Source organism: Serratia sp. 201 (assembly GCF_037027545.1).
Taxonomy (GTDB): Bacteria; Pseudomonadota; Gammaproteobacteria; order Enterobacterales; family Enterobacteriaceae; genus Serratia; species Serratia bockelmannii.
On record NZ_JAXCHC010000004.1, the window covers coordinates 513,974 to 571,047 of the forward strand.

The 57,074-nt window shown below is 60.1% G+C and carries 50 protein-coding genes (2 of these 50 running past the window's edge); 32 read left to right on the forward strand and 18 right to left on the reverse strand.

The genetic code is table 11. The features are described from left to right. On the reverse strand, positions 1-98 hold the 5' portion of the coding sequence (gene nadC, locus WA302_RS21170; RefSeq protein WP_025301584.1) for a carboxylating nicotinate-nucleotide diphosphorylase. 793 nt of this gene lie to the left of the window's left edge; the window shows 98 of its 891 coding nt (coding positions 1-98); its start codon is at positions 96-98; the stop codon falls past the left edge of the window. An 84-nt stretch (positions 99-182) separates the two neighbouring features. Between nadC and ampD the strand changes: the two genes are divergently transcribed. Both ampD and ampE read left to right on the forward strand, forming a co-directional pair. Further along, entirely contained in the window at positions 183-779 is a 597-nt protein-coding gene (ampD, locus tag WA302_RS21175) for a 1,6-anhydro-N-acetylmuramyl-L-alanine amidase AmpD (RefSeq protein WP_025301585.1), read from the forward strand. After that, on the forward strand, positions 779-1,633 hold the full coding sequence (gene ampE / locus WA302_RS21180) for a beta-lactamase regulator AmpE (RefSeq protein WP_025301586.1): 855 nt from the start codon (positions 779-781) through the stop codon (positions 1,631-1,633). Before ampD ends, ampE begins: the two co-directional genes overlap by 1 nt. Before the next feature lie 60 nt (positions 1,634-1,693). On the opposite strand, the gene hemL is transcribed toward ampE, so the two are convergent. Beyond that, positions 1,694-2,983 carry a glutamate-1-semialdehyde 2,1-aminomutase gene (gene hemL / locus WA302_RS21185; protein ID WP_025301587.1) on the reverse strand — a complete coding sequence of 430 codons (1,290 nt, stop codon included), beginning with the start codon at positions 2,981-2,983 and terminating at the stop codon, positions 1,694-1,696. Between the two features lie 174 nt (positions 2,984-3,157). Here hemL and clcA point away from each other — a divergent pair, with 174 nt between their 5' ends. Next, positions 3,158-4,597: a H(+)/Cl(-) exchange transporter ClcA gene (clcA, locus tag WA302_RS21190; protein WP_060448159.1), complete on the forward strand. Its 1,440-nt coding sequence runs from the start codon at positions 3,158-3,160 to the stop codon at positions 4,595-4,597. 89 nt (positions 4,598-4,686) lie between these two features. Beyond that, positions 4,687-5,031: an iron-sulfur cluster insertion protein ErpA gene (gene erpA, locus WA302_RS21195; protein ID WP_004932708.1), complete on the forward strand. Its 345-nt coding sequence runs from the start codon at positions 4,687-4,689 to the stop codon at positions 5,029-5,031. 61 nt (positions 5,032-5,092) lie between these two features. Here the strand turns inward: erpA and WA302_RS21200 are convergent, their stop codons facing one another. From WA302_RS21200 to mtnN, 4 genes are all read right to left on the reverse strand, one after another. Next, entirely contained in the window at positions 5,093-5,341 is a 249-nt protein-coding gene (locus WA302_RS21200) for a hypothetical protein (RefSeq protein ID WP_065424607.1), read from the reverse strand. A 200-nt stretch (positions 5,342-5,541) separates the two neighbouring features. Further along, complete coding sequence (locus tag WA302_RS21205; RefSeq protein WP_038873529.1) at positions 5,542-6,156, reverse strand: TRIC cation channel family protein; 615 nt, start codon at positions 6,154-6,156, stop codon at positions 5,542-5,544. After that, positions 6,156-6,941, reverse strand: coding sequence for a vitamin B12 ABC transporter substrate-binding protein BtuF (gene btuF, locus WA302_RS21210; RefSeq protein ID WP_164099481.1), 786 nt, complete (start codon positions 6,939-6,941; stop codon positions 6,156-6,158). The genes WA302_RS21205 and btuF overlap by 1 nt, the downstream gene beginning before the upstream one ends. A 22-nt stretch (positions 6,942-6,963) precedes the next feature. Further along, complete coding sequence (gene mtnN, locus WA302_RS21215) at positions 6,964-7,665, reverse strand: 5'-methylthioadenosine/S-adenosylhomocysteine nucleosidase (RefSeq protein ID WP_049200308.1); 702 nt, start codon at positions 7,663-7,665, stop codon at positions 6,964-6,966. 129 nt (positions 7,666-7,794) lie between these two features. On the opposite strand from mtnN, the gene dgt reads away from it, so the two are divergent. Together dgt and degP are read left to right on the forward strand one after the other, a co-directional pair. Beyond that, entirely contained in the window at positions 7,795-9,312 is a 1,518-nt protein-coding gene (gene dgt / locus WA302_RS21220; RefSeq protein WP_049207270.1) for a dGTPase, read from the forward strand. 180 nt (positions 9,313-9,492) lie between these two features. Next, entirely contained in the window at positions 9,493-10,932 is a 1,440-nt protein-coding gene (degP, locus tag WA302_RS21225) for a serine endoprotease DegP (RefSeq protein ID WP_049210253.1), read from the forward strand. A gap of 68 nt (positions 10,933-11,000) precedes the next feature. Here degP and barA read toward each other — a convergent pair whose 3' ends face one another. Continuing rightward, a complete protein-coding gene (gene barA, locus WA302_RS21230; protein ID WP_049204768.1) occupies positions 11,001-13,727 on the reverse strand; it encodes a two-component sensor histidine kinase BarA in 2,727 nt (908 codons plus the stop codon). 66 nt (positions 13,728-13,793) lie between these two features. Between barA and rlmD the strand changes: the two genes are divergently transcribed. The 8 genes from rlmD to WA302_RS21270 all read left to right on the forward strand — a co-directional run bounded on the left by rlmD (position 13,794) and on the right by WA302_RS21270 (position 24,752). Next, complete coding sequence (gene rlmD / locus WA302_RS21235; RefSeq protein WP_025301596.1) at positions 13,794-15,143, forward strand: 23S rRNA (uracil(1939)-C(5))-methyltransferase RlmD; 1,350 nt, start codon at positions 13,794-13,796, stop codon at positions 15,141-15,143. Between the two features lie 9 nt (positions 15,144-15,152). After that, positions 15,153-17,384, forward strand: coding sequence for a GTP diphosphokinase (relA, locus tag WA302_RS21240; protein WP_025301597.1), 2,232 nt, complete (start codon positions 15,153-15,155; stop codon positions 17,382-17,384). 102 nt (positions 17,385-17,486) lie between these two features. Further along, positions 17,487-18,281, forward strand: a complete 795-nt coding sequence (gene mazG, locus WA302_RS21245) for a nucleoside triphosphate pyrophosphohydrolase (RefSeq protein ID WP_060448156.1) — start codon at positions 17,487-17,489, stop codon at positions 18,279-18,281. Positions 18,282-18,632: 351 nt separating this feature from the next. Next, positions 18,633-20,270: a glutamine hydrolyzing CTP synthase gene (gene pyrG, locus WA302_RS21250; RefSeq protein ID WP_004932674.1), complete on the forward strand. Its 1,638-nt coding sequence runs from the start codon at positions 18,633-18,635 to the stop codon at positions 20,268-20,270. An 81-nt stretch (positions 20,271-20,351) separates the two neighbouring features. Further along, positions 20,352-21,647, forward strand: a complete 1,296-nt coding sequence (gene eno / locus WA302_RS21255; RefSeq protein ID WP_025301599.1) for a phosphopyruvate hydratase — start codon at positions 20,352-20,354, stop codon at positions 21,645-21,647. Between the two features lie 286 nt (positions 21,648-21,933). Beyond that, positions 21,934-23,124 carry an NAD(P)/FAD-dependent oxidoreductase gene (locus WA302_RS21260; protein WP_025301600.1) on the forward strand — a complete coding sequence of 397 codons (1,191 nt, stop codon included), beginning with the start codon at positions 21,934-21,936 and terminating at the stop codon, positions 23,122-23,124. Continuing rightward, complete coding sequence (locus WA302_RS21265) at positions 23,121-23,525, forward strand: hypothetical protein (RefSeq protein WP_080271238.1); 405 nt, start codon at positions 23,121-23,123, stop codon at positions 23,523-23,525. Before WA302_RS21260 ends, WA302_RS21265 begins: the two co-directional genes overlap by 4 nt. A gap of 30 nt (positions 23,526-23,555) precedes the next feature. Beyond that, entirely contained in the window at positions 23,556-24,752 is a 1,197-nt protein-coding gene (locus WA302_RS21270; RefSeq protein ID WP_025301602.1) for a methionine gamma-lyase, read from the forward strand. A 37-nt stretch (positions 24,753-24,789) separates the two neighbouring features. Here WA302_RS21270 and WA302_RS21275 read toward each other — a convergent pair whose 3' ends face one another. The 4 genes from WA302_RS21275 to WA302_RS21290 form a co-directional block, all read right to left on the reverse strand. Next, entirely contained in the window at positions 24,790-26,184 is a 1,395-nt protein-coding gene (locus WA302_RS21275) for an amino acid permease (protein ID WP_025301603.1), read from the reverse strand. Between the two features lie 102 nt (positions 26,185-26,286). Further along, positions 26,287-27,822 carry a histidine ammonia-lyase gene (gene hutH / locus WA302_RS21280; RefSeq protein ID WP_025301604.1) on the reverse strand — a complete coding sequence of 512 codons (1,536 nt, stop codon included), beginning with the start codon at positions 27,820-27,822 and terminating at the stop codon, positions 26,287-26,289. After that, the gene (gene hutU, locus WA302_RS21285; protein ID WP_025159649.1) at positions 27,819-29,510 is read right to left on the reverse strand and encodes a urocanate hydratase; all 1,692 of its coding nucleotides are present in this window, start codon (positions 29,508-29,510) and stop codon (positions 27,819-27,821) included. Before hutU ends, hutH begins: the two co-directional genes overlap by 4 nt. Positions 29,511-29,885: 375 nt before the next feature. After that, positions 29,886-31,226 carry an MFS transporter gene (locus tag WA302_RS21290; RefSeq protein WP_049207202.1) on the reverse strand — a complete coding sequence of 447 codons (1,341 nt, stop codon included), beginning with the start codon at positions 31,224-31,226 and terminating at the stop codon, positions 29,886-29,888. Between the two features lie 323 nt (positions 31,227-31,549). Here WA302_RS21290 and queE point away from each other — a divergent pair, with 323 nt between their 5' ends. Continuing rightward, on the forward strand, positions 31,550-32,221 hold the full coding sequence (gene queE, locus WA302_RS21295; protein WP_004932641.1) for a 7-carboxy-7-deazaguanine synthase QueE: 672 nt from the start codon (positions 31,550-31,552) through the stop codon (positions 32,219-32,221). Positions 32,222-32,262: 41 nt separating this feature from the next. Next, a complete protein-coding gene (locus WA302_RS21300) occupies positions 32,263-32,772 on the forward strand; it encodes a GNAT family N-acetyltransferase (protein ID WP_053088492.1) in 510 nt (169 codons plus the stop codon). A 26-nt stretch (positions 32,773-32,798) separates the two neighbouring features. On the opposite strand, the gene queD is transcribed toward WA302_RS21300, so the two are convergent. Continuing rightward, positions 32,799-33,158 (reverse strand): 6-carboxytetrahydropterin synthase QueD, encoded by a 360-nt coding sequence (gene queD, locus WA302_RS21305; protein WP_025301608.1) that lies wholly within the window; start codon positions 33,156-33,158, stop codon positions 32,799-32,801. A gap of 436 nt (positions 33,159-33,594) precedes the next feature. Here queD and cysJ point away from each other — a divergent pair, with 436 nt between their 5' ends. The 3 genes from cysJ to WA302_RS21320 all read left to right on the forward strand — a co-directional run bounded on the left by cysJ (position 33,595) and on the right by WA302_RS21320 (position 37,908). Further along, entirely contained in the window at positions 33,595-35,397 is a 1,803-nt protein-coding gene (gene cysJ, locus WA302_RS21310) for an NADPH-dependent assimilatory sulfite reductase flavoprotein subunit (protein WP_049294836.1), read from the forward strand. After that, positions 35,397-37,112, forward strand: coding sequence for an assimilatory sulfite reductase (NADPH) hemoprotein subunit (gene cysI / locus WA302_RS21315; protein WP_043135856.1), 1,716 nt, complete (start codon positions 35,397-35,399; stop codon positions 37,110-37,112). Before cysJ ends, cysI begins: the two co-directional genes overlap by 1 nt. A gap of 61 nt (positions 37,113-37,173) precedes the next feature. After that, on the forward strand, positions 37,174-37,908 hold the full coding sequence (locus tag WA302_RS21320) for a phosphoadenylyl-sulfate reductase (RefSeq protein ID WP_016929052.1): 735 nt from the start codon (positions 37,174-37,176) through the stop codon (positions 37,906-37,908). Positions 37,909-37,963: 55 nt separating this feature from the next. On the opposite strand, the gene WA302_RS21325 is transcribed toward WA302_RS21320, so the two are convergent. Beyond that, complete coding sequence (locus WA302_RS21325) at positions 37,964-39,034, reverse strand: aminopeptidase (RefSeq protein ID WP_261438959.1); 1,071 nt, start codon at positions 39,032-39,034, stop codon at positions 37,964-37,966. A gap of 261 nt (positions 39,035-39,295) precedes the next feature. Between WA302_RS21325 and cysG the strand changes: the two genes are divergently transcribed. From cysG to WA302_RS21350, 5 genes are all read left to right on the forward strand, one after another. After that, positions 39,296-40,726: a siroheme synthase CysG gene (cysG, locus tag WA302_RS21330; protein WP_261438960.1), complete on the forward strand. Its 1,431-nt coding sequence runs from the start codon at positions 39,296-39,298 to the stop codon at positions 40,724-40,726. 22 nt (positions 40,727-40,748) lie between these two features. Beyond that, entirely contained in the window at positions 40,749-41,657 is a 909-nt protein-coding gene (cysD, locus tag WA302_RS21335) for a sulfate adenylyltransferase subunit CysD (RefSeq protein ID WP_004932620.1), read from the forward strand. Positions 41,658-41,668: 11 nt separating this feature from the next. Then, positions 41,669-43,096: a sulfate adenylyltransferase subunit CysN gene (gene cysN, locus WA302_RS21340; RefSeq protein WP_043135846.1), complete on the forward strand. Its 1,428-nt coding sequence runs from the start codon at positions 41,669-41,671 to the stop codon at positions 43,094-43,096. Beyond that, the gene (gene cysC, locus WA302_RS21345; RefSeq protein ID WP_080287102.1) at positions 43,035-43,724 is read left to right on the forward strand and encodes an adenylyl-sulfate kinase; all 690 of its coding nucleotides are present in this window, start codon (positions 43,035-43,037) and stop codon (positions 43,722-43,724) included. The genes cysN and cysC overlap by 62 nt, the downstream gene beginning before the upstream one ends. Positions 43,725-43,808: 84 nt before the next feature. After that, positions 43,809-44,135: a DUF3561 family protein gene (locus tag WA302_RS21350; RefSeq protein WP_025301616.1), complete on the forward strand. Its 327-nt coding sequence runs from the start codon at positions 43,809-43,811 to the stop codon at positions 44,133-44,135. 52 nt (positions 44,136-44,187) lie between these two features. Here the strand turns inward: WA302_RS21350 and WA302_RS21355 are convergent, their stop codons facing one another. The 3 genes from WA302_RS21355 to WA302_RS21365 form a co-directional block, all read right to left on the reverse strand. Further along, positions 44,188-44,910, reverse strand: coding sequence for an amino acid ABC transporter ATP-binding protein (locus tag WA302_RS21355; RefSeq protein ID WP_043135839.1), 723 nt, complete (start codon positions 44,908-44,910; stop codon positions 44,188-44,190). Beyond that, positions 44,894-45,613, reverse strand: a complete 720-nt coding sequence (locus tag WA302_RS21360; protein WP_042706788.1) for an amino acid ABC transporter permease — start codon at positions 45,611-45,613, stop codon at positions 44,894-44,896. The genes WA302_RS21355 and WA302_RS21360 overlap by 17 nt, the downstream gene beginning before the upstream one ends. Positions 45,614-45,727: 114 nt before the next feature. Continuing rightward, entirely contained in the window at positions 45,728-46,498 is a 771-nt protein-coding gene (locus tag WA302_RS21365; protein ID WP_261456540.1) for a basic amino acid ABC transporter substrate-binding protein, read from the reverse strand. Between the two features lie 402 nt (positions 46,499-46,900). Between WA302_RS21365 and ftsB the strand changes: the two genes are divergently transcribed. Genes ftsB through truD form a run of 4 tightly spaced genes read left to right on the forward strand, consistent with a single transcriptional unit; the run spans position 46,901 to position 49,467 of the window. Beyond that, positions 46,901-47,221: a cell division protein FtsB gene (ftsB, locus tag WA302_RS21370; RefSeq protein WP_021505314.1), complete on the forward strand. Its 321-nt coding sequence runs from the start codon at positions 46,901-46,903 to the stop codon at positions 47,219-47,221. A gap of 3 nt (positions 47,222-47,224) precedes the next feature. Then, complete coding sequence (ispD, locus tag WA302_RS21375) at positions 47,225-47,932, forward strand: 2-C-methyl-D-erythritol 4-phosphate cytidylyltransferase (RefSeq protein ID WP_043135831.1); 708 nt, start codon at positions 47,225-47,227, stop codon at positions 47,930-47,932. A 10-nt stretch (positions 47,933-47,942) separates the two neighbouring features. Beyond that, entirely contained in the window at positions 47,943-48,416 is a 474-nt protein-coding gene (ispF, locus tag WA302_RS21380) for a 2-C-methyl-D-erythritol 2,4-cyclodiphosphate synthase (RefSeq protein ID WP_004932594.1), read from the forward strand. A gap of 4 nt (positions 48,417-48,420) precedes the next feature. Then, on the forward strand, positions 48,421-49,467 hold the full coding sequence (gene truD, locus WA302_RS21385) for a tRNA pseudouridine(13) synthase TruD (RefSeq protein ID WP_261456539.1): 1,047 nt from the start codon (positions 48,421-48,423) through the stop codon (positions 49,465-49,467). Positions 49,468-49,537: 70 nt separating this feature from the next. On the opposite strand, the gene WA302_RS21390 is transcribed toward truD, so the two are convergent. Further along, entirely contained in the window at positions 49,538-51,271 is a 1,734-nt protein-coding gene (locus tag WA302_RS21390; protein ID WP_261427521.1) for a hypothetical protein, read from the reverse strand. Between the two features lie 438 nt (positions 51,272-51,709). Here WA302_RS21390 and surE point away from each other — a divergent pair, with 438 nt between their 5' ends. From surE to rpoS, 4 genes are all read left to right on the forward strand, one after another. Continuing rightward, positions 51,710-52,471 (forward strand): 5'/3'-nucleotidase SurE, encoded by a 762-nt coding sequence (surE, locus tag WA302_RS21395; protein ID WP_060434262.1) that lies wholly within the window; start codon positions 51,710-51,712, stop codon positions 52,469-52,471. Then, entirely contained in the window at positions 52,465-53,091 is a 627-nt protein-coding gene (locus WA302_RS21400) for a protein-L-isoaspartate(D-aspartate) O-methyltransferase (protein WP_261456538.1), read from the forward strand. The genes surE and WA302_RS21400 overlap by 7 nt, the downstream gene beginning before the upstream one ends. Positions 53,092-53,416: 325 nt before the next feature. Then, on the forward strand, positions 53,417-54,409 hold the full coding sequence (gene nlpD / locus WA302_RS21405) for a murein hydrolase activator NlpD (RefSeq protein WP_197824913.1): 993 nt from the start codon (positions 53,417-53,419) through the stop codon (positions 54,407-54,409). Between the two features lie 54 nt (positions 54,410-54,463). Continuing rightward, positions 54,464-55,462: an RNA polymerase sigma factor RpoS gene (rpoS, locus tag WA302_RS21410; protein WP_004932578.1), complete on the forward strand. Its 999-nt coding sequence runs from the start codon at positions 54,464-54,466 to the stop codon at positions 55,460-55,462. Positions 55,463-55,541: 79 nt separating this feature from the next. Here rpoS and mutS read toward each other — a convergent pair whose 3' ends face one another. After that, on the reverse strand, positions 55,542-57,074 hold the 3' portion of the coding sequence (mutS, locus tag WA302_RS21415) for a DNA mismatch repair protein MutS (RefSeq protein ID WP_336064722.1). The gene runs 1,023 nt beyond the window's last position; the window shows 1,533 of its 2,556 coding nt (coding positions 1,024-2,556); its start codon lies beyond the right edge, outside the window — the gene reads right to left on this strand; the stop codon is at positions 55,542-55,544.

Genomic DNA, 57,074 nt, shown 5'->3' on the forward strand with positions numbered 1-57,074 from the left:
TCGCGCAGCGCCTGGGCGACGGAATAGGGAATATCACTTTCAATACGTTCAAGAAGCTCGGTACGGCGACGGTCGGCACTGTAGCGGCGTGTCGGCATGGAAAACTCCGAAATGGACGGTTAGATCGTAGGGGAACATGCTACTCTGTTGCAGGAATAAGTACCACCGCAGAGAGGTGTCTGATGCAGTTGGAAAATGGCTGGATTGTCGGGGTGACGCGAGTGGTTTCGCCGCACTGCGATCGTCGCCCGGATGACGAGCCGCCCTCGCTGCTGGTCATCCATAACATCAGCCTGCCGCCCGGCGAATTCGGTGGCCCCTATATCGACCAGCTGTTCACCGGCACGCTCGATCCCGCGCAGCACCCTTATTTCGCCGAGATCCATCAGCTGCGAGTGTCTGCGCACTGCCTGATCCGCCGCGATGGGGAGATCGTGCAGTATGTGCCCTTCGACCAGCGCGCGTGGCACGCGGGCGTTTCTCTGTATCAGGGGCGCGAACGGTGCAACGATTTCTCCATCGGCATCGAGCTGGAAGGCACCGACCAGTTAGCCTACACCGAGGCGCAATATCGCACGCTGCAGGCGGTCACCGCGCTGCTGGCCGAACATTATCCGCCGTTGGCGGCGCATATCGCCGGGCATTGCGATATCGCCCCCGGCCGCAAAACCGATCCCGGGCCGGCGTTCGATTGGGATCGCTATCTGGCATCTCTGGAACAACGCGGCGCGCCCGCCGACGCTATGCTTGAGACAAGAAAAAGGGAGAGGAATCGCTAATGACGCTGTTTACGCTGTTGCTGGTTTTGGCCTGGGAGCGCCTGTTCAAGCTGGGGGAACACTGGCAGCTGGATCATCGCCTCGAAGTGGTATTTCAGCGGCTGCATCGGGTTTCGCTGGCGCAGACGCTGGCGATGACCGCCGCCTGGATGGTTGTCGTCTGGGGCGTTCTGTGGTTGTCGCACGGGTTATTCTTCGGCGTGGTGACGCTGCTGCTGTGGATCGTCATCGATCTGCTGTGCGTCGGTGCCGGCATCAAGCGCAAACACTATCGCGCCTACCTGAAAGCGGCGCGGCAGGGGGATACCCATGCCAGCGATCAGATGGCGGAAGAGCTGGCGTTGATCCACGGTTTGCCGGTGGACTGCAGTGAGGAGCTGCGCCTGCGCGAGCTGCAAAACGCGCTGCTGTGGATCAACTTCCGCTATTACCTGGCGCCGCTGTTCTGGTTCGTGGTCTTTGGGCCGTACGGGCCGATCGCGCTGGCGGGATATGCCTTCCTGCGCGCCTATCAAACCTGGCTGGCGCGCCACAATACGCCGCTGGAGCGTTCGCAGTCGGGCATCGATCATCTGCTGAACTGGCTGGACTGGATCCCGGTGCGTTTGGCCGGGGTGGCCTATGCGCTGTTTGGCCACGGCGAGCGGGCGCTGCCGGCTTGGTTCGCCTCGCTGGGGGATCGGCATTCGTCGTCGTATCAGGTGTTGACGCGGCTGGCGCAGTTCTCGCTGGCGCGCGATCCGCATATGGATCCGGTGCAAACGCCGCGCGCGGCGGTGACGCTGGCGCGCAAGGTGACGATGATCATCGTGGTGGTGGTGGCGCTGTTGACCATTTACGGCACGCTGCTTTAAGCCGCAGCGAAAAACAAAACGGGCGCTGAGGCGCCCATTTTTTTGGCCATCCGGCCGGGATTACAGCTTGGCGAAGCAGCGACGCGCGGCGTCGATGGTGCGCTGGATGTCTTCCTTGCTGTGCGCCACGGACATGAAGCCCGCTTCGAAGGCGGACGGTGCCAGATACACCCCTTCTTCCAACATCAGGTGGAAGAAGCGCTTGAAGCGTTCCACGTCGCACTGCATCACGTCCTGGTAGCAGGTGACCGCCGGCGCGTCGGTGAAGAACAGGCCGAACATGCCGCCGACGTTGTTGACCACCAACGGGATATTCTCTTCCTGCGCCGCATGCAGCAGGCCTGCGGCCAGCATCTCGGTCAGTTCGGTCAGCGTCTGGTGCACGCCAACCTGCGACACTTCGGTCAGGCAAGCGTAGCCCGCCGCCATGGCGATCGGGTTGCCGGACAGGGTGCCCGCCTGGTAGACCGGACCGGTCGGCGCCAGCGCCTCCATCACGTCGCGACGGCCGCCGAAGGCGCCCACCGGCATACCCCCGCCGATGATTTTGCCGAGGCAGGTCAGATCCGGCTCAACGCCGTAATAGGACTGCGCGCCGGCCAGCGCGACGCGGAAGCCGGTCATCACTTCGTCGATGATCAAGAGCGCGCCGTACTTGTCGCACAGGGCGCGCAGGCCCGGCAGGAATTCCGGCAGCGGCGGCACGCAGTTCATGTTGCCGGCGACCGGCTCGACGATGATACAGGCGATCTCTGACGGGTACTGTTCGAAGGCGGCGCGCACCGAATCCAGATCGTTATAGGTGCAGGTCAGAGTGTGTTTGGCGAAGTCGGCCGGCACGCCCGGTGAGTTCGGCTGGCCGAGGGTCAGCGCGCCGGAGCCGGCTTTCACCAGCAGGCAGTCGGCGTGGCCGTGGTAGCAGCCTTCGAACTTGATGATTTTATCGCGGTTGGTGTAGCCGCGCGCCAGGCGGATGGCGCTCATGGTGGCTTCGGTGCCCGAGTTCACCATGCGCACCATATCCATCGTCGGCACCAGCTCGGTGACCAGCTGCGCCATTTTGACTTCCATCTCGGTCGGCGCGCCGAAGCTCAGGCCGCGCTGCGCCGCTTCGATCACCGCGTCGCGGATCGCCGGGTGGTTATGCCCCAGCACCATCGGCCCCCAGGAACCGACATAGTCGATATAGGCCTTGCCGTCGGCATCGAACAGGTAAGCCCCGTCTGCGCGCTCGATAAACAGCGGCACACCGCCTACGCCGGTGAATGCACGCACCGGAGAGTTTACCCCGCCGGGGATCAACTGTTGCGCCTGGGCGTACAGACTTTCGGACTTGCTGTGTAGGCTCATAAATCGGCTCCTGGATTCTCTTTTGAATGATTTGACCGCGCTATTCTAGAGGAGAGCGCCGCGTTATGAAACGATCACAGTCAGATACCATTAACGGCAGCGCCCGCCGCCGGGTTGGGGTAGAATTATCGCCCTGCCTATTTGTATTACAAATTACCTGACGAATTATTCGCGATGACAGAATCATACTCACAGCCCGTCGGGACGTTGAGCCCGCGCCTTAGCCGCAGCGATGCAGTGCGCCAGTTTATCCGCCGCGATAAAACGCCGGTGGCGATCTTGTTGATGGCCGCGCTGGTGGGGACGCTGGCTGGTTTGCTTGGCGTGGCCTTCGATAAAGCGGTGGAGTGGGTGCAGCAGCAGCGGCTGGCTTCGCTGGCGCAGGTCGCCGACTCCTGGATCCTGGTGTGGCCGCTGGCGTTTATCCTGTCCGCCGCGCTGGCGGCGCTGGGCTATTACCTGGTGCGGCGCTTTGCGCCTGAGGCGGGCGGCTCGGGCATTCCGGAGATCGAAGGCGCGCTGGAGGAGCTGCGGCCGGTGCGCTGGTGGCGCGTGATACCGGTGAAATTCATCGGCGGCATGGGCACGCTGGGGGCGGGTATGGTGCTGGGGCGCGAAGGGCCCACGGTGCAAATGGGCGGCAACGTCGGGCGCATGGTATTGGACGTGCTGCGCATTCGCGGCGCCGAGGCGCGTCATTCGCTGCTGGCGACCGGGGCCGCCGCCGGGCTGTCCGCCGCGTTCAACGCGCCGCTGGCCGGCATTCTGTTTATCATCGAAGAGATGCGGCCGCAGTTTCGCTACAACCTGATCTCGATTAAAGCGGTGTTTATCGGCGTTATCATGTCGAGCGTGGTGTACCAGCTGTTTAACGGCCAGGGCTCGGTGATCGCGGTCGACAAACTTTCTTCGGCGCCCATCAACACCCTGTGGCTCTATCTGGTGCTGGGGGCGATATTCGGCGCGGTGGGCGTGGGGTTCAACGCGCTGATCTTCCGCACCCAAGACATGTTCGCGCGCCTGCACGGCGGCAGAATGCGCAATATCTTGTTGATGGGTGGGTTGCTCGGCGGCGTGTGTGGCATTCTGGGGTTGATTCAGCCAGAGGCGGCGGGCGGCGGCTTTGGGCTGATCCCGATCGCCGCGGCGGGCAATTACAGCGTCGGCATGTTGATGTTTATCTTCATTACCCGCATCTTCACCACGCTGCTGTGCTTCGGTTCCGGCGCGCCGGGTGGCATCTTTGCGCCGATGCTGGCGCTGGGCACGCTGTTCGGCACCGCCTTCGGGCTGGCGGGGGCGCATCTGTTCCCGCAATACGGCATCGAAGCGGGCACCTTCGCCATCGCCGGTATGGGGGCGCTGTTCGCCGCCACGGTGCGGGCCCCGTTGACCGGTATCGTGCTGGTGCTGGAAATGACCGACAACTACCAGCTGATTTTACCGATGATCATCACCTGCCTCGGCGCCACGGTAGTGGCGCAGCTGCTCGGCGGCAAGCCGCTGTATTCATCGATCTTGGCTCGCACCCTGCAAAGGCAGGAGGCGCAGCTGGCACGGGAAGCGGCGGAGAAAACAGGTAAAGAAAATACAACAAATGCGGTGAATACTTGAACGCAACACTCAGGTATCGGATAATCGTTAATATTAATCAGGCAGCCATAGTCGCGATCTGATGCTGAACAATGTTGGGAGTAAAGAGTATGAGTGATCAAACGGCACTGCCCCTGCAATTTACCGAGGCAGCAGCAAACAAGGTTAAGTTCCTGATTGCTGACGAAGAAAACCCGAACCTGAAGTTGCGGGTTTACATTACCGGCGGCGGCTGCAGCGGATTCCAGTACGGCTTCACTTTTGACGACAAGGTCAACGATGGCGACATGACCATCGAGAAGCAGGGCGTGGCGCTGGTGGTCGATCCGATGAGCCTGCAGTATCTGGTCGGCGGTTCGGTGGACTACACCGAAGGGCTGGAAGGGTCGCGCTTCGTGGTGACCAACCCGAATGCCAAAACCACCTGCGGTTGCGGTTCGTCGTTCAGCATCTGAGTTTGCCTGTCAGAACATCAACCCGCTCGCCTTAGGCCGGCGGGTTTTTTTATGCCTACCATTACCATTCCACGAGGATCACTTCCGCACCGTTCTGCTGCGTCGGTGGGTTGCGGATGATCTTCGGCTGCGCCGTCGCGTGGCTGCATTCGGCCTGGGGGACGGCGGCTTCGAGGCGCACGGCGCATTGCGGTTCAATGGTCAGGGTAACGCCGATCTGGCCGCTGACGGCATCGGCATACGCGGCGCCACTCAGCAGGGCGCCACAGCAGGCAAGCAGAATTTTTTTCATCATTGCGGGAATAGTCATCCGTAAGCCATCTTGTGATGACTTATCGGCAAAAAGTTAAAAAGTTTTAACAGCGTGGGGAAGGGATTAACCTGCGGGTAACAGAATTTTACATCGACACTACGCTATTTTTTGGACGAAAATAATACCACTGAACCCGTTTTTAGTCTAATAAATCACCCGGTGCGGCGTTGCCACGCGTCGCCCCGCAGGGCGACGGCTCAGCGTTCGAGAATAAAGGCGGGCAGCTTGAGGTGCCAGCGGATGGCCGCCAGCCGAATGGCCAGCGTGATGATCATGCCCAGCATCATGGCCTGTTGCAGCGGCATGTGGAAGGTGTAAAACGCCGTAGCGTGCACGATGCCGCCGATGATGCAGGCGGTGGCGTAAATTTCGGTGCGCAGGATCATCGGGATCTCGCGCGCCAGCACGTCGCGGATAATGCCGCCGCCGACGCCGGTGATCACTCCCATGCAGATCGCCACCAGCGGGCCGGTGCCGGCCGCGAAAGCCTTGTTGACGCCGATGCCGACGAACACCGCCAGCCCGACGGCGTCGAGCACCGGCAGCACCCATTTCGGCAGGCGGCGCGGCTGGCGCACCAGCAGCAGCGTCAAGACGCAGGTGATCATCGCCACCACCAGATCGGTGGGATCCTTGACCCAGAACACCGGGCCGTTGGCCAGCGCCATATCGCGGATGGTGCCGCCGCCGACCGCGGTGACCACGCCCAATACCAGTACGCCGAACGGATCCATGCGCAGCTTGCCGGCTAACAGTACGCCGGAGACGGCGAACACCGCCGTGCCGAGAATATCCAACCAGAACACCAGCATCAGCGGATCTCCGCCAGCTGGCGGCACAGCTGCTGCGCCGCCAACAGCAGGCGCGGCCCGCCGCGATTGAACCAGTCTTCGTTCAGCGCGATCACCGGCACCTGCAGCTGCGGCGCCCAGAAGGCTTTCACATTGGCGGCCTCTTTCGCGCCGCCGGTGATGACGATGGCCTGGGGTTGACGCGCCAGCACCTGCTCGCGGCTGATCTGCGGCCAAGGGGTGCGGCTATCGGCGAAGACGTTCTGCCCGCCGCACAGCGCCAGCACCTGGCTTTGCAATGTGGCGCCGGAGCTGGTGAACAGCGGCTGGGTGCCGAACTGCAGCAGCACGCGCCGTGGTGAGTTAGCGGCGTATTGTTGCTTGAGAGCGGCGAACTGGCGGCGAAGGTCGTCTGCCGCCTGATGCGCCTGATCCGGGTGCGGGCTGTATTGCGCCAGCTTATCCAGCAAGCCGGCGATCCCCCCGAGGTTGTCGGCGTCCGCATAGAAGATCGGGATGCCGAACGCGGCGAGCTGATCCAGCACGCGCTGCGGATTGCCGCCGCGCCAGGCGAGGATCAGGTCCGGCTTGAGCGCCAGCACCCGCTCCAGGTTGATGCCCTGCCAGGAGGCCACCTGCTCCAGCTTGGCGGCCTGCGGCGGGTAATCGGAATAGGCGCTCGCCGCCACCAGCACCTCGCCCATGCCGGCGGCATAGGCGAGCTCGGTGGCGTTGGGCGCCAGGCTAATCACCCGCTGGGCGGCGTCGACCGGCAGGGCCAGCCAGAGCGCCAACAGACAGAGCATCGAGGTGAAGCGCAGCCTCACATCAACCGCGCTTGGCCAGGGTTTGCAGCATGGCATTGACCATCAGCGTAGACTGCTTGGCCGCTACCACCAGGAACTCGTCGAAGCTCATGTGCGACTCGCTGTCGGCGACGTCGGAAATGGCGCGCACCACCACGAACGGCGTGCCGAACAGATGGCAGACGTGGGCGATCGCCGCGGCTTCCATTTCCACGGCGGCGACGCGCGGGAAAGTGGCGCGGATGCGCGCCAGCGGCTCGGCGCCGTTGATGAAGGCGTCACCGCTGCAGATCAGGCCGCGCACCGCGTGCAGATCCAGCTGTTTGATGCAGCTTTCCGCCAGCGCGATCAGCGCGTCGTCGGCGACGAACGCCGCCGGGCAGCCGGCCATCTGGCCCGGCTCGTAGCCGAAGGCGGTGACGTCGGCGTCGTGGTAGCGCACTTCTTCCGACACCACGATATCGCCCACGCGCAGCGTGCTGGCCAAGCCGCCGGCGGAACCGGTGTTGATCACCAGATCCGGGCTGCAGTGTTCCAGTAGCAGGGTGGTGCCCATGGCCGCAGAGACTTTGCCGATGCCGGATTTCAGCAAGGCCACGTCAACGCCGCCGATCTGGCCGGTGTAGATTTCGCAGCCCGCGCGCTGGATGGTTTGACGGTTTTCGATTTGATCGCGCAGCAGGGTGACTTCCTGCTCCATTGCGCCGATGATGCCTACTTTCATAAATAACACTCGCTGATTGGCCGTGAGAATTGCGGCATAGTCTATCATGGCTGTGTATCAGAGATAATGCGTTGCATCCGCTGCCGGGAATTGTTATCACGGGGGCAGGGCGCAACGGCGGAGAAACAGATGTCCGGGATCGACTTCAAGCAAAAAATCAGCTTCCAACGGCCTTTCAGCAAACCGATCGAGGCCGAGGAAGAGTACGACATTGTGCGGCAGTTCGAGAGCGATCGCGGGCGCATCGTCAACTCGGCCGCCATTCGCCGTCTGCAGCAAAAAACCCAGGTGTTTCCACTGGAGCGCAACGCGGCGGTGCGCAGCCGCCTGACGCACTCGATGGAGGTGCAGCAGGTTGGGCGCCACATCGCCAAAGAGATCCTCAATCGCTTCAAACAGGCGGGGAGAATTGATGAGCTCGGCTTGACCCGGCTGCTCGATCCGTTTGAAAGCATCGTGGAAATGGCCTGCCTGATGCACGACATCGGTAATCCGCCGTTCGGACACTTCGGCGAGTCGGCGATCAACGACTGGTTCGCCCAGCGGCTCGATCCCGCCAGCTGCGGCAGCGAGCCGGGCAGCCACGATCGCTGCCAGGTGGCGACGCTGCGCCTGCATGAAGGGGAGGGCGATCTGAACCGGCTGCGCAGCCGGATCCGTCAGGATCTCAGCCACTTCGAGGGCAACGCCCAGGCGATCCGCATGGTGTACAGCCTGCTCAAGCTCAACCTGACCTACGCGCAGGTCGGCTGCATTTTGAAATACACCCGCCCGGCCTACTGGGCGAGCGACATCCCTGCCAGCCACAGTTACCTGATGAAAAAGCCCGGCTACTATCTGGCGGAAGAGGCCTTCGTCGATCGGTTGCGGCGCGAGCTGCACATGGGCGAGTTCGATCGTTTCCCGCTGACCTATATTATGGAGGCCGCCGACGATATCTCGTACTGCGTGGCCGATCTGGAAGACGCGGTGGAGAAGAGCATTTTCACCGTCGAGCAGCTGTATCAGCACCTGATTCAGGAGTGGGGCGAGGTGGTGCCGGGCGATCTGTTCGACAAGACCGTCGCCAGCGCGTTTCGCAAGATCGATCGCGGCGGCGCGCGGCGCAGCGCGGAAGATCAGTTCTTCATGTATCTGCGGGTGTTTACCGTGGCGCGGCTGGTGCCGCATGCGGCGCAGCGCTTTATCGACAATCTGGACGCGGTCTATCAGGGCAGTTTCAATCAGGCGCTGCTGGAGGATTCCAGCCCGGCCTATCGGCTACTGAAGATATTTAAAAATGTGGCGTTCAAGCACGTGTTCAACCACCCTGAGGTCGAGCAGCTCGAGCTGCAAGGCTATCGGGTGATCAGCGGCCTGCTGGACATTTACAGCCCGCTGTTGGCGATGTCGCTGGCGGACTTCAGCCAGCTGGTGCGCGAGGACAGCCATCGCGCTTATCCGATTGAAACACGCCTGTTCCACAAGCTGTCCACCAAGCATCGGCTAGCGTATGCGGAGGCGGTAGAAGGGCTGCAGCATTTATCGCCGGAGCAGCAAGGCATTCGGGAATATTATTTCCGCGCGCGTTTATTGCAGGACTATATCAGCGGAATGACCGACCTGTACGCCTATGATGAATATCGTCGATTGATGGCGGCGGAATAATTGAGCTGAAGAATAATTGCCAGCAATTCCAACCGGTTGGCTGTCTCGAGTTTTGTAAAGACGGACAATATTTGTTTACTATTGCCAATCATCTGTGCCGGAACTTCGGGCTATTAATTAACTCTGAATAAGCACGCAAGACGGCCATTCTTTTTGAACGACTTTATAAGAGACACACAGATGAAAAAAACCGCATTAGTTCTGAGCGCACTGGCATTCAGTATCGGTATGGCGATGGGCCCGGCGACGGTCAGCGCCGCTGAAACCGCCTCTTCCAGCACCCAACAGCTGCCGAGCCTGGCACCGATGCTGGAGAAGGTGATGCCTTCCGTCGTGAGCATTAACGTTGAGGGCAGCACCACGGTCAATACGCCGCGCATGCCGCAGCAGTTCCAACAGTTCTTCGGTGAGGATTCGCCGTTCTGCCAGGACGGTTCGCCGTTCCAAGGCTCGCCGATGTGTCAGGGCGGTGAACAGCCAGGGCCGGATGGCCAGCCGCAGGGCACGCAGCAGAAATTCCAGGCGCTGGGCGCCGGGGTGGTCATCGATGCCACCAAGGGCTATGTGGTGACCAATAACCACGTGGTGGACAACGCCAACAAGATCCAGGTGCAGCTGAGCGACGGACGCCGCTTCGACGCCAAAGTGATCGGCAAGGATCCGCGTTCCGATATCGCGTTGATCCAGCTGAAAGACTTCAAGAACCTGACGGCGATCAAGATGGCGGACTCCGATCAGCTGCGCGTCGGCGATTACACCGTGGCGATCGGCAACCCGTACGGGTTGGGTGAAACCGCCACCTCGGGCATCGTGTCCGCCCTGGGGCGCAGCGGCCTGAACATCGAAAACTACGAAAACTTTATCCAGACCGATGCGGCGATCAACCGCGGTAACTCCGGCGGCGCGCTGGTTAACCTGAACGGCGAGCTGATCGGCATCAACACCGCGATCCTGGCGCCGGACGGCGGCAATATCGGTATCGGCTTCGCTATTCCGAGCAACATGGTGAAAAACCTGACGGCGCAAATGGTCGAGTATGGCCAGGTGAAACGCGGCGAGCTGGGCATCATGGGCACCGAGCTGAACTCTGAGCTGGCCAAGGCGATGAAGGTCGATGCGCAGCGCGGGGCCTTCGTCAGCCAGGTAATGCCGAAATCTTCCGCCGCGAAGGCGGGCATCAAGGCCGGCGACGTGATCGTCACCATGAACGGCAAGGCCATCTCCAGCTTCGCCTCGTTCCGGGCGGAGATCGGCACGCTGCCGGTCGGCAGCAAGATGTCGCTGGGCATTATTCGCGACGGCAAGCCGGTAACGATTGACGTCACGCTGGAGCAAAGCGCGCAGACCCAGGTGGCCTCGGGCAATATCTACACCGGCATTGAAGGCGCCGAGCTGAGCAATACCCAGGTCGGCAACGTGAAAGGCGTCAAGGTCGACAGCGTGAAAGCCGGCAGCGCCGCCGCGCGCATCGGCCTGAAAAAGGGCGACGTGATCCTGGGCGTGAACCAACAGCCGATCCAGAACCTGGGCGAGCTGCGTAAAATCCTCGACAGCAAACCGTCGGTGCTGGCGTTGAATATTCAGCGTGGCGATAGCCAACTGTACCTGCTGGCGCAGTGATAAACATCAGGCGCTAAAAGCAACAAAGGCACGCTACGGCGTGCCTTTTTGCATTATGGCCTGAGGATTCAGGCCGGTTGCGCCAGATGCGCGCGCGCCGCGTGGATCACCAGTTCAATCTCATCCAACAGCTCCAGCCACTCCGGCTCCAGTTCGTCGTTGGTGATGCCCTGGCGCAGCTGCCGCTCGAGGTAGAAACACAGCTGCTTGAGGCGCGGCACGCCGCTGTAGCTGCAGCTGCCGTGCAGCTTATGGACCAGGTCGAGGATCTCGTCGTCGTGTTGCCCCTCGAGCAGCGCCTGCACCCGTTCGCGCACCTGCGGCAGGAAATCGAGCAGCATTTGCAGCAGATCGCGCGCCAGATCCGGTTTATTGGCCGCCTGGCGCAGCGCCAGCGGCCAGTCGAGCGACAGCGGGGCATCGTCGGCAACGGCGCTTTCCACGTCGCCGCTGTGGTAGCGCGACAGCACGCGGGTCAGCATTTTCTCGTCGATCGGCTTGGCCAGGTAGTCGTCCATCCCGGCCTGTAGCAGATGCTCGCGTTCGCCGCTGGCGGCATGGGCAGTGACGGCGACGATCGGCGTGGAGTTGTGGTGCGGCAGTTGGCGGATCAGTTCGCTGGCGTGAATGCCGTCCATCTTCGGCATTTGAATGTCCATCAGGATCAGATCCAGCACGTTGTTGCGCGCCAGCGCCAGCGCTTCCTCACCGCTCTCGCACAGCAGCGTTTTTTCCACCTGTTCGCCCAGCAGCGTGCCGATCAGCTTCAGGTTGGCCGGGTTGTCGTCCACCGCCATCACCGTCAGCGGCAGACGTTTACGCTCAGGTGGGGCGGCGAGCCGATCGGGCGTCTCCATTCTCAGCAGCGGGAACAGACGCGTGCTGGTGATAGGCTTGATCAGGCAGCCAAGCGCACCTTGTTGCTTGAGCAGTTCGGCGTCGATCTGCGCCTGGCACGGCAGCGCCAGAATCACCCGATCGGCCAGCTTCAGCGAGGCCAACAATTTGTCCTGATGCTGCGCCATGTTGTCGCGGAACGGGATCGGCACGCCGGCCAGCAGGAAATCGTAATGGCCTGACGGCAGCTGGCCCAGCGTCGGCGAGTGGGTGATCACCAGCTGCGTGACGCTGAGCATGTTGAGTGTCGCCTGTGCCGCCGTCGGGTTGGACTCGATATAGGCCAGCGTTTTGCCGTTCAGATCCGGCAGGCTCGGCGCCAGCGACAGCATGCCCTCGTTCAGATCCAGCGTGATGTGGAACCAGAAGGTCGAGCCGCGATTCAGTTGGCTGTGGAAGCAGATGTCGCCGCCCATCTCCTTCACCAGCTTTTGCGTGATCACCAACCCTAGCCCGGTGCCGCCGTGGCGGCGGGAGATGCTGGCGTCTGCCTGACGGAATGCCTGGAACAGCTGCGACTGCTGGCGTTCGGAGATGCCGATGCCGGTGTCGTGGATCTGCACTTCCACTTCCACCCGGCGATCCAGCTGTTTGCGCAGCTCGACGCGGATATCGATATTGCCGGTTTCGGTGAACTTGATGGCGTTCCCCAGCAGGTTGGTGATGATTTGCTGCAGGCGCAGCGAGTCGCCGATCACCTGCTCCGGCACGTCGTTGTGCACATCCAGCGTCAGCTCCAGCCCTTTGTCGTGGGCGCTGGGGGCCAGCAGCACCACCACTTCGTCCAGCGTTTCGCGCAGGGCGAACGGAATATGCTCCAGCACCAGCTTGCCGGCCTCCAGCTTGGAGAAGTCCAGCACATCGTTGATGATGGTCAGCAGGTTGTTGGCCGAGCGTTCGATGGTCTGCAAATAATCGGTTTGGGTTGCGCTCAGATCGGTTTTCAGCATCTGGCGGGTAAAACCGATCACGCCGTTGAGCGGGGTACGCAGCTCGTGCGACATGTTGGCCAGGAATTCGGACTTGATGCGCGCTGCCTCCTGCGCGCGTTTTTTCGCCAAATCCAGCTCGACGTTCTGGATCTCCATTTGCTCCAGCGTTTCACGCAGGTCGGAGGTGGCCTGATCGATGTTCTGCTGCATCTCTTCGTGATAGGCGGTAAGCGACATCGCCATCGAGTTGATGCCGTTCTTCAGCATGTGCAGCTCGCCGAGCATGTAGCCCTCCACGCGGCTGTCGAGCTGGCCGCGGCGGATGCGGTCGACGGTGTTCACCATGTTGCGGATCGGGCCGGTCACGTCGCGCATCAGCCGGTAAGCAAACAGGATGGCGATACACATGCACAGCAACAGCAGCAGGGTGGAGACGAACACCTCTTTATATTGCTGCAACCGCACCGACTGCAGATCCAGCTCGATCGCCACATAGCCCAGGTTGTTGTCGGGGTGGCTGCCGCCGTCAGCGGTTTCATCCGGATATTGGTTTTCCGACAGGATCGGCGTGCGGAGGATCAGCGAATCGCCGCGTCGGGTGAGCATCAGCTCGGTGGGCAACGGCACGCCTTTCGGCAGCTGCAGCTGAGCGAAGTTGTGATGATAATTGGAGGTGACGAACAAATTGTTCTGCGCATCGAACACGGTGATCGAACGCACGATGTCCGAATGGCGGCGGTGCAACAGGCTGACCAACTGCCTGACCGATTCGCGGCTGCGGAACGTCATGCCGTACTCGCTGGCCACCGCCAGCGGCTCGATGATGCTGGCGCCGGCGTCGACCAATTGCTCCTGCAGCTCGTTATAGCGGTGCACCACGAAGAAGGTGCTGAGCAGCAAACCAATCAGCAAGGTCGGGGCCAGAATCAGGATCATCATGCGCGCACGCAGGCTGTATTTGGTCATGGGATTCCAATGTGGGAGAATTGACAGCTGACACTAGCTTAATGAACCAGCACACAATCGACAAATATGGCGCAATTCTACTCTCCCAAACGCCGCGTGACGACCCGGCAGAGCTCACAAATCTTCACCGTGACGGTGAGCGATCTCGATCCTTTCGGCCAGGGCGTGGCGCGCCACGACGGCAAAGCGGTGTTCGTGCCGGGCGTATTGCCGGGCGAGCAGGCGGAAATCCAGCTGACCGAAGACAAGCGCCAGTTCGCCAAAGGCAAGCTCAAGCGCCTGCTGAGCCGCAGCCCGCAGCGGGTGGCACCGCGCTGCCCGCATTTCGGCGTGTGTGGCGGCTGCCAGCAGCAGCATGCGGATGAGGCGCTGCAGCAGCAGAGCAAGGCGGCGGCGCTGGTGCGCATGATCGCCCGCGAAACCGGGGTGACCCCGCAGCAGGAACCGGTGATCGCCGGCCCGGAATACGGCTATCGCCGCCGCGCCCGCCTGAGCCTGGCGTGGCAGCCGAAGCTGCAGCGCCTGATGATGGGGTTTCGACAGGCGGCCTCCAGCGAGCTGGTAGCGGTGGAGCACTGCCCGGTGCTGCGCCCGGAGCTGGAACAGCTGCTGGCGCCGGTGCGCGCCTGCCTGAGCGGGCTGCAGGCGGTGCGGCGGCTGGGGCATGTGGAGCTGGTGCTGGCGGATAACGGCCCGCTGCTGGTGCTGCGCCATCTCGATGCCCTGAAAGAGGCGGATCGCCAGGCGCTGTTGGCGTTTGGCGAGCGGGAAAACGTCGCTGTTTATCTGGCGCCGGACAGCGACCGCGTGGAAAAACTGTGCGGTGAAACGCCGTATTATCAGGTTGACGGGCTACGCTTAGACTTCAGTCCGCGCGACTTTATTCAGGTCAATGACGCCGTAAACCAACAAATGGTGGCGCAGGCCCTTGAATGGCTCGACATTCAACCCAATGATCGGGTGCTGGACCTGTTCTGCGGCATGGGGAATTTCACCCTGCCGCTGGCGCGCCGCGCCGCTGCGGTGGTGGGCATCGAAGGTGTTGCCACGCTGGTAGCGAATGGGCAATATAATGCACATAAGAATAAGCTGAATAATGCGTCGTTCTTCCATGAGAATCTGGAGGACGACGTTGAGCGGCAACCTTGGGCAGCACAAGGGTTTGATAAGGTGATGCTGGATCCCGCCCGCGCCGGTGCGGCCGGGGTGATGTCACACATTGTAAAACTGGCGCCGGCGCGGGTGGTGTATGTTTCCTGTAACCCCACCACGCTGGCTCGCGACAGCAAAGTGCTGTTGAACGCCGGTTATCGTCTTGCGCGCGTGCGGATGTTGGATATGTTTCCGCACACGGGGCATCTTGAATCAATGGCGCTGTTTATCAACGAGCGCGCGCCAGAGGTCGCTGCAAAGTAGGGAGAAGTTATGGTTGCGGTAAGAAGTGCACATCTGAATACGGCGGGTGAGTTCGCTCTCGATGAGTGGATCGCCGGCTTGGGGCTACCTAACCCGCAGTCATGTGAGCGATTGGCCGCAACCTGGCGTTATTGTGAGCAGCAGACCCAAAACCATCCCGACGCCTCGCTGCTGCTGTGGCGCGGCCTGGAGATGGTGGAAATCCTCTCGACGCTGAGCATGGACAACGACAGTATGCGCGCCGCGCTGCTGTTCCCGCTGGTGGACGCCGGCATCGTGCAGGAAGAGACCCTGACCGAAGCGTTCGGCAATGGCATCGTCGCGCTGGTGCACGGCGTGCGCGACATGGACGCCATTCGTCAACTGAAAGCCACCCAAAACGACTCGATGGCCTCCGAACAGGTCGACAACGTGCGCCGCATGCTGTTGGCGATGGTGGAGGATTTCCGCTGCGTGGTCATCAAGCTGGCGGAACGTATCGCCCACCTGCGCGAGGTGAAAGACGCGCCGGAAGACGAACGCGTGTTGGCGGCGAAAGAGTGTTCCAACATCTACGCCCCGCTGGCTAACCGGCTCGGCATCGGCCAACTGAAGTGGGAGCTGGAAGATTTCTGCTTCCGCTACCTGCACCCGGAAGAATACAAGCGCATCGCCAAGCTGTTGCATGAGCGCCGCATCGATCGCGAACAGTTCATCGACGACTTCGTCGCCGGGCTGCGCGCCGAGATGGCCAAAGAAGGCATTCGGGTGGAGATTTACGGCCGGCCGAAACACATCTACAGCATCTGGCGCAAGATGCAGAAAAAGCACCTGGCGTTTGACGAACTGTTCGACGTGCGCGCGGTGCGCATCGTGGCGGAGCGTCTACAGGATTGCTACGCGGCGTTGGGCATCGTACATACCCACTTCCGCCACCTGCCGGACGAGTTCGACGACTACGTCGCCAACCCGAAACCCAACGGCTACCAGTCGATCCACACTGTGGTGCTGGGGCCGCGCGGCAAAACCGTCGAGATTCAGATCCGCACCCGGCAAATGCATGAAGACGCCGAGCTGGGCGTGGCCGCACACTGGAAGTACAAAGAGGGCGCGGGCGTGACCGTGCGCTCCGGCTACGAAGAGCGCATCGCCTGGCTGCGTAAGCTCATCGCCTGGCAGGAAGAGATGGCGGACTCCGGCGAAATGCTCGACGAAGTGCGCAGCCAGGTGTTCGACGATCGGGTCTATGTCTTTACCCCGAAAGGCGACGTGGTGGATCTGCCGGCCGGCTCCACGCCGCTCGATTTCGCTTACCACATTCACAGCGACGTCGGTCACCGCTGTATCGGCGCCAAGATCGGCGGCCGCATCGTGCCGTTTACCTATCAGCTGAAGATGGGCGATCAGATTGAGATCATCACCCAGAAACAGCCAAACCCGAGCCGCGACTGGCTGAACCCGAACCTGGGCTACGTGACCACCAGCCGCGGGCGCTCGAAGATCCACAACTGGTTCCGCAAGCAGGATCGCGACAAGAACATTCTCGCCGGCCGCCAGATGCTGGACAACGAACTGGAGCATCTCGGCATCAGCCTGAAAGAGGCTGAGAAGCTGTTGATCCCGCGCTACAACATGAACTCGCTGGACGAGGTGTTGGCGGCGATCGGCGGCGGGGACATTCGCCTGAACCAGATGGTGAATTACCTACAGGGCAAGTTCAACAAGCCGAGCGCCGAAGAGCAGGATCGCGAGGCGCTGCGCCAGCTGGTGCAGCAGAAAGCGCCGCCGCCGACCCGCAACAAGGATAACGGCCGCGTGGTGGTGGAGGGCGTGGGCAACCTGATGCACCACATCGCCCGCTGCTGCCAGCCGATCCCGGGCGACGACATCGTCGGTTTTATTACCCAGGGGCGCGGTATTTCGATCCACCGTGCGGACTGCGATCAGCTGGTCGATCTGCAATCGCATGCGCCGGAGCGCATCGTCGATGCGGTGTGGGGTGAAAGCTACTCCAGCGGTTATTCGCTGGTGGTGCGCGTGATGGCCAACGATCGCAGCGGGCTGCTGCGCGATATCACCACCATTCTGGCCAACGAAAAGGTCAACGTGCTGGGCGTCGCCAGCCGCAGCGATACCAAGAAGCAGTTGGCCACTATCGACATGGATATCGAAATCTACAACCAGCAGGTGTTGAGCCGGGTACTGGCGAAATTGAATCAGCTGCCGGACGTGATAGACGCCAAGCGTTTGCACGGCAACTAAGCCCATATCGCCTTTCGGGCCGTATCGATAGCGGATGCGGCCCGAAATCCATGAACTCTGCGGGCGCTCCCCTGCGCCCCCATTCTTTCTCAGAGATTTTTTATGACCCAATCCACTCCGCTGCAGCGTCTGCTGAACATCATGAAAACGCTGCGCGACCCGCAGCTCGGCTGCTCGTGGGACCGCAAGCAAACCTTCGCCACCATTGCGCCTTATACGTTGGAAGAGACTTACGAAGTGCTGGACGCCATCGAACGGCAGGACTACGCCGATCTGCGCGACGAGCTGGGCGACTTGCTGTTTCAGGTGGTGTTCTACGCCCAGATGGGGCAGGAGCAGGGGCTGTTCGATTTTGATGAGGTGTGCACCGCCATCAGCGACAAGCTGGAGCGCCGACATCCGCACATCTTCGGCGACGCCGAGGGCGGAGACAGCGAAGCCGTGGCGGCGCGCTGGGAGCAGCTGAAGGCCGGCGAGCGCGCCGAAAAAGCGCTGCACTCGGTGCTGGACGATATTCCGCAGGCGTTGCCGGCGTTGATGAAAGCGCACAAGATCCAGAAACGCTGCGCCTCGGTCGGCTTCGACTGGAACACTTTGGGCCCGGTGCTGGACAAAGTGTACGAAGAGATCGACGAAGTGATGCACGAAGCCCGCCAGGCGGTGGTCGATGAGCGCAAGCTGGAAGAGGAGATCGGTGATCTGCTGTTCGCCACCGTGAACCTGTCGCGCCATTTGGGCCACAAGGCCGAGAACGCGCTGCAGGCGGCGAACCGCAAGTTCGAACGCCGCTTCCGGGAGGTGGAGGCGATCGTCCAGCAACGCGGGCTGCGGCTTGAAGACGCCACGCTGGAGCAGATGGAAGACGCCTGGCAGCAGGTGAAGCGCAAGGAAAGTTGAATCGCTGCAACGACAATGTTGATCGCAAACAAGGTTCACTCAGGCTGAAACGGTTAAGCTTGCAGTCAGGTCACAGGCGTATGGCTGCCGTCGGCAGCAAAAGGCCAACAAACTGAAATCTAAGGCGTTTTATCGCTCGATAGGGGCGGTAAAAAGAAATTTTCTCCGCTAACTCTTTGTATTTCCTAGAGGGTTTAGGCGGCGCCGGCGGAGTAAACCCTGATGAACACGGGAGGGCGGCCGAGATGATGGACAGCAAAACGATCGTTTGTAGGTCAGGAGAGGTTCGGGTATACTACTTTCCCGTCCTGGTTCTTCCATCGTCTTTAAACCTAAACTCTCAGGTTCAGCATGACAACTAATTATATTTTTGTGACCGGCGGGGTCGTATCCTCTCTGGGTAAAGGCATTGCCGCAGCCTCTCTGGCGGCTATTCTTGAAGCCCGTGGCCTCAACGTTACCATCATGAAACTGGACCCGTACATCAACGTGGATCCGGGCACCATGAGCCCGATTCAGCATGGGGAAGTTTTCGTCACCGAAGACGGCGCAGAAACCGATCTGGATTTGGGTCACTACGAGCGCTTCATCCGCACCAAAATGTCGCGTCGCAACAACTTCACCACCGGCCGCATCTACTCCGACGTGCTGCGTAAAGAACGTCGCGGCGACTATCTGGGCGCGACCGTGCAGGTCATTCCGCACATCACCAACGCGATCAAAGAACGCATCATCGAAGGCGGCGAAGGCCACGATGTGGTGCTGGTGGAAATCGGCGGCACCGTCGGCGATATCGAATCGCTGCCGTTCCTCGAAGCCATCCGTCAGATGGCGGTGGAAGTGGGCCGCGAGCACACCCTGTACATGCACCTGACGCTGGTGCCTTACATGGCGGCGGCGGGCGAAGTGAAAACCAAGCCGACCCAGCATTCTGTAAAAGAGCTGCTTTCCATCGGTATTCAGCCTGATGTGCTGATTTGCCGTTCCGATCGCGCGGTTCCTGCTAACGAACGCGCGAAAATCGCGCTTTTCTGTAACGTGCCAGAAAAAGCGGTTATCTCTCTGAAAGACGTTGATTCTATTTATAAAATCCCAGGCCTATTGAAATCTCAGGGGCTGGACGATTATATTTGTAAACGATTCAGCTTGAACGCACCGGAAGCCAACCTGGCCGAATGGGAACAGGTGATCTACGAAGAAGCCAATCCGGGCGGCGAAGTGACCATCGGTATGGTCGGCAAATACGTTGAGCTGCCGGATGCCTACAAGTCGGTGATCGAAGCGCTGAAACACGGCGGGCTGAAAAACCGTCTGACCGTGAACATCAAGCTGATCGACTCGCAGGACGTAGAAACCCGCGGCGTGGAAGTGCTGAAAGGGCTGGATGCGATCCTGATCCCGGGCGGCTTCGGCTACCGCGGCGTGGAAGGCAAAGTGATGACCGCACGCTATGCGCGCGAGAACAACATTCCTTACCTGGGCATTTGCCTGGGCATGCAGGTGGCGTTGATGGAGTTCGCTCGCAACGTGGCCGGCATGGAAAACGCCAACTCCACCGAGTTTATGCCAGACTGTAAGTACCCGGTGGTGGCGTTGATCACCGAATGGCGCGACGAAGACGGCAACGTCGAAGTGCGCAGCGAAGAAAGCGATTTGGGCGGCACGATGCGCGTAGGTGGCCAACAGTGCAACCTGAGCGACAACAGCCTGGTGCGTCAGCTGTACGGCGAACCGACCATTGTCGAGCGTCATCGTCACCGTTACGAAGTTAACAACATGCTGTTGAAGCAGATCGAAGCCGCAGGGCTGCGTGTCGCCGGTCGTTCCGCCGACAACAAGCTGGTCGAGATCATTGAACTGCCGAATCACCCGTGGTTTGTAGCCTGTCAGTTCCACCCGGAATTTACGTCTACGCCGCGTGATGGGCATCCGCTGTTCGCCGGCTTCGTGAAAGCCGCAGGCGAGCATCAGAAGCGCCAGGTGAAATAAAATATTTGGTGGGCGGCGCGCGGTGAGAACCGCGCGCTGTTTGTCTGGAGTTTTAGTTTAACTTGTACTGAGGAAAACCTAATGTCCAAAATCGTTAAAGTCATCGGTCGTGAAATCATCGACTCCCGCGGTAACCCGACTGTTGAAGCCGAAGTTCATCTGGAAGGCGGTTTCGTCGGCTTGGCTGCTGCGCCGTCAGGTGCTTCTACCGGTTCCCGCGAAGCGCTGGAACTGCGTGACGGTGACAAGTCTCGTTTCCTGGGTAAAGGCGTACTGAAAGCCGTTGCTGCAGTAAACGGTCCGATTGCTCAGGCAGTACTGGGTAAAGATGCCAAAGACCAGGCGAACATCGACAAGATCATGATCGATCTGGACGGCACCGAAAACAAATCCAACTTCGGCGCCAACGCCATTTTGGCGGTTTCCCTGGCAGCAGCGAAAGCGGCCGCAGCCTCTAAAGGCATGCCGCTGTACGAGCACATCGCTGAGCTGAACGGCACCCCAGGCAAATTCTCCATGCCACTGCCGATGATGAACATCATCAACGGCGGCGAGCACGCTGACAACAACGTCGACATTCAGGAATTCATGATTCAGCCGGTTGGCGCGAAGACCCTGAAAGAAGCGGTGCGCATCGGTTCTGAAGTGTTCCACCACCTGGCGAAAGTTCTGAAAGCCAAAGGCATGAACACCGCCGTGGGCGACGAAGGCGGCTACGCGCCAAACCTGGGTTCCAACGCCGAAGCGCTGGCCGTTATCGCTGAAGCGGTAAAAGCGGCGGGCTACGAGCTGGGCAAAGACGTTACTCTGGCGATGGACTGCGCGGCTTCCGAATTCTACAAAGACGGTAAATACGTGCTGGCCGGCGAAGGCAATAAAGCCTTCACTTCCGAAGAGTTCACTCACTTCCTGGAAGAGCTGACCAAACAGTACCCAATCGTGTCTATCGAAGACGGCCTGGATGAATCTGACTGGGCGGGCTTCGCTTACCAGACCAAAGTGCTGGGCGACAAAATTCAGCTGGTGGGCGACGACCTGTTCGTGACCAACACCAAGATCCTGAAAGAAGGCATCGAGAAAGGCATCGCTAACTCCATCCTGATCAAATTCAACCAGATCGGTTCTCTGACCGAAACTCTGGCTGCAATCAAGATGGCGAAAGACGCTGGTTACACCGCGGTGATCTCTCACCGTTCCGGTGAAACCGAAGACGCGACCATCGCCGACCTGGCGGTAGGGACTGCGGCTGGCCAGATCAAAACCGGCTCCATGAGCCGTTCTGACCGCGTTGCTAAATACAACCAACTGATCCGTATCGAAGAAGCGCTGGGTGACCGTGCGCCATTCAACGGCCTGAAAGAAGTTAAAGGCCAGTAAGTTCGACCGATTCGGTTGTTAAATAAAAACCCGCTGCGGCGGGTTTTTTTGTGGCTATAACCGATATATTAACCAGTAGTTATTTATTAAAAACGGTAGTTTTTAACGGGGTAAATTTATTCCGATATCTCTCTTTCCCGTTTTTATATTCCCATTTTATTTGCTTTATAACTATTCGTTACTAGACTGCCAATAAGGCAGTTTATTTCTCGCCGTTCTGCCGTAGAACTTCATCATCACCATACCTTAATACTGCCGGCTTGCTGGCCGGTTGAGCGGGGGCTTGATGCGACAGCGAATCATCATTATCGGCGGTGGAACCGGCGGCACCATCCTGGCCAATTTATTGGCCGCAAAATTACACCAAGAGATTATTAATAATAAAGTCGAGTTATTAATGATATCGGATTCGCCGCTGCATTATTACAAGCCGGCGTTTATGTATGTGGCGTTCAATGCTTTTTTCAAGCAAGAGCTCACGCGTTCACAGCGGAGTTTATTGCGGCCTGAAATACAGTTTATTGTTGATAAAGCGCAATCTTTCGATTTAAAACAGCGAAGTATAGCTACGCAAAGCGGTAAAATTTATTCCTATGACTTTCTGGTCTTTGCTACCGGCTGTGTCCCTTGGCCAGAACGCATCGAAGGATTGGCGCAGGCGGGCGATCATTTTTATCAGTATCAGGCCGCCAGGCGGCTGGCGCATAAGCTGGCGACGATCGAAAAAGGCCGAATTTTCATCACCGTGTCCTTCCCCGAAACGCCCAACGTGCCCCATCAGTGCGGCATTGCGCCGATCGAAACCACCTTGATGCTGGACGACTACCTGCGGCGGCGCGGCGTGCGCAAGGCGGTAGAGATTGTGTACACCTACCCGACCATTTCCCAACTGCTGCGCAACTGCCTGTTTTTGCAGCGGCCGACCGGCGAAGCGCTGCCCGCCATTTTTGCCGCGCGCGACATTCGCCACCAGCGTGGGTTTACCCTCAGCCGGGTAGACGCCCAGCGTAACATCGCCTATTCCGCCGAAGGGGAAGAACAGCCGTTCGACATTCTGATGGCAACGCCGCCGATTCGCGCAGTCGAGGCGGTGCGCAATACCGGGTTGAGCGAGAGTCAAAACGGCGAAGGCTGGCTGCCAACCGATCATCAAACGCTGCAGGTCTACGGCCAGCAGGGCGTATATGTGATCGGCGATACCGTGGATTTGCCGGTCAGCAAGGCCGGCGGCTCTTGCCATAATCAGGCGCCGGTCATTGCCGACAACATCGTGGCGGAAATGCGGCTGGGCCAGCCCGTGAGCCATTACGATGGCAAGGTGCAGGCGGTCGCGCAAATGGGGCTGAATGCCGGCATGCCGCTGGTCTACGACTACCGGCATGACGTACTGCCGACGCCCGCCACCAAGGTAGGCGGCATGCTGCGTAATGGGTTTAACCGCGGCCTTTACTGGGCCACGGTAAGGGGGCTGATATGACGGAAAGCACGGTGCATGCGGCGGACCTGCAATCATTGGCGGCGTTGCTCGAGAAATTGCAGCCGCTGCTGGCGGGCGGGCGGTTGGATAACGTGGTCGATCTGTTGTCGCTGTTGTCGGACGTGGTGGATATCGCCGACAACGCGCTGGTGGAGAAACTGGCCGGCGTGTTTGAAGGGCTGGTTACGGTCGGTTGGGAGGGGGGGACTGCGTTGCAGATGGCGCACAGCGAGCTGCAATTGAATCCTCCGCCGGCCAGTTTTCGCGCGCTGTACGCCTTGCTGAAGCAGCCGGATACCCTGCTGGGGTTGACGCTGCTGCTGCGTACTTTACAAATCATCGGCCAGCGCACGCGAGACAGCGCATTGCCGCCGGCCCTTTCGGATGAATCAACGAATTAAGCTTCACCCACTCAGGTAAGGAGTTGTGTTATGTCCGCTACAGCAGTTGGCCACGACTTTGCCACCCGGGCTATTCATTACGGCTACGATCCTCAGCGGTATCAGGGGGCACTGTCTCCGCCGGTGTTTATGAGCTCTACGTTTGCTTTTCCCACCGCGGAATACGGCGGTGCCTGCTTTGCCGGCACCGAGCCGGGGTACTTTTATTCGCGCATCGCCAATCCGACGTTAACCCTGCTCGAGCAACGCATCGCCAACCTGGAGGAGGGGGAGGCGGCGGTGGCGTTCGCTTCCGGTATGGGGGCGATCACCGCGTGTTGCTGGACGCTGCTCAGACCGGGCGATGAGCTGATTGTCGATGAAACCGTCTATGGCTGTACCTTCAGCTACTTTCATCATGGCCTGGCACGCTTCGGCGTCAAGATAACCCACGTTGACCTGACCCGGCCGGAGCGGCTAGCGTCGGCCATGGGTCCGCATACCCGACTGGTGTATTGCGAAACCCCGGCCAATCCCAATATGCGCTTGGTCGATATCGCCGCCGTAGCGGAGATCGCCCATCGGCATCAGGCGCTGCTGCTGGTGGACAATACCTACTGCACGCCCTATCTACAGCGGCCCTTGGCGTTAGGTGCCGATATCGTGGTGCACTCGGCGACCAAGTACCTCGGCGGGCACGGCGATCTCTTGGCCGGGATAGCGGTGACGCGCCAGGCGTTGGCCGAGGCGATCCGTCTGGAGGGGCTAAAGGACATGAACGGGGCGGTACTGTCGGCGCAGGATGCCGCGCTGGTGCTGCGTGGGATGAAAACCTTGCCGCTGCGTATGGAACGTCATTGCGATAACGCGCAGCGCCTGGCAGAGATGTTGGCGGAGCATCCGGCGGTCGAGCGGGTGTATTACCCCGGCCTGGCGAACTTCCCGCAGCATGCGTTGGCGCAGCGGCAAATGGCGCGCCCCGGCGGCATGCTGGCGTTTGAACTGCGGGGCGGCATGCGTGCAGGCATTCGCTTCCTCAATGCGCTGCAGCTCATTTTGCGCGCGGTCAGCCTGGGCGATTGCGAAAGCCTGGCGCAACACCCGGCCAGCATGACGCACTCGGCCTACACGCCGGAAGAGCGGAAACGGCACCACATCAGCGAGGGGCTGGTGCGGCTGTCCGCCGGGCTGGAGGCGTTTGACGATCTGCAGGCCGATATCCTGCAGGCGCTGGCGCAAGCGCAATAAAAAAACCCGCCGCAGCGGGTTTTATCAACAGCGGGCGTTACATCTGTTGCGTCGCCGCGGTCACCGGCGAGCCGCCGCCTTTTTTGCGCACCCACAGCCAGTAAGCCACGGTGAGTAAAGCGATCCACACCAGCCCGACGTACAGCGCGATGCGGCTCTCTTCGAAGTAGCCGAGCAGACCGATGACGAACGCCATAAAGGCGGTCGCCAATGCCGGCGCCACCGGCCACCACGGCACCGGGAAGCTCAACTGACGAGTTTCTTCCGGCGACAGCGTGCGGCGCATGACGATCTGCGACAGCAGGATCATCAGCCACACCCAGACGGTGGCGAAGGTGGCGATCGAGGCGATGATCATGAAGACCTTCTCCGGGATCAGGTAGTTGAGCACCACCGCCAGCAGCAGGGCGACTGACATCACCAGCACCGTCATCCACGGCACGCCGCTGGCGGTCAGTTTGGTGAAGCTGCGCGGCGCCTGGCCGTCCTGCGCCATGCCGTACATCATGCGGCCGGCGCCGAAGATGTCGCTGTTGATGGCCGAAATGGCCGCGGTGATCACCACCACGTTCAGCACGTTGGCGGCGGAACTGATGCCAAGGTTGCTGAAAATCTCGACGAACGGGCTGCCGTTCTGGCCGATACTGTTCCACGGATAGATCGCCATCAGCACCGTCAGCGTCAGCACGTAAAACAGCAGGATGCGCACCGGTACGGCGTTGATCGCCTTCGGCAGCACTTTGGCGGGGTCTTTCGCCTCGCTGGCGGTAATGCCGATGATCTCGATGCCGCCGAAGGCGAACATCACCACCGCTAATGACGCGACCACGCCGCCGAAGCCGTTAGGCATAAAGCCGCCGTGTTGCCACAGGTTGCTGATACCGGTGGCGTGTTGGGTTTGCCCGAAACCGAACAGCATCACCGCCGCACCGCCGACGATCATCGCCACGATGGCGGCGACCTTGACCAGCGACAGCCAGAACTCCAGCTCGCCGAAGACCTTGACGCTGCACAGGTTGAGCGCGCCAATAAACAGGATGATGCTGAGCACCCAAACCCACTGAGCGACGTCCGGGAACCACAGCCCCATATAGATGCCGAAGGCGGTGACGTCCGCCAGGGCGACGATCACCATTTCAAAGGTGTAGGTCCAGCCGGTGAGGAACCCGGCCAGCGGGCCGAGGTAGTGGCTGGCGTAGTGGCCGAACGAGCCGGAAACCGGCTGGTGCACCGCCATTTCACCCAGCGCGCGCATCACCATGAACACCGCCGCGCCGCCCACCAGGTAGGCCAGCAGCACGGCCGGGCCGGCCAGCTGGATGGCGCCGGCGGAGCCGTAGAACAGGCCGGTGCCGATCGCCGAGCCGAGAGCCATGAAACGGATATGCCGCGCGTTTAGTCCGCGTCTGAGTTGTGTCGTTTCGTTACGCATGTTGTTTCCCGTTAAGTGTTTGCCGAACAGGCACGCGCTGCCCGCGCCGGGTGGAATGCACCCGGCGGGGCAGAACAAACTGCGTGATTCAGTGTGTGATGATTATGCCTGGCTAGGCAGCAGCGCCGCAGGCAGCAGCGATGTCAGGTGACCGGCCGCCAAAAGTTGGCTGGCGGCTTCAATGTCGGGGGCGAAGAAACGATCCTTGTCGTAGAAACTGACATGCTCGCGCAGCAGACGGCGCGCCTGCTCCAGACCTTCCGAGGTCTTCAGGCCGTTGCGGAAATCCAGGCCCTGGCAGGCGGCCAGCCATTCGACCGCCAGAATGCCGCGCACGTTGTCCGCCATGCTCCACAGGCGGCGACCGGCGGCCGGCGCCATGGAGACGTGGTCTTCCTGGTTGGCGGAGGTCGGGATGCTGTCGACGCTCGACGGATGCGCCAGCGCTTTGTTTTCGCTGGCCAGCGCCGCGGCGGTGACCTGGGCGATCATGAAGCCGGAGTTCACGCCGCCGTTTTCCACCAGGAACGGCGGCAGTTGCGACATGTGTTTGTCCATCATCAGCGAGATGCGGCGTTCGGACAGCGAACCGATTTCGGCAAACGCCAGCGCCAGGTTATCGGCGGCCATCGCTACCGGTTCGGCGTGGAAGTTGCCGCCGGACAGCACGTCGCCCTGTTCGGCGAACACCAGCGGGTTATCGGAGACGGCGTTGGCTTCGATTTCCAGCACCTCGGCGGCCTGGCGGATCTGCGTCAGGCAGGCGCCCATCACCTGTGGCTGGCAGCGCAGGGAGTAAGGATCCTGCACTTTTTCGCAGTTGCGGTGCGAGTCGGAGACTTCGCTGCGCGCGCCGAGCAGGTGGCGGTAGGCGAGGGCGGCGTCGATCTGGCCGCGCTGGCCGCGCACCTCATGGATACGCGCATCGAACGGGCTACGGGAGCCCAGCGCCGCTTCCACCGTCAGGCTGCCCGCCACGGTCGCGGCGGCGAACAGATCTTCGGCATCGAACAGGCCGCGCAGCGCGAAGGCGGCGGAGACCTGGGTGCCGTTCAGCAGCGCCAGGCCCTCTTTCGCCGCCAGCGTCAGCGGTTTCAGACCGGCCTTGGCCAGCGCTTCGGTCGCCGGCAGCCATTGGCCCTGATGGCGCGCCTGGCCTTCGCCCAGCAGCACCAGGCTCATGTGCGCCAGCGGCGCCAGGTCGCCGGAGGCGCCGACCGAGCCCTTCAGCGGGATATGCGGATAAACTTCGGCGTTGACCAGCGCGATCAGCGCCTGGATGACTTCCAGACGAATGCCGGAGAAGCCGCGCGACAGGCTGTTGATTTTCAGCACCATGATCAGGCGCACCAGATTGTCATCGGTGGGCTCGCCCACGCCGGCGGCGTGTGACAGCACGATCGAACGCTGCAGGTTTTCCAGATCGTCGCGGGCGATGCGCGTCGAAGCCAGCAGGCCAAACCCGGTGTTGATGCCGTAAGTGGTGCGGTTTTCTTCAACGATGCGTTCCACGCAGGCCACGCTCTGCTGGATAGGGCCGTAGGCGTTGTCGTCCAGCGTCAGCGTCACCGGGTGTTGATACACGTCGCGTAGCTGGGCCAGCGTCAGTTTGCCTGGGCGAATAGTCAGCGCTTTCATGCTTTTTCTCCTTGGGTCGCGGCAACCATCGGCAGGTTCAGGCCTTGCTCGCGGGCGCAGTCGATAGCGATATCGTAACCGGCGTCGGCGTGACGCATGACCCCGGTAGCCGGGTCATTGTGCAAGACGCGGGCGATGCGCTCGGCGGCCTCGTCGGTGCCGTCGCAGACGATCACCATGCCGGAGTGTTGGGAGAAGCCCATGCCGACGCCGCCGCCGTGGTGCAGGGAAACCCAGGTGGCGCCGCTGGCGGTGTTCAGCAGGGCGTTCAGCAGCGGCCAGTCGGAAACCGCATCGGAACCGTCTTTCATCGCTTCGGTTTCACGGTTCGGGCTGGAAACGGAGCCGGAATCCAGGTGGTCGCGGCCGATGACGATCGGGGCGGACAGTTCGCCGCGGCGCACCATCTCGTTGAACGCCAGGCCCAGCTTGGCGCGCTGGCCGAGGCCAACCCAGCAGATGCGCGCCGGCAGGCCCTGGAAGCTGATGCGCTCGCGCGCCATGTCCAGCCAGCGGTGCAGGTGTTCGTCATCCGGGATCAGCTCTTTCACCATGGCGTCGGTTTTGTAGATGTCCTGCGGATCGCCGGACAGCGCCGCCCAGCGGAACGGCCCGATACCGCGGCAGAACAGCGGACGGATGTAGGCCGGCACGAAGCCCGGGAAGTCGAAGGCGTTGTCGACGCCGGTTTCTTTCGCCATCTGGCGAATATTGTTGCCGTAGTCGAAGGTTGGCACGCCCATCTGCTGGAACGCCAGCATGGCTTTGACGTGATCGGCCATCGACTGCTTGGCGGCGGCGACCACTTTGGCCGGCTCGGTTTGCGCGCGCTGGCGATACTCTTCCCAGCTCCAGCCCTTCGGCAGGTAGCCGTTCAGCGGATCGTGGGCGCTGGTCTGGTCGGTGACCATGTCCGGGCGCACGCCGCGGCGCACCAGCTCAGGCAGGATTTCCGCCGCGTTGCCGCACAGAGCGATAGAGATGGCTTTGCCTTCTGAGGTGTATTTCTTGATGCGGGCCAGCGCGTCGTCCAGATCTTTGGCCTGCTCATCGACGTAGCGGGTTTTCAGACGGAAATCGATGCGGCTCTGCTGACATTCGATGTTCAGCGAGCAGGCGCCCGCCAGCGTCGCGGCCAGCGGCTGCGCGCCGCCCATGCCGCCCAGACCGGCGGTCAGCACCCAGCGCCCCTGCAGGCTGCCGTCGTAGTGCTGGCGGCCCGCTTCAACGAAGGTTTCATAGGTGCCCTGAACGATGCCCTGGCTGCCGATGTAGATCCAGCTGCCGGCGGTCATCTGGCCGTACATCGCCAGGCCTTTGGCGTCCAGCTCGTTGAAGTGTTCCCAGGTTGCCCAGTGCGGCACCAGGTTGGAGTTGGCGATCAGCACGCGCGGCGCGTTGCTGTGGGTTTTGAAGACGCCGACCGGTTTGCCGGACTGCACCAGCAGGGTTTCGTCTTCTTCCAGCGTTTTCAGGGTTTCGACGATCTTGTCGTAGCAATCCCAGTCGCGCGCGGCGCGGCCGATGCCGCCGTACACCACCAGCTCGTGTGGGTTCTCCGCAACTTCAGGATCGAGGTTGTTCATCAGCATGCGTAACGGCGCTTCGGTCAGCCAGCTTTTTGCGTTTAATTGTGTGCCGCGTGGCGCGCGTACATCGACATTGCGAACTTTGTTATTTGTAGTCACAGCAGTTTCCTCAAACAGTATCGGTGCAGATTCCATGCCGCGGTGGGGATGAGTACCACGGCATAACAATGCATAGGGCTTATTAACATATACTTGTATGTACAAGCATATGCAACACTGACCAGTTGCCGCTGAAAAGTGGCATAAGAAAAAGTTATTTTCTTTTTATATCAGGTTGATATGAGATTTTTTACCGCCGGTCTCACGTACGGAAAGCCGGAGAAAAGTGAGCTGTTCGGCAAAAATTAATTAAAATTGACTCATTTTTGGGCGGCTAGTCACAATATTTTTACAGTCTGATTACAGTTGACGGCGCAGGATAAAAAAGCCCTATCACCGAAGGAAGAAAGCCCGCCGTGGGCGGGCTTGCAAGGGTCAGGCGGCCGGCTGCAGCGTCGGTTTGCGGCTCATCTTGCACACCGTGGCGATGGCGGCGATCAGCGCCGGCACGCACAGGAACATCAGGATGCTCTGCACTTCCCACTGCATCGCCAGCAGTTGGGCGCCCATCATGGTGCCGGCGACGCCGCCGAAGCGGCCGATGCCCTGCATCCAGGCGATGCCGGTGGCGCGGCTGTGGGTCGGGTAGAAGGTCGCCGCCAGCGTTTGCAGCCCGGACTGCGCGCCGTTCATGGTGACGCCCATCAGGAAGATGAAGGCGCCCAGCAGCACGATCTGTTTATCTTCGGTGGCCATCGCCACGATCAGCAGGGCGGTGACGACAAAGCCGCTCGAGACCACTTTATGCGCATTCCAGCGATCCATCAGCCAGCCGGCCACCAGGATGCCCAGCGTGCCGCCGAAGGTGAACAGCGAGGTGAGCATCGCCGATTGTTCCAACTGGTAACCCAATCCCTGCATCAGGATCGGCATCCAGCTCAGCAACACGTAGTAGATCACCAACCCCATAAAGTAGGTCAGCCACAGCATCAGCGTGCCGAGCAGATAGGGGCGGCTGAACAGCAGGCCGACGCTGGTTTTGGTCTGCGCCAGCTTCTCTTCGTACAGGTAAAAACGCGTCACGCCGTCGAGGCTCCGGTTGACGAAACGCTGCGCGATGCGTTTGATCTTCGCCGCATCCTGGCCGCGGTTAACCATATATTTAACCGACTCCGGCAGCAGCAGGATCAGCAGAACCGTCAATACCAGCGGCGCAATGGCGCCGAGCAGCAGCACACTGTGCCAGCCGTAGCTCGGGATCAGCCACGATGAAATGGCGCCGCCGCCGGCTGCGCCCAGCGGAAAGCCGCAGTACATGGTGTTGATCGCCAGCGAACGGCAGCGCTGCGGCGCGTATTCGGAGATCAAGGTAATGGCGTTGGGCATCGCCGCCCCCAGCCCGAGGCCGGTGAGGAAGCGCCACAGCGTCAGGCTGTTGAGCGAACCGGCGTAGGCGGTGGCCAAACTCGACAGGCCGAAGAACAGGCAGGAAAACACCAGCACGCGCTTGCGGCCGATGCGGTCGGAGATCGGCCCGGCGATCAGCGCGCCGAGCGACAGCCCCAGCAGCGCGGCGCTCAGCACCGGCCCCAGATCCTGTTTGACGATGCCCCAGTCTTTGGCGACCGAGGGGGCGATATAGCCCATGGCGGCGGTATCGAAACCGTCGATGGCGAGGATCAGGAATCCGAGAATGATCAGGGTCCAGTGAAACAGCGAAAACTTGCTGTCGTCGATGGCCTGTTGAATGTTTAACTCGCTGGTGGAATGAGTCATGGCACCCTCTAAACGCAGATGTAGTCGTGATGGAACGTGGCCGAAACTGGCGCTCGGCTTGTGTTTGCTTGTATATACATCTGCGCGTCAGCGCTTTATGTCAAATATAATTATCTTATTTGTTAACTGCGTGTTGTTTTCTGTGGAGCAGGTTGCACCGCCGATGAAAGGCCAAAGACCGGTTAACAAATTAAATGAACGCCATTGGCGGTGAGATATGCTGATGGCGGCGCGGAGGATAAAATTTAATACAATTTTGGCCGTTTGGTCGCCGGGCCGGAATCTGCGATAATCGCTTTTTACTTTTCCAGATTGAGAAACCGATGCAGTACCCGATCAACGAGATGTTCCAAACCTTGCAGGGCGAAGGCTTTTTCACCGGCGTGCCGGCCATTTTCATCCGCCTGCAGGGCTGCCCGGTAGGCTGCAGCTGGTGCGACACCAAACATACCTGGGAAAAGGAAGCCCATCGGGAAGTCGACCTGCAACGGATCCTGGTCAAAACAGAAGAGAGCGACGCCTGGGGCAATGCCAGCGCCGAGCAGCTGTTGGCGGTGATGCGCCAACAAGGCTACACCGCGCGTCATGTGGTGATCACCGGCGGCGAACCCTGCATTTACGATCTGGCGCCGCTGACCGAGCTGTTCGAACAGCACGGCTACCGTTGCCAGATTGAGACCAGCGGCACCCACGAAATTCGCTGCTCCGCCAACACCTGGGTGACGGTTTCGCCCAAGGTGAATATGCGCGGCGGCATGAAGGTGCTGGATCAGGCGCTGCGGCGCGCTGACGAGGTGAAGCATCCGGTGGCGCGCGAGCGCGACATCGAGGCGCTGGATGCGCTGCTGGCGACGCTGCAGGACGATAAGGCGCGCATTATCGCGCTGCAACCGATCAGCCAGAAAGAAGAGGCGACCCGCCTGTGCATCGAAACCTGCATTGCGCGCAACTGGCGGCTGTCGATGCAGACCCACAAATATCTGAATATCGCCTGAGTTTATTGGCCGGAAGCGTTCGAACGAGACAGGAGTTGTCGGTGAAGATTTTATCGCGCGCATTCGAGGCGGTGACGGAAGCGGAATTGCGTTCGATTCGCTCGCTGTTGTCCGACGCTTTCCCCGAGATAACCGACGGATTTTATCTGCAGCAGGTGCCGGCTTGCCTGGTGACCGCCGCGGAAGGCGAGGCGATCGTCGGCCAACTGGCGGTGCATGAGCGGCCGGTGTTGATTGACGGTGAGGCCGAGGTGATCGGCATCATCGGGCTGGTGGCCGTGGCACACACGTATCGGCGCCGCGGCGTGGCCGCAAACATGCTGGTGAAGGCGCATGACTATTTGCGCAGTAAAGGGATCGCGTATTCCATACTGTTTGCGGTAAGCGAAAAGTACTATACCGGCGCCGGCTATCGGGCGATGGAAAACGAGACGGCGTTCATTGAGGATGGCGAGAGCAAAACGTTTGTCTATCGCGGGGGAATGGTGCTGAGCCTGTCGGAAAGGCCCTGGGTGGCGCGGCGCCTGGATCTGCAAGGCGAGGTAGTGTGAGGGTATCTGCACATACCCTCACGGCATCAACCTTTATATACGCATCCCGCCGTACAGGTCTCTTTCACCATCACCGCAGTCAGTTCCGGTAACTGAGGCTTGAGCTGCTGCCAAATCCAGGCGGCGAGCACTTCGCTGGTGGGATTTTCCAATCCTGGAATATCGTTCAGATAATGGTGATCCAGCCGCTCCCAGATCGGGGAAAACACAGCCTTGAGCTCGGCGAAATCCATCACCCAACCGGTGTGGGGATCCACGTCACCGGTCACTTCCAGACGCACCATAAACGAATGCCCATGCAGACGGCCGCATTTGTGGCCCTCCGGTACATGCGGCAAACGGTGTGCGGCTTCAAACTGAAAATCTTTAAACAGCGTGGTTGCCATTATTACGGCCTCATTGACTCAAAAACCGCCGCATAGTACCGGAAAGCGCGCCTGCTTGCCATTTATACCGTTATGGTCTACCGCCACGGCAAACGCACCCGGTTAACACTTTTTTTGTTTGGTGTCTGCGGCACCTATCGGCTGGGGTTATGAGCCGAAATGTTGAACGGTGAAAAAATGATGAAAAAAAGTGCTTTATTTTCATCTGGATAAAAAACTTTGTTTAACGGTTTAAGCGTTATCACTTACCAGAAAAACAGCTTAGTCATTTTGGTTATGATTTATTGCTATCCCTTATTTAATCGTTGCTATTCTGCTCGGTAACCTTACAAACTCTCCTGATCTTTTCCGCACACCCGACGCAGCGAAGAGACAGCGACTGGCACTGGCGCGCGCCTGGCAGGAAAGGCGCTAAGTATAGGAAATAAGTACAGCAATGACGACTCAGGCTCCTCCAACATCTTTGCTCCCGCTGACGCCCGAACAGCTGGCGCGCTTACAGGCGACGATCGGCGACTATTCGCCGACGCAGCTGGCGTGGCTGTCCGGTTATTTTTGGGGCATGGTCAATCAACAGCCCGGAGCCGTGGCCATTGCGCCTGCCGCCCCTGCGGCTGCGGCCGCCATCACCATCATTTCCGCTTCGCAGACCGGCAATGCGCGCCGCCTGGCGGAGCAGTTGCGCGACGATCTGTTGGCCGCCAATCTGAGCGCCACGTTGGTCAGCGCCGGCGACTACAAGTTCAAACAGATAGCGCAAGAGCGCCTGTTGGTGATCGTCGCCTCCACACAAGGGGAAGGCGAACCGGCGGAAGAAGCGGTGGCGCTGCATAAATTCCTGTTCTCGAAGAAGGCGCCGAAGCTCAATGACACCGCGTTTGCGGTGTTCGGGTTAGGCGACACCTCTTATGAGAATTTCTGCCAGTCAGGTAAAGATTTCGACGGCAAGCTGGCCGAGCTGGGTGCCGAGCGCCTGGTGGAGCGCGTAGATGCCGACGTGGAGTACCAGGAGCTGGCCGCCGCCTGGCGCAAACAGGTGGTGTCGGTGCTGAAGGCGCGCGCGCCGGCGGAAAGCGCTGCGCCGGGCGTGTTGGCCAGCGGCGCGGTTGACCTGATCGACAGCAGTCCGTACAGCAAGGAACAACCGCTCACCGCCCAACTGGCGGTCAAGCAGAAAATTACCGGCCGCGCGTCGGATAAAGACGTGCGCCATATCGAGATCGATCTGGGCGACTCCGGCCTGCGCTATCAGCCGGGCGATGCGCTCGGCGTATGGTTCGACAACGATCCGGCGCTGGTGGACGAACTGGTGCAGCTGTTGTGGCTGAAAGGCGACGAGCCGGTCGAGGTGGAAGGGCAGACCCTTCCGCTGGCGCAGGCGCTGCGCAGCCATTTCGAACTGACGCAGAACACCACGCCGATCGTCGATAAATACGCCGCGCTGTCGCGCGACGAAACGCTGATCGGTCTGTTGGCGGATAAGGCTGCGCTACAGCAGTATGCGCACAACACGCCGATCGTCGACATGGTGCGCCAGGCGCCGGCGGATCTGAGCGCCGAACAGCTGGTCGGGCTGCTGCGTCCGCTGACGCCGCGCCTGTACTCCATCGCCTCTTCGCAGGCGGAGAACGAAAGCGAAGTGCACATCACCGTGGGCGTGGTGCGTTACGACATCGACGGGCGCGCCCGCAGCGGCGGCGCCTCCGGCTTCCTGGCAGATCGCCTGGAGGAAGACGGTGACGTGCGGGTGTTTATCGAGCACAACGACAACTTCCGCCTGCCGGCCAATCCGGAAGCGCCGGTGATCATGATCGGCCCGGGCACCGGCATCGCGCCGTTCCGCGCCTTTATGCAGCAGCGCGACGCCGACGGCGCCGGCGGCAAGAACTGGCTGTTCTTCGGCAACCCGCACTTTACCGAAGATTTCCTGTACCAGGTCGAATGGCAGCGCTACGTGAAAGACGGCCTGCTGACCCGCATCGATCTGGCCTGGTCCCGTGACCAGCAACATAAAATATACGTACAAGACAAACTGCGCGAACAGGGCGCAGAAGTGTGGCGCTGGATTCAGGAAGGCGCGCACATTTACGTCTGCGGCGATGCCAATCGCATGGCGAAAGACGTGGAAAACACATTACTGGAACTGGTGGCCGAGCACGGTGGCATGGATACCGAGCAGGCGGATGAATTTTTAAGTGAGCTGCGCCTTGAGCGCCGTTATCAGCGAGATGTTTACTGATGAGTGATAAACACCCCGGGCCTTTGGTAGTCGAAGGCAAACTGGCCGATGCGGAGCGCATGAAGAAGGAAAGCAACTTCCTGCGTGGCACCATCGCCGAAGATTTGAACGACGGCCTGACCGGCGGCTTCAACGGCGACAACTTCCTGCTGATCCGTTTTCACGGCATGTACCAGCAGGATGACCGTGACATTCGTGCCGAACGCGCCGAGCAGAAGCTGGAGCCGCGCCACGCCATGATGCTGCGCTGCCGCCTGCCGGGCGGCGTCATCAGCCCACAGCAGTGGCTGGGCATCGACAAGTTCGCGCAGGAGAGCACGCTGTACGGCAGCATTCGCATCACCAACCGCCAGACGTTCCAGTTTCACGGCATCCTGAAAGGCAACGTCAAACCGGTGCACCAGCTGCTGAACCGCCTGGGGCTGGACGCGCTGGCGACCGCCAACGACGTGAACCGCAACGTGCTGTGCACCTCCAATCCGGTGGAGTCCGAGCTGCATCAGGAAGCCTACGAGTGGGCGAAGAAGATCTCCGAACACCTGCTGCCGCGCACCCGCGCCTACGCCGAGGTGTGGCTGGATCAGGAAAAGGTGGCCACCACCGACGAAGAACCGATTCTGGGGCCGACCTACCTGCCGCGCAAATTTAAAACCACGGTGGTGATCCCGCCACAGAACGACGTCGATCTGCACGCCAACGACATGAACTTTGTGGCGATCGCCGAAAACGGCAAGCTGGTAGGCTTCAACCTGCTGGTGGGCGGCGGGCTGTCCATCGAACACGGCAACAAGAAAACCTACGCGCGCCAGGCCAGCGAGTTCGGCTACATTCCGCTCGAACATACGCTGGCGGTAGCGGAAGCGGTGGTGACCACGCAGCGCGACTGGGGCAACCGCACCGATCGCAAGAACGCCAAGACCAAATACACGCTGGAGCGCGTCGGGGTAGATGTTTTCCGCGCCGAAGTGGAAAAGCGCGCCGGCATTACTTTCGCGCCGATCCGGCCGTATGAATTCACCGGCCGCGGCGATCGCATCGGTTGGGTGAAGGGCATCGACGATCAATGGCACCTGACGCTGTTTATCGAGAACGGCCGCCTGCTGGACTATCCGGGGCGCCCGCTGAAGACCGGCATGGCGGAGATCGCCAAGATCCATAAAGGTGACTTCCGTCTGACGGCGAACCAAAACGTGATCATCGCCGGCGTGCCGGAAAGCGAGAAGGCGAAGATCGAAGCCCTAGCGCGCGATCATGGCCTGATCGACGACGAGATCAGCGAGCAACGCAAGAATTCGATGGCCTGCGTGTCGTTCCCGACCTGTCCGCTGGCGATGGCGGAGGCCGAGCGCTTCCTGCCGCAGTTCGTCACCAAGGTGGAGGGGATCATGCATCGGCACGGGGTGGGCGACGAGCATATCGTGCTGCGCATTACCGGCTGCCCGAACGGCTGCGGCCGCGCGCTGCTGGCGGAGCTGGGGCTGGTGGGCAAGGCGGTCGGCCGTTATAACCTGCATTTGGGCGGCAACCGCGAAGGCACGCGCATTCCGCGCATGTACCGCGAGAACATCAACGAAGACGAGATCCTGAACGAGATCGACCTGTTGGTGGGGCGCTGGGCGGAGGAGCGCAACGGCGGCGAAGGCTTCGGCGACTTCACCGTGCGTGCGGGCATCGTCAAACCGGTGCTGGATCCGGCGCGAGATTTCTGGGAGTGAGGCCGGGCGGCCTCTGGGCAGAGGGGCCGCGCAGGTAATTTCAAGCATCAGGAGAGACAACATGGCTGAATTCGATCTGGCGGCGCTGAACGCGTTGCCCAAATCCGGGCAGGCGCTGGCATTGGCGGTAGTCAACGGCCAACTGGAGACCCTCAGCGCCGAACAGCGCGTTGCATGGGCGCTGGAGCATCTGCCCGGCGAGTTCGTACTCTCGTCCAGTTTCGGCATTCAGGCGGCGGTATGTCTGCACCTGGTGACGCGCATCCGGCCGGATATCCCGGTGATCCTGACCGACACCGGTTACCTGTTCCCGGAAACCTATCGCTTTATCGATCAACTGACCGACCAGCTGAAGCTGAATCTGCAGGTGTTCCGCGCCGAACAGTCTCCCGCCTGGCAAGAGGCGCGCTATGGCAAGCTGTGGGAACAGGGCGTGGAAGGGATTGAAAAGTACAACCAGATCAACAAGGTTGAGCCGATGAACCGCGCGCTGGAGACGCTGGGGGCGCAGAGCTGGTTCGCCGGTCTGCGGCGCGAGCAGTCCGGTAGCCGCGCCAATCTGCCGGTGCTGGCGGTGCAGCGTGGGGTGTTCAAGATCCTGCCGATCATCGACTGGGACAACCGCAAGATTTACCAGTATCTGACCGAACACGGGCTGAGTTATCACCCGCTGTGGGAACAGGGCTACCTGTCGGTAGGCGATACCCACACCACCCAGAAATGGGAGCCGGGCATGAGTGAGGAAGAGACGCGTTTCTTCGGCCTGAAGCGCGAGTGCGGTCTGCACGAAGGCTAAAAGAGGCGAATCACCCGACAGGGCTCAGCAATGCTGGGCCCTGCTTTTTTGTAGGCTACTTTTTCTTTTGTGCTTTCGGCGGGTGTGCCTGCGCCAACTCTTTGATCAGCGGCAGCAGGATCTGCACGCTGTCGCGGCTGCGTTTGTCGATCCGCCCCGGCAGATAGCGATCCAGATACTGCAGGTTGTCGTATTGCGGGCGGTGCCAGGTGATGCCCTGCGGGAAGTGCGGGCTGACGGCGCGCTGCTGATAGCCGTCCTTCTCCCCCAACGACCAGTTGGTGGCCTCTACCGACAATACCGGGATGCCTGCGGCATCGAACACCTCTTGATCGGAGCAGCAGCCGGTGCCCTGCGGATGCTGTGCGCTGCCTGGATTGGTGGCGGCGGCGATGCCGTAGCGATGGGCGATATCCAGCGCGCGATCGCGGGAGCGCTTCGCCATCTGCGGCGGCGTGTTGCGCCCGGCGTTGAAGTACAGCCGATCGCCAGTGATCAGGCTGTCGAGATTGATCACCAGCACGGTGTTGCTTTTCTCTTCCGCACTCATTCGATGCAGGTAGTTCTGCGCCCCCAGCGAACCGAGCTCTTCGGCGCTGGTGGCGACGAAGCGCAGGCCGTAGGCGGTGGGGATGTTCTTCAGGCGTTCCGCCAGTTCCAGCATTACGCCGATGCCGGAGGCGTTGTCGTCGACGCCCTGCAGCGTCAAGCCACCGAGGTTGTTATCCAGATCCTCGTCGCTCTGCGGCGTATAGGTGTCGAAGTGGGCGACGACCACGATTTGTTTCGGGCTGTCGCCGTTGCGGGCGGCGATCACCGAGCTGGCGGTGACGTTGTTCCAGTTCTTCTTGCCATCTTTGCTGGTGTAGAGATAGCGCGTATTGACGCTGCGAATATCGCTTTGGTAACCCATCTTGCTGAATTGCTGCTTCAGGTAGTCGGCGGTGAGCAATTCGGCCGGGCTGCCCGCCATGCGGCCGGGGAAGTAAGTGGCGATGTGGCGGGTCTGTTCGGCGGCGAAACGGCCCATTGGCGCGTCTTTTACGGGCTGTGCGGCACACACGCTGAAGACGCCGCCGAGTGCGAGGGCCAGCAGGCTGGTCTTCAGGTAAAAACGGGAAAACATACCGAAAAATCCTTCTTTGCTATCGGCGCTGCCGATCATTTTTCTTCGGCACCCAGTATGAGACGCCGGGCGGCATTACACAATTTCCCTGTCTCTTAATTTTCGCGCCAACGCGCAAACTGCTGTCGTGAGTATCACCGTTTGCCTTCGGCGTTGCGGCCTATATTCCATAAAGGAACTAATCATTCCTTTTCGTCATTTCAGAGGCTAAATCTCAGCCCGTATAGTCACACTATCTTTCTGTTATATGAAAAGGCTGTTGTGGACTATCTACCAATATTCGCCGACCTGAAACAACGTCCGGTACTGGTCGTTGGCGGTGGTGACGTGGCGGCGCGCAAAGTCGATCTGCTTCAGCGCGCCGGGGCTGAAATACGGATAGTTGCGCAGTCGCTCTCACCGGAACTGGAACAACAACGTCAGCAAGGGCAGGTGCTCTGGCTGGGGAAAAGCTTTGATCCGCAGCAGCTGGACGACGTGTTTCTGGCGATCGCCGCCACGGACGACAACGCGTTGAACGCCGCGGTGTTCGCCGAGGCGGATAAACGCCGGGTGCTGGCCAACGTGGTGGACGATCAGCCGCGTTGTTCGTTCATCTTCCCGTCGATCATCGATCGCTCGCCGCTGGTGGTGGCCGTATCGTCCAGCGGCCAGGCGCCGGTGCTGGCGCGGTTGCTGCGCGAAAAGCTGGAGGCGTTGCTACCCGCCAGTTTGGGGCAGATGGCGCAGGTGGCGGGCCGCTGGCGCGGCCAGGTCAAACAGCGGTTGGCTTCGATCGGCGAACGCCGCCGTTTCTGGGAAAAAACCTTCGGCGGCCGTTTCGCCACGCTGGTGGCCAACGGCCAGACGGCGCAGGCGGAACGCCAGCTGGAGCAGGATTTACACCGCTTCGCCGCAGGCGATGAGGGCGCCCAGGGCGAGATAGCGTTGGTGGGCGCCGGGCCGGGCGACGTGGGGCTGTTGACCCTGCGTGGGCTGCAGGTGATGCAGCAGGCGGACGTGGTGCTGTATGACCATCTGGTCAGCGGCGAAATCCTCGATCTGGTGCGCCGTGACGCCGAACGCATCTGCGTGGGCAAGCGCGCCGGCGCGCACTCGGTGATCCAGGAGGAGACCAATCGGCTGCTGGTGGAACTGGCGCAGCAGGGCAAACGCGTGGTGCGCCTCAAGGGTGGCGATCCGTTCATCTTTGGCCGCGGCGGCGAAGAGCTGCAGGTGGCCGCCGCCGCCGGCATTCCTTTCCAGGTGGTGCCGGGCGTCACGGCCGCCGCGGGGGCGACCGCCTACGCCGGCATTCCGCTGACGCACCGCGACCACGCGCAGAGCGTGACCTTTATCACCGGCCACTGCCGCCCCGACGGCGATGGCCTGGACTGGGCCGATCTGGCTCGGGCGCGGCAGACGTTGGCTATCTACATGGGCACGATGAAGGGGGCGGACATTAGCCAGCGGCTGATCGCCCACGGTCGCGCTGCCGCGACGCCGGTGGCGGTGATCAGCCGCGGCACGCGCGCCGATCAGCAGGTGCAGATCGGCACGCTGGAACAACTGGAACACCTGGCCCAACAGGCGCCGCTGCCGGCGCTGTTGGTGATCGGCGAAGTGGTGGAACTGCACCATCAAATCGCCTGGTTCGGGCATCAATCGCAGACGGAAGGGGCAGCGCGCCCGGCCGTCGTGAATTTGGCATAGGCAAGGCTTTTAAGGACCTGTTATGGACGAAAAACGACTCACTCATTTGCGGCAATTGGAGGCGGAGAGTATCCATATCATCCGTGAAGTCGCCGCTGAATTCGCCAACCCGGTGATGCTGTATTCCATCGGCAAAGACTCTTCCGTGATGCTGCATCTGGCGCGCAAGGCGTTCTTCCCCGGCACGCTGCCGTTCCCGCTGCTGCACGTCGATACCGGCTGGAAATTCCGCGAAATGTACGAATTCCGCGATCGCACCGCGAAGGAGTACGGCTTCGAGCTGCTGGTGCATAAAAACCCGGAAGGGGTGGCGATGGGCATTAACCCGTTCGTGCACGGCAGCGCCAAGCATACCGACATCATGAAGACCGAGGGCCTGAAGCAGGCGCTGAACAAGTACGGTTTCGACGCCGCCTTCGGCGGTGCGCGGCGCGACGAGGAGAAATCGCGCGCCAAAGAGCGCATCTATTCGTTCCGCGATCGCTTCCACCGCTGGGATCCGAAAAACCAGCGGCCGGAGCTGTGGCACAACTACAACGGCCAGATCAACAAAGGGGAGAGCATCCGCGTCTTCCCGCTGTCGAACTGGACCGAGCTGGATATCTGGCAGTACATCTTCCTGGAAAAGATCGACATCGTGCCGCTGTACCTGGCGAAACCACGCCCGGTGGTGGAGCGCGACGGCATGCTGATGATGGTGGACGACGATCGCATCGATCTGCAGCCGGGCGAAGTGATCAGCCAGCGCATGGTGCGTTTCCGCACCCTGGGGTGCTGGCCGCTGACCGGCGCGGTGGACTCGCAGGCGCAAACCCTGCCGGAGATCATCGAAGAAATGCTGGTCTCCACCACCAGTGAACGCCAGGGGCGGATGATCGATCGCGATCAGTCCGGCTCGATGGAGCTGAAAAAGCGTCAAGGGTATTTCTAAGGAGCCGCCGGATGAACAACGCAATTGCACAACAAATCGCTGACCAGGGCGGCGTCGAGTCCTATCTGCACGCGCAGCAGCACAAGAGCCTGCTGCGCTTTCTGACCTGCGGCAGCGTCGACGACGGCAAAAGCACCCTGATCGGCCGCCTGCTGCACGATACCCGCCAGATCTACGAGGATCAGCTGTCGACGCTGCACAGCGACAGCAAACGCATCGGCACCCAGGGCGAGAAGCTCGATCTGGCGCTGCTGGTGGACGGCCTGCAGGCCGAGCGCGAACAAGGCATCACCATCGACGTGGCCTATCGCTACTTCTCGACCGAAAAACGCAAGTTTATCATCGCCGATACCCCGGGGCATGAGCAGTACACCCGCAACATGGCCACCGGCGCCTCGACCTGCGATCTGGCGATCCTGTTGATCGACGCGCGCAAAGGGGTGCTGGATCAGACTCGCCGCCACAGCTTTATCGCGACCCTGCTGGGCATTCGCCATCTGGTGGTCGCGGTGAACAAGATGGATCTGGTGGACTATCAGGAAGCGGTGTTCGAGCAGTTCAAACAGGATTACCTGACCTTCGCCCAGCAGCTGCCAGGCGACCTGGACATCAAATTTGTGCCGCTGTCGGCGCTGGACGGCGACAACGTGGCGAGCGAAAGCGCCCATATGCCGTGGTACAGCGGCCCGACGCTGCTGGAAGTGCTGGAGAGCGTTGACGTGATCAGCGAGCGAGAAAACCAGCCGCTGCGTTTCCCGGTGCAGTACGTCAACCGCCCGAACCTCGATTTTCGCGGCTATGCCGGCACGCTGTCTGCCGGCGTGGTGCGGGTGGGGCAACGGGTCAAAGTGCTGCCTTCCGGTGTGGAGTCCAGCGTGGCGCGCATCGTGACCTTCGACGGCGATCTGCAAGAAGCGGTGCCGGGCGAGGCGATTACGCTGGTGCTGAAGGATGAAGTGGACATCAGCCGGGGCGATCTGCTGGTCGACGCCGGCGAAAGTCTGCAGGCGGCGCAGAGCGCGCTGGTGGACGTAGTATGGATGGCCGAGCAGCCGTTGGTGCCGGGTCAGAGCTACGACATCAAGATCGCCGGTAAAAAGACCCGCGCACGCGTGGAGAGCATCCGTCATCAGGTGGAGATCAATACGCTGACGCAGCATCCGGCCGACACGTTGCCGCTCAACGGCATCGGATTGGTGGAACTGACCTTCGACGAACCGCTGGTGCTGGACAGCTACCAGAACAATCACGACACCGGCGGGCTGATCTTTATCGATCGCATGAGCAACGTGACGGTTGGTGCCGGTCTGGTGCGTGAGACGCTGCAGGCCGCATCGGCGGCGCGCGGCGAATTCAGCGCCTTCGAGCTGGAGCTGAATGCGCTGGTGCGCAAGCACTTCCCGCACTGGGGCGCGCGCGATCTGCTCGGTGGCCGATAAGGTGGCCGTTGAACTGAGGGCGACCGGGCCGGACGACGAAAATGTGGTTTGGCATCCGCACGCGGTGACGCGCGCGGATCGCGAAGCGCGCAACGGCCATCGCGGCGCGGTGCTGTGGTTTACCGGGCTGTCCGGCTCGGGCAAATCCACCGTCGCCGGCACGCTGGAGCAGGCGCTGCATGGGCTCGGCGTCAGCACCTACCTGCTGGACGGCGATAACGTGCGCCATGGCCTGTGCCGCGATCTCGGCTTCTCCGACGAGGATCGGCGCGAGAACATTCGCCGGGTGGGGGAAGTGGCCAAGCTGATGGTGGACGCCGGGCTGGTGGTGCTGACCGCGTTCATTTCGCCGCACCGCGCCGAGCGGCAAATGGTGCGCGAGATGCTCGGCGACGATCGCTTTATCGAGGTGTTTGTCGATACGCCGTTGGCGATCTGCGAGGCGCGCGATCCGAAGGGATTGTATAAGAAAGCGCGCGCCGGCGAGCTGCGCAATTTCACCGGTATCGACGCGGTTTACGAGGCGCCGCAGCAGCCGGAAATTCACCTTGATGGCCAACAATTGGTAACAAATTTGATTGCGCAATTGTTAGACGTGTTGCGTGGTCAGGCTATTATCAAACCCTGAATTCAAAAAAAGCGTGTGGCGTTTTTCGCCATGCGCTTTTTACTCTAAGCCGCCGCAGAGCGAGCCGAATAACCAGGGATCACTATGCAAAATGTCACGCCTATCTTGATCGACGCCAAGCAATCAAAACAGGAGAGAGAGGAGCCTTCTTATTCTTTCCTGGGCGGCGTCAGCGGCTTTGTTTTCTACTGGCTGGCGTTCGCGTTGCCGTTTCTGGTTTACGGTTCCAACACGCTGTTTTTCCTGCTTTATACTTGGCCATTCTTCCTGGCGCTGATGCCGCTGTCGGTGTTGATCGGCATCACCCTCAGCATGCTGCTGCGCGGTCGTCTGATCTTGACGCTGCTGTTGACCGGCACCATTGTGCTGTGCCTGTTTTGGCTGGTGTTCAGCTTCCTGACCGGGTGGTGAGGGAGCGGGCGCCGATGCCGGCGCCCGAAGGATTGCAAAGCGGTGCCGAAGGTTACAAAACTTTGCTTAGAAATGCCTGAGTGCGCGGATTAGTCGGATGGCTGAAGATCTGCTGCGGTGCGCCTTCCTCCTGAATGATCCCCTGATCGATAAACAGCACCCGGTCGGCCACCTCGCGGGCAAAGCCCATCTCATGCGTTACCACCACCATGGTCATGCCCTCGTGGGCCAGCGATTTCATCACTGCCAATACTTCCCCCACCAGCTCCGGATCGAGCGCGGAGGTCGGTTCGTCGAACAGCATGATCTTCGGCTCCATCGCCAGCGCGCGGGCGATCGCCACCCGCTGCTGCTGGCCGCCGGACAGGCTGTTGGGGTAGGCGTCAATCTTGTCGAGCAGGCCGACCTTGCGCAGCAGCTGTTCAGCTTGCGTAATGGCTTCGGCGCGAGGCAGTTTCTTCACGCTTACCGGTGCCATGATGATGTTTTCCAACACCGTCATGTGCGGGAACAGGTTGAAGCGCTGAAATACCATGCCCACGCTTTCACGCATTTTGTTCAGGTCGGTTTTCTGATCGTGGACGGCGAAGCCATTCACCTCGATCTCGCCGCCGGAGAGCGTTTCCAGCGCGTTGATGCAGCGCAGGAAGGTGCTCTTCCCTGAGCCGGAAGGGCCGATGACGCACACCACTTCGTTGGCGGCGATCTGACAGGAAATGCCGCGCAGCACGTGGCTCTCGCCGAACTGTTTTTGCAGGTTATGTACGCGAATCACTTTTACCGAACCTCTTTTCCATGTGTTGCACCAGCAGCGAGAGCAGGAAGGTGATGACCCAATAGACCAGCGAAATGGTCAGATAGGGCTCCCAGTAAGTGGCGTAGGCGCCGGAGACGGTACGGGCGGCATAGGCCAGATCCGCCAGGCCGATGGCGGAGGCCAGCGACGAATCCTTGACGATCGCGATGGCGTTGTTGCCCAGCGGCGGCAGCATGCGGCGGAAGGCCTGCGGCAAGATAACCTGTCGCATGGTCTTGCCGTAGCTCATGCCCAGCGAACGCGAAGCCTCCATCTGGCCGCGATCGATCGATTGGATCCCGGCGCGGAAGATCTCCGACACATAGGCGCCGGCGTTGAGCGTGATCGCCACCACGCAGGAAAGAAAGGCACCGTAGTCGGCGCGCAGAGCACGGGCGAAATCGACGCTCATCAGGCCGCTGGTGACCAACAGGCCGTCGCGCGGATTGATGAACAGCGGCACCAGAGCGAAATGCACGACCATGATTTGTACGAACAGCGGCGTGCCGCGAAAGGCGCTGATGTAAATGCGTACCGGCCACTGAACGCCGTAATGCAGGATGGGTTTCCAGATGCCGTGCGGCGCCTGCGCCAAACGGCCCAGCCCGAGGATCAATCCCCAGGTGGTGCCCAGCAGCACGCAGATAATGGTGCATTTGATGGTCATCCAGGCGCCTTCCATAAACAGCGGCGCGTATTCCTGGATGATCTCCCAGCGGAAGTTCAAAGGGCGTTCCTTCTTGGTAGGCTGAAACGGTGGTGCGCCGGCGGCCTGGTGGGCGCCGGCGACAGGGCATTATTCCGCCGGCAGCGTCGGTAGGTTGCTGTCGAACCAGGTTTGGTAGATCTTGGCGTAGGTGCCGTCGGCGACGATTTTCTTCAGGCCGGCGTTGATCTTGTTGCGCAGTTCGTCGTTGCCTTTGGCGACGGCGATGCCGAAATACTGGCGCTCGAACTTGGCGTCGGGTACCAGCTTGAAGGCTTTCTCAGGGTGGGTCTTGATGTAGAACTTGGCCACGCCGACGTCGCCGACCGCCGCGCCGATGCCGTCTTCATACAGTTCCTGCAGCATCAGCGGGGTATTGTCGAAGCGCTTGATGGCAGTGCTGTTTTTGCCCAGCACATCGGACACCACGATGTCGCCGGTGCTGGAGTTCACCACGCCGACCTTCAGCGCTTTCAGCGCGGCGATGGAGTCTACCGTCGAGTCTTGCGGCACCACGATAGCCTGCTCGGCCGGGAAGTATGGCGCCGAGAAATCAACCATTTGCTTGCGCTTGTCGGTGATGGTGATGCCGGAAATGATGATATCGCGATCGCCGGAATTCAATGTGGCGAAGATCCCTTCCCATGGCGTATTGATCAGTTTGATCTGGAAACCTTCGGCCTTGGCTACCGCTTTGATGATGTCGATGTCGAAACCTTCCAGCTGCTTTTGGCTGTTTTCAAACTCAAACGGCCGATAGGTGCCGCCGGAGCCGACGACGTAGGTCGTTTCAGCCGCCAATACGGCGGTGGAGAAGGTGGCGGCCAGGCAGGCGCCGATCAGAACTAAACGTTTTAACATCGCGATCCCCGATAATGAATGGTTATATATTGGAATTATTTATGCACTATGAGTGCATAAAAATAAGCTCCAATGAATGAAAGTGCAACCACTGCAGGAGAATTATTCTTTCTATGGTGTTAAATATTCACTTTTGACGTTGTTTTGGCGTAAGCGATGGGTCAGCAAGCGGCGATGCAGTGGTTCTTGCTGCATAATGGGGGGAGGGCAGTGTATGTCTCATCGGAAAATGCGCCGCGCGTGCCGGGCAAAGGGGCTTTTTTTACCGCTTTCGCGGCGGAATTAGGCGATAAAGTCGAGAATCCTTCATCCGTATTCTGAATTTGGCGTTGAAATGCCGCTCTCAGTGTGGAGTCCAACGAGAAGTTGTGGGATGATTGGTCGGTTTTTCAGGGGGCGGAGATGGGAAAACTTACGCTGCTATTGCTGGCATTGCTCGGTTGGTTACAGTATTCACTGTGGCTGGGCAAAAATGGTATTCACGATTACGTGCGAGTCAATGAAGACGTTGCGGTCCAACAGGGCAGTAACGCCAAGTTGAAAGCGCGTAACGATCAGCTGTTTGCCGAAATCGATGATTTGAACGGCGGTCAGGAAGCGATCGAAGAGCGAGCGCGTAATGAGCTGGGCATGATCAAGCCCGGTGAGACTTTCTATCGTCTGGTTCCTGACCAATCCAGACGCAACGCGGCGTCTTCCTCGCAAAATAACGCACAAAAATAACGCATGAATCACTCCGCAGGCACCTTTCCCTCGGTGATTGCCGTCCTGCCCGCTGCCGGTATCGGCAGCCGCATGCAGGCGGAATGCCCGAAGCAATATTTAACCATCGGCCGGCACAGCATCGTCGAACACGCTATCCATGCCCTGTTGCGCCACCCGCGCATTGAACGGGTGATCGTGGCGATTAGCCCGGAAGATCGCCAGTTCGAACGGCTGCCCATCGCCCAGGATCCGCGGGTGACCGTCACTCAGGGCGGCAAACAGCGCGCTGATTCGGTGATGGCCGGGCTGAAGCTCGCGGGCGATGCGGACTGGGTGCTGGTGCATGACGCTGCGCGCCCCTGCCTGCACGCCGACGATCTCGAGCGCCTGCTGGCGATCACCGCACACAGCAAGGTCGGCGGCATTCTTGCCGCGCCGGTGCGTGACACCATGAAACGCGCCGAACCTGGCCGCGACACCATCGCCCACACCGTCGAACGGCAGGATCTGTGGCATGCGCTGACGCCGCAGCTGTTTCCGCTGCCGCTGCTCAAGCAGTGCCTGCAGCGCGCGCTGGATGAAGGCGCTAACGTCACCGACGAAGCCTCGGCGCTGGAGCATTGCGGTTATCATCCGCAGCTGATCGCCGGCCGGGCGGACAACATTAAAGTAACGCGGCCGGAGGATTTGGCGCTGGCGGCGTTCTATTTGACTCAGTTAGACAATTAAGGAGCGCACCATGCGTATCGGTCACGGTTTTGACGTACATAAATTCGGCGGCGAAGGCCCGTTGGTGATCGGTGGCGTTCGCATCCCTTACGACAAAGGTTTGCTGGCCCATTCCGACGGCGACGTTGCGCTGCACGCCGCGACCGACGCCTTGCTGGGCGCTGCGGCGCTGGGTGATATCGGCAAGCTGTTCCCCGATACCGATCCGGCTTTCAAGGGCGCGGACAGCCGCGAGCTGCTGCGCGAAGCCTGGAAACGTATCCGCGCCAAAGGATACCGCCTCGGTAACCTCGATATCACGATTATCGCTCAGGCGCCGAAAATGGCGCCGCACATCCCGCAGATGCGCGTCTTCCTGGCGGAAGATCTGCAGTGCCATATGGATGACGTCAACGTGAAGGCCACGACCACCGAGCAGCTCGGCTTCACCGGGCGCGGCGAGGGCATCGCGTGCGAAGCGGTCGCCTTGCTGATTAAGGAATAACTGCATGGATATGGCGAATCTGACCTGGCTGCATGGCCGGCCGCAGAGCACCGGGGTGTTGAAAGCCAATCCGGAAGATTTCGTGGTGGTGGAAGACCTGGGCTTTGCGCCGGACGGCGAAGGCGAGCACGTGCTGGTGAACATCCGTAAAAACGGCTGCAATACCCAGTTCGTGGCCGACTATCTGGCGCGCTTCGCCGGTATTCACGCCCGTTCCGTCAGCTATGCCGGCTTGAAGGATCGCCACGCGGTGACCGAACAGTGGTTCTGCCTGCATATGCCGGGCAAGGACACGCCGGATTTCTCACAGTTTGCGCTGGAAGGCTGCGAGGTGCTCTCGTTCGCCCGCCACCTGCGCAAAATGCGCATCGGCAACCTGAAGGGTAACCACTTTACGCTGGTGCTGCGCCACATTTCCGATCGTCAGGACGTGGAAAACCGTCTGCAGGCTATCGCCGCGCAGGGCGTGCCAAACTATTTCGGCAGCCAGCGCTTCGGCCGCGGCGGCAACAATCTGGTGATGGCGCGTCGCTGGGCAAACGACGAAATCCGCGTCAAAGAGCGCAGCAAACGCAGCTTCTACCTTTCCGCCAGCCGCAGCGCGCTGTTCAATCTGATAGTCGGCCGGCGCCTGGCCGACGGCCTGCAGCGCACCGTGCTGGAGGGGGACGCCCTGCAGTTGAGCGGCCGCGGCAGCTGGTTCGTCGCCAAGGCCGATGAGCTGGAGACGTTGCAGCAACGGCTGGATGCCGGCGAGTTGGTTGTCACCGCGGCGTTGCCGGGCGACGGTGAGCCAGGCACCGCCGGCAAAGCCTTGGCTTTTGAACAACAATGCTTGGCGGAACAACCGGAATTGCTTACGCTTTTAAAGCGCGAGCGTGTCGAACCCGCTCGTCGGGCCCTGCTGTTGCAGCCGCAAAATTTGCAGTGGAACTGGTGGGATGACGTTACCGTGGAACTGCGCTTCTGGCTGCCAGCAGGCAGCTTCGCCACCAGCGTAGTGCGTGAAATTATGCTTCCCGATGATGGTGATGCGGATATCAGTGTGTAACGGAGAATACCCGTTTAGGCTTTGACAATCCCCAAAAGCCCCGGCCGGCCAAGCCGGGGCTTTTGCATTTTTATGCCAGTGCATCCAACTGCGGTGCGGCCATACCACTCAGCTCGATCGACGGTGAATTGTAATGCATGTCCGCCACCGTTTGTTGCAGATCGCGGTTACCTAACGAGAAGACGATATCCTGACTGTCAAAGCCGTGGTTGCCATTGCTGTCGATGATGATATACAGCGCATTGCCCAGCTTTATGGCTCCGACTTCCGCCAGCGCATGTTCGCTGGCGCCGCCGGTGGCTTTACTAAGCGCGGCGCTGAATAGGGATTGTGCATCGGCACCGCCACCCAACGTGGAGAATAAGGTATTCAAATTGCTCGCATTACCGTAGTCGCCATAGGTAACCAACGATTTGCCGCCGGCCGCTGAGAACGTCCATTGCTGTGCGGCGTCGCCTGCATTGATCCGGTCGTTGGCCGCATTATAATCAGTGATTTTGACCTGGCTGGAAATGGAGCTTTGAGCGAAATTGATCGTGTCGCCATGCACACCCGAGCCATGTCCGGTGATGGTCGTGTTGCCGATCACGCTGAAACGGTCGTCTTGCGAAGCGCCTTCTACCACCAATTGCTTGCCGACCAGCGTATTGATAACTGTGCTGAACTGCCCGCTGTTTTGCAGGCTGGTCAGTGTGTTATAAAAGTCACCGCCGCCGGTCCCGCCGATTTCACTGTGAATGTCCACGCTGATTGGCGCGAGATTGCCGTTAGGGTTGCTCAACTCGCCCACGTAGATGTGGGCCAGCGAATCGGTAAAGCCCGCTTTGACATTGAGCTTCAGTACATAATTATTCGCACCACCCAGTGCGAAACCGTTGAGGCTGATATCCGTGATGTGATTGCTTCCGCCGGATAACGTTAATTCAGAATGGGTAAGGTTGGAGGTGATATTTAATATTTCCTTCACCAGACTATTCGTGTAATGACTGGTGACGGCGAAGGTACCGCCGTTGATTTTCTGGTTGCTGTAGGCGGGAGGCGTGTCGGTATAAGGATTGAACTCTTTGCCGATATCAATATTTAAATCGGTCGTGACATTGCTTCCCTGAGCTTTCGCCAGCTCGACATGTAATTTACTGGCAGCCGTTGCGTCATCAAATATACGAATGGTAGTGGGGATATATTGCCCGGCGGAGTAAGAGGCGTTAGCGTTAATTAAATGGACGTTATCAGCAAATCCGCTAAGGGCAAAAGTAAGCGGCGCACTGGGGAAGTAGGGAGATTGCTCGATGTTGCTGACATTAGCATAAGCGTTGTTGTTGATGATGGCCTTGCCGAAGATAACGCCAGCGTCAAAAGTGTGGGCTCCCTCGGTCGCTACGGGGTGCCCATCGAGGTATATGCTGCCGGTGCCGACATAGCCGGCGAGATCGATATGGCTAAATTGATCGAAGTTGCCGATGTTGCTGTTGATGACCGCGGATTTCGCGCCATTGGCGGCGGTCGAAATCAGGATATCTTTGGTGATGAAGTTGGCGGAAAGGATCGTCGTATTATTTGTGCCATATTCAGCGCTGCCATTGGCGCGAAAATTAGCGCTGACAATGTTTGGCCCACCGAGGGACGAGTTTCCTGCCCAACTTAGCATATTAAAACCGCTGCCTATCTTTATCTGTGCTTTGGAAATCGTTAAGTCTGATGTTGGAGAGATGATTACATTGGTATTGTTGATGTTGGTGAACGACAGTTTTTCTGTTTCCGGTGTCAGTTCAACTGGATAATCAGTCATTGATAAATGAGTCATAATGGTTTTCCCTTTGTGAATAATGGGGTTAAATATTTAAGGTACTGTGGCTTAGGAACCTGTAAAATATAGATGGAAAGCGACATGTATGCTGAGAAAGTGCTTTGTGTTTTATTTGGATTGGTTATTATTTAAATTGAATTTATTTCCATGGGCGTTTTTGTGCATGACTGGGCGTTCCGTATGCCGTGTTGGTGAGAACGGCGGCGCATGCTGTGCAGGCACGGTTTACCGCCGCTGTGCTGCGCTCGCCGTTTCTACGATGAGTTCGGAGGGCGCTGACATGAGTTTGACGCGCTAGTAACACAATCAAGTTCGGTTATAATTCGGGACAAAGTGAACCAGGGTGATCCAATGAACCCGCAGCCGGACAATAACCGGATAACAAGAGTGCGGTTTTAAGTTTGCTTGTCATGACAACAAGGGGTTGAGTCTACAATGCGGATATTGCTGAGTAACGATGACGGCGTCAGCGCCCCGGGCATTCAGGTACTGGCGGCGGCGCTGCGGGAGTTCGCCGAGGTGCAGGTCGTGGCGCCGGATCGTAACCGCAGCGGTTCTTCCAACGCCCTGACGCTGGAGTCGCCGCTGCGCACGCAGACGCTGGCCAACGGCGATATCGCGGTGCTGCAGGGGACGCCGACCGACTGTGTTTACCTTGGCGTCAACGCATTGATGCGCCCGGCGCCGGATATCGTCGTCTCCGGCATTAACGCCGGACCGAATTTAGGCGATGACGTCATCTATTCCGGCACCGTCGCGGCGGCGATGGAGGGCCGACACCTGGGGCTGCCCGCGCTGGCGGTGTCTCTGAACGGCCACCAACACTACGCAACCGCAGCGGCCATTACCTGCCGCATCCTGCGTGCGCTGCAGCGTGAACCGTTACGCACCGGAAAAATCCTGAATATCAATGTGCCGGATTTGCCACTGGCGGAGGTCAAAGGCCTGCGCGTCACTCGCTGTGGTAGCCGCCATCCTGCCGATAAGGTCTTCTGCCAGCAGGATCCGCGTGGACAAAATCTCTACTGGATCGGGCCGCCTGGTGATAAATTTGATGTCGGGCCGGATACCGACTTTGCGGCGGTGGAACAAGGCTATGTGGCGATCACGCCGCTACAGGTGGATTTGACCGCCTACGCGGCGCAGGAAGTCGTGACAACATGGTTAACCAAGGCAGAGGTTAGCGGGGAATGGTGAACAAGCGTATGCAAACATTGCTGACGCAGCTGCGTCAGCAAGGGATCCGGGACGAAAAGCTGCTGAGAGCGATCGAGGCGGTGCCGCGCGAGCGTTTTGTCGACGAAGCGCTGGATCACAAAGCCTACGAAAACACTGCATTACCGATCGGCTCTGGCCAGACCATTTCTCAGCCTTATATGGTGGCGCGGATGACCGAGCTGCTGAATCTGAAGCCCACCTCAAGAGTGCTGGAGATCGGCACCGGTTCCGGTTATCAAACCGCCATCCTGGCGCATCTGGTGCAACACGTTTGTTCTGTCGAGCGCATCAAGGGGCTGCAGTGGCAGGCCAAGCGCCGCCTGAAGCAGCTCGATCTTCATAATGTTTCCACTCGCCACGGCGACGGCTGGCAGGGCTGGGCGTCGCGCGGCCCATTCGATGCGATCATCGTCACTGCCGCGCCGCCGGAGATCCCGCAGGCGCTGGTGGAGCAGCTGGACGACGGCGGCATTTTGGTGTTGCCGGTGGGCGAGCAGGCCCAAACCCTCAAACGCATTCAGCGTTATGGCAACGATTTCGTGGTCGATGCGGTAGAAGCGGTGCGCTTTGTGCCGTTGGTGAAAGGCGAATTGGCCTAGCGATTGTCTGATTTTTCGACCGTCTGCAAAATCTGTTGCACTTTCATCACGTGCGGATAAGGTTTTCTCGTTCCAATCAGGCTAATTTTCACTAGAATTGGCCTTTCTACGTAGTTGTCTTATGGTGCGGCGACGCCAATGTGGTTAGCATTGGCGCGCGTTTTGATGCTCCGGCGGGAGATGACCTGGCGTTCAGGGATCGGCCGGCGGCGCCTTTACATCGCAGAAACTGGGAAGTGGCAAAAGCTCGGCTACGATGTAAAGGGTATTTTGGATATATCACTGATATTGCTGTCATGGGGGAAGCATGAGCACGGGAAGCCCAATGATTACGTTACGCCGGGTAGCGGTGTGTACGATGGTAAGTTTGTGGTTGGCGGGTTGTACGAATACGGCCTCGACGTCGGCCCCTATCAGCAGTGTGGGCGGCGGCGCCGTTCCATCCGGCAATAATAATGGCGGAGTGCAGCAGGCCAGCCCAGAGGGCCGCATTGTCTATAATCGTAGTTATAACGCCATCCCAAAAGGGAGCTACAGCGGCGGTGAAACTTATACGGTCAAGCGCGGCGACACGCTGTTTTACATCGCCTGGATCACCGGCAATGATTTCCGCGACCTGGCTCAGCGCAACAATATTCCCGAGCCATACAGCCTGAATGTTGGTCAAACCATTCAGCTTGGTAATGGTTCTGCCAACGGCGGCGGCATGTTGGCGACGACAGACGCGACCAAAGGCGGCGTTCCGAAGCCACCTTCCAGCGCCCAGATCCAGACGGCAACGGTTGATTCTCAATCAACTAACGCGTATTCTGAAAACTCGGGTAAACAGAATGTAGGTAAGATGTTACCTGCAGCAGGTGCCGCAGCGGTTGGGACCGCGACTGCGCCTGTTACCGCGCCGGAAGCCGCTCCACCCGTGAGCAGCACCGTCAGCAACAGCGCTCCGGTCAGTACCTGGAGATGGCCGACTGACGGTAAGGTTATTGATAACTTTTCCTCATCAGAAGGTGGGAATAAAGGTGTTGATATCGCCGGTTCTCGTGGGCAGCCTATCTTTGCTACCGCCGATGGTCGCGTAGTGTATGCAGGCAACGCTTTACGGGGTTACGGTAATCTAATCATCATCAAACATAATGATGATTACCTGAGCGCCTACGCTCATAACGACACAATGCTGGTCCGGGAACAACAAGAAGTGAAGGCGGGTCAAAAAATAGCCACCATGGGTAGCACCGGTACCAGTTCAGTACGTTTGCATTTTGAAATTCGTTACAAGGGGAAATCCGTAAACCCGCTGCGTTATCTTCCGCAGCGATAGATTGGGCAGAATACGCTGAGATTCTGCTCGCGGTATCACGGGTAGGAGCAGCATATGAGCCAAAATACGCTGAAAGTTAACGAGTTACATGATGATGCGGATTTCGACGAGAATGGAGCTGAGGCCGAGTCGTTTGATGAAAAAGCGCTGGTAGAAGAAGAGACCAGCGAGAACGATTTAGCGGAAGAAGAGCTGTTGTCTCAAGGCGTTACGCAACGCGTATTGGATGCGACGCAGCTCTATCTGGGTGAGATCGGTTATTCACCTCTGCTGACCGCAGAGGAAGAAGTCTATTTTGCGCGGCGTGCTCTGCGCGGTGACGTGCCGTCCCGCCGTCGCATGATTGAAAGCAACCTGCGGCTGGTGGTGAAAATCGCCCGCCGCTACAGCAACCGTGGTCTGGCGCTGCTGGATCTGATCGAAGAAGGTAACCTCGGTTTGATTCGCGCAGTGGAAAAATTCGACCCGGAACGCGGTTTCCGCTTCTCCACTTATGCAACCTGGTGGATCCGTCAGACGATTGAACGGGCGATCATGAACCAAACCCGTACTATTCGTTTGCCTATCCATATCGTCAAAGAACTGAATGTCTATCTGCGCACCGCGCGTGAGCTTTCCCATAAACTGGATCATGAACCGAGCGCTGAAGAGATTGCCGAGCAACTCGACAAGCCGGTGGATGACGTCAGCCGCATGCTGCGCCTGAATGAGCGCATCACTTCGGTGGATACGCCGCTGGGCGGGGATTCGGAGAAAGCGCTGCTGGACATTCTGGCCGACGAGAAGGACAACGGGCCTGAAGATACCACGCAAGATGACGATATGAAACAAAGCATCGTCAAATGGTTGTTCGAACTGAACGCCAAACAACGTGAAGTGTTGGCGCGTCGTTTCGGCCTGCTGGGCTATGAAGCGGCGACGCTGGAAGACGTAGGCCGGGAGATTGGCCTGACGCGCGAGCGCGTCCGTCAGATTCAGGTTGAAGGTCTGCGCCGTCTGCGTGAGATTCTGCAGATGCAGGGCCTGAGCATTGAGGCGCTGTTCCGCGAATAACGCCGGTTGTTGAACCGCATCAAATAAAAACGGTGAGCATGATGCTCACCGTTTTTTTATGCCTGCGTCTGGCGCCTGACTACACCATATTTTTCAGCCGGTAGATCCATTCCAGCGCCTGGCGCGGTGACAGGGAATCCGGATCCAGCGCTTCCAGGGCTTCAACCGCCGGCGAGGCCTCTTCCTGCAGCAGCGTCATCTGGGTGGCATCGACGCTGCCCGACGCGGTGTGGCTGGAGATAGACTCCAGCTCGCGCAGCTTCTGGCGGGCGCGCTTGATGACGTCGCGCGGCACGCCGGCAAGCGCGGCGACCGCCAGGCCATAGCTTTTGCTGGCAGCCCCGTCCTGTACGCTGTGCATAAAAGCGATGGTGTCGCCATGTTCGAGCGCGTCCAGATGCACGTTGACCACGCCCTCCATTTTCTCCGGTAGGGTCGTCAGTTCGAAGTAGTGGGTGGCGAACAGTGTCATCGCCTTGATGCGGTTAGCCAGGTTCTCGGCGCAGGCCCAGGCCAGCGACAGGCCGTCGTAGGTGGAGGTACCGCGGCCGATTTCATCCATCAACACCAGGCTGTGCTCGGTGGCGTTGTGCAGGATGTTGGCGGTTTCGGTCATCTCCACCATGAAGGTGGAGCGGCCGGAAGCCAGATCGTCCGCCGCGCCGACGCGGGTGAAGATGCGATCCACCGGGCCGATGGTGGCCTTGGTGGCCGGCACGTAACTGCCGATGTGCGCCATCAGCACGATCAGCGCCGTTTGTCGCATATAGGTGCTTTTACCGCCCATGTTTGGGCCGGTAATGATCAGCATGCGGCGCTGCGGCGACAGGGTGAGCGGGTTGGAGATAAACGGTTCGCTCAGCACCTGCTCCACCACCGGGTGGCGGCCTTCGGTAATGCGGATCCCCGGCTGCTCACTCATGGTCGGGCAAGCGTAGTTCAGGGTATCGGCGCGCTCGGCCAGGTTGGCCAGCACGTCCAGCTCGGCCAGTGCGGTGGCGCTCTGCTGCAGCTCCGCCAGGTGCGGCAGCAGCAGATCGAACAGTTCGTCGTACAGGCTTTTCTCGATCGCCAACGCCTTGCCCTTGGAGGTGAGCACTTTGTCTTCGTACTCTTTCAATTCCGGGATGATGTAGCGCTCGGCGTTTTTCAACGTCTGGCGGCGCACATAGTGGATCGGCACCAGATGGCTTTGGCCGCGGCTCACCTGAATGTAGTAGCCATGTACGCCGTTAAAACCGACCTTGAGCGTATCCAGCCCCAGCTTTTCACGCTCGCGGATCTCCAGCCGGTCGAGGTAGTCGCTGGCGCCATCGGCCAGCGCGCGCCACTCGTCCAGCTCGCTGTTGTAACCGGGGGCGATCACGCCGCCGTCGCGCACCAATACCGGCGGCGATTCAATCACCGCGCGCTCCAGCAGCTCGCGCAGCTCGTCAAACTGGCCCACCTGCGCCAGCAACTGCTGCACGTGCGGGGTGTCCACGTCTTGCAGCAGCGCGCGGATGTCCGGCAATTGCTGGAAAGCATGACGCATGCGCGCCAGATCGCGCGGACGCGCGGTACGCAGCGCCAGGCGCGCCAAAATTCGCTCCTGATCGCCCACCTGACGCAG

What these genes read in the sequence shown, in the direction of transcription:
- ampD (WP_025301585.1), top strand. Translation starts at nt 183, where the DNA reads ATGCAGTTGGAAAATGGCTGGATTGTCGGGGTGACGCGAGTGGTTTCG.
- ampE (WP_025301586.1), top strand. Translation starts at nt 779, where the DNA reads ATGACGCTGTTTACGCTGTTGCTGGTTTTGGCCTGGGAGCGCCTGTTC.
- hemL (WP_025301587.1), bottom strand. Translation starts at nt 2,983, where the DNA reads ATGAGCCTACACAGCAAGTCCGAAAGTCTGTACGCCCAGGCGCAACAG.
- clcA (WP_060448159.1), top strand. Translation starts at nt 3,158, where the DNA reads ATGACAGAATCATACTCACAGCCCGTCGGGACGTTGAGCCCGCGCCTT.
- erpA (WP_004932708.1), top strand. Translation starts at nt 4,687, where the DNA reads ATGAGTGATCAAACGGCACTGCCCCTGCAATTTACCGAGGCAGCAGCA.
- WA302_RS21200 (WP_065424607.1), bottom strand. Translation starts at nt 5,341, where the DNA reads ATGACTATTCCCGCAATGATGAAAAAAATTCTGCTTGCCTGCTGTGGC.
- WA302_RS21205 (WP_038873529.1), bottom strand. Translation starts at nt 6,156, where the DNA reads ATGCTGGTGTTCTGGTTGGATATTCTCGGCACGGCGGTGTTCGCCGTC.
- btuF (WP_164099481.1), bottom strand. Translation starts at nt 6,941, where the DNA reads ATGCTCTGTCTGTTGGCGCTCTGGCTGGCCCTGCCGGTCGACGCCGCC.
- mtnN (WP_049200308.1), bottom strand. Translation starts at nt 7,665, where the DNA reads ATGAAAGTAGGCATCATCGGCGCAATGGAGCAGGAAGTCACCCTGCTG.
- dgt (WP_049207270.1), top strand. Translation starts at nt 7,795, where the DNA reads ATGTCCGGGATCGACTTCAAGCAAAAAATCAGCTTCCAACGGCCTTTC.
- degP (WP_049210253.1), top strand. Translation starts at nt 9,493, where the DNA reads ATGAAAAAAACCGCATTAGTTCTGAGCGCACTGGCATTCAGTATCGGT.
- barA (WP_049204768.1), bottom strand. Translation starts at nt 13,727, where the DNA reads ATGACCAAATACAGCCTGCGTGCGCGCATGATGATCCTGATTCTGGCC.
- rlmD (WP_025301596.1), top strand. Translation starts at nt 13,794, where the DNA reads ATGGCGCAATTCTACTCTCCCAAACGCCGCGTGACGACCCGGCAGAGC.
- relA (WP_025301597.1), top strand. Translation starts at nt 15,153, where the DNA reads ATGGTTGCGGTAAGAAGTGCACATCTGAATACGGCGGGTGAGTTCGCT.
- mazG (WP_060448156.1), top strand. Translation starts at nt 17,487, where the DNA reads ATGACCCAATCCACTCCGCTGCAGCGTCTGCTGAACATCATGAAAACG.
- pyrG (WP_004932674.1), top strand. Translation starts at nt 18,633, where the DNA reads ATGACAACTAATTATATTTTTGTGACCGGCGGGGTCGTATCCTCTCTG.
- eno (WP_025301599.1), top strand. Translation starts at nt 20,352, where the DNA reads ATGTCCAAAATCGTTAAAGTCATCGGTCGTGAAATCATCGACTCCCGC.
- WA302_RS21260 (WP_025301600.1), top strand. Translation starts at nt 21,934, where the DNA reads ATGCGACAGCGAATCATCATTATCGGCGGTGGAACCGGCGGCACCATC.
- WA302_RS21265 (WP_080271238.1), top strand. Translation starts at nt 23,121, where the DNA reads ATGACGGAAAGCACGGTGCATGCGGCGGACCTGCAATCATTGGCGGCG.
- WA302_RS21270 (WP_025301602.1), top strand. Translation starts at nt 23,556, where the DNA reads ATGTCCGCTACAGCAGTTGGCCACGACTTTGCCACCCGGGCTATTCAT.
- WA302_RS21275 (WP_025301603.1), bottom strand. Translation starts at nt 26,184, where the DNA reads ATGCGTAACGAAACGACACAACTCAGACGCGGACTAAACGCGCGGCAT.
- hutH (WP_025301604.1), bottom strand. Translation starts at nt 27,822, where the DNA reads ATGAAAGCGCTGACTATTCGCCCAGGCAAACTGACGCTGGCCCAGCTA.
- WA302_RS21290 (WP_049207202.1), bottom strand. Translation starts at nt 31,226, where the DNA reads ATGACTCATTCCACCAGCGAGTTAAACATTCAACAGGCCATCGACGAC.
- queE (WP_004932641.1), top strand. Translation starts at nt 31,550, where the DNA reads ATGCAGTACCCGATCAACGAGATGTTCCAAACCTTGCAGGGCGAAGGC.
- queD (WP_025301608.1), bottom strand. Translation starts at nt 33,158, where the DNA reads ATGGCAACCACGCTGTTTAAAGATTTTCAGTTTGAAGCCGCACACCGT.
- cysJ (WP_049294836.1), top strand. Translation starts at nt 33,595, where the DNA reads ATGACGACTCAGGCTCCTCCAACATCTTTGCTCCCGCTGACGCCCGAA.
- cysI (WP_043135856.1), top strand. Translation starts at nt 35,397, where the DNA reads ATGAGTGATAAACACCCCGGGCCTTTGGTAGTCGAAGGCAAACTGGCC.
- WA302_RS21320 (WP_016929052.1), top strand. Translation starts at nt 37,174, where the DNA reads ATGGCTGAATTCGATCTGGCGGCGCTGAACGCGTTGCCCAAATCCGGG.
- WA302_RS21325 (WP_261438959.1), bottom strand. Translation starts at nt 39,034, where the DNA reads ATGTTTTCCCGTTTTTACCTGAAGACCAGCCTGCTGGCCCTCGCACTC.
- cysD (WP_004932620.1), top strand. Translation starts at nt 40,749, where the DNA reads ATGGACGAAAAACGACTCACTCATTTGCGGCAATTGGAGGCGGAGAGT.
- cysN (WP_043135846.1), top strand. Translation starts at nt 41,669, where the DNA reads ATGAACAACGCAATTGCACAACAAATCGCTGACCAGGGCGGCGTCGAG.
- cysC (WP_080287102.1), top strand. Translation starts at nt 43,035, where the DNA reads ATGCGCTGGTGCGCAAGCACTTCCCGCACTGGGGCGCGCGCGATCTGC.
- WA302_RS21350 (WP_025301616.1), top strand. Translation starts at nt 43,809, where the DNA reads ATGCAAAATGTCACGCCTATCTTGATCGACGCCAAGCAATCAAAACAG.
- WA302_RS21360 (WP_042706788.1), bottom strand. Translation starts at nt 45,613, where the DNA reads ATGGAAGGCGCCTGGATGACCATCAAATGCACCATTATCTGCGTGCTG.
- WA302_RS21365 (WP_261456540.1), bottom strand. Translation starts at nt 46,498, where the DNA reads ATGTTAAAACGTTTAGTTCTGATCGGCGCCTGCCTGGCCGCCACCTTC.
- ftsB (WP_021505314.1), top strand. Translation starts at nt 46,901, where the DNA reads ATGGGAAAACTTACGCTGCTATTGCTGGCATTGCTCGGTTGGTTACAG.
- ispD (WP_043135831.1), top strand. Translation starts at nt 47,225, where the DNA reads ATGAATCACTCCGCAGGCACCTTTCCCTCGGTGATTGCCGTCCTGCCC.
- ispF (WP_004932594.1), top strand. Translation starts at nt 47,943, where the DNA reads ATGCGTATCGGTCACGGTTTTGACGTACATAAATTCGGCGGCGAAGGC.
- truD (WP_261456539.1), top strand. Translation starts at nt 48,421, where the DNA reads ATGGATATGGCGAATCTGACCTGGCTGCATGGCCGGCCGCAGAGCACC.
- WA302_RS21390 (WP_261427521.1), bottom strand. Translation starts at nt 51,271, where the DNA reads ATGACTCATTTATCAATGACTGATTATCCAGTTGAACTGACACCGGAA.
- surE (WP_060434262.1), top strand. Translation starts at nt 51,710, where the DNA reads ATGCGGATATTGCTGAGTAACGATGACGGCGTCAGCGCCCCGGGCATT.
- WA302_RS21400 (WP_261456538.1), top strand. Translation starts at nt 52,465, where the DNA reads ATGGTGAACAAGCGTATGCAAACATTGCTGACGCAGCTGCGTCAGCAA.
- nlpD (WP_197824913.1), top strand. Translation starts at nt 53,417, where the DNA reads ATGATTACGTTACGCCGGGTAGCGGTGTGTACGATGGTAAGTTTGTGG.
- rpoS (WP_004932578.1), top strand. Translation starts at nt 54,464, where the DNA reads ATGAGCCAAAATACGCTGAAAGTTAACGAGTTACATGATGATGCGGAT.